At 69.3% G+C, this 56,808-nt stretch carries 51 protein-coding genes, 4 tRNA genes and 1 pseudogene (1 of these 56 only partly in view); 36 read left to right on the top strand and 20 right to left on the bottom strand.

All coding sequences use genetic code 11. The features are described 5' to 3' along the window. Together lpdA and MHY30_RS03970 are read right to left on the bottom strand one after the other, a co-directional pair. Positions 1-1,000: the 5' portion of a dihydrolipoyl dehydrogenase gene (gene lpdA / locus MHY30_RS03975; RefSeq protein WP_239275280.1), read on the bottom strand. 374 nt of this gene lie to the left of the window's left edge; the window shows 1,000 of its 1,374 coding nt (coding positions 1-1,000); the start codon lies at positions 998-1,000; its stop codon lies beyond the left edge, outside the window. Beyond that, positions 997-2,463 carry a leucyl aminopeptidase gene (locus tag MHY30_RS03970; RefSeq protein ID WP_239275278.1) on the bottom strand — a complete coding sequence of 489 codons (1,467 nt, stop codon included), beginning with the start codon at positions 2,461-2,463 and terminating at the stop codon, positions 997-999. Before MHY30_RS03970 ends, lpdA begins: the two co-directional genes overlap by 4 nt. Positions 2,464-2,548: 85 nt before the next feature. On the opposite strand from MHY30_RS03970, the gene MHY30_RS03965 reads away from it, so the two are divergent. The 3 genes from MHY30_RS03965 to MHY30_RS03955 all read left to right on the top strand — a co-directional run bounded on the left by MHY30_RS03965 (position 2,549) and on the right by MHY30_RS03955 (position 5,787). Beyond that, positions 2,549-3,475, top strand: coding sequence for a proteasome assembly chaperone family protein (locus tag MHY30_RS03965; RefSeq protein WP_239275276.1), 927 nt, complete (start codon positions 2,549-2,551; stop codon positions 3,473-3,475). A gap of 294 nt (positions 3,476-3,769) precedes the next feature. Continuing rightward, positions 3,770-5,092, top strand: coding sequence for an RNA polymerase sigma factor (locus MHY30_RS03960; RefSeq protein WP_239275274.1), 1,323 nt, complete (start codon positions 3,770-3,772; stop codon positions 5,090-5,092). Continuing rightward, positions 5,089-5,787 carry a coenzyme F420-0:L-glutamate ligase gene (locus tag MHY30_RS03955; protein ID WP_239275272.1) on the top strand — a complete coding sequence of 233 codons (699 nt, stop codon included), beginning with the start codon at positions 5,089-5,091 and terminating at the stop codon, positions 5,785-5,787. Before MHY30_RS03960 ends, MHY30_RS03955 begins: the two co-directional genes overlap by 4 nt. Positions 5,788-5,853: 66 nt before the next feature. On the opposite strand, the gene MHY30_RS03950 is transcribed toward MHY30_RS03955, so the two are convergent. Beyond that, a complete protein-coding gene (locus tag MHY30_RS03950; RefSeq protein ID WP_239275270.1) occupies positions 5,854-6,876 on the bottom strand; it encodes a sugar-transfer associated ATP-grasp domain-containing protein in 1,023 nt (340 codons plus the stop codon). A 46-nt stretch (positions 6,877-6,922) separates the two neighbouring features. Here MHY30_RS03950 and MHY30_RS03945 point away from each other — a divergent pair, with 46 nt between their 5' ends. Beyond that, positions 6,923-7,567, top strand: coding sequence for an alanine racemase C-terminal domain-containing protein (locus MHY30_RS03945; RefSeq protein WP_239275268.1), 645 nt, complete (start codon positions 6,923-6,925; stop codon positions 7,565-7,567). After that, on the top strand, positions 7,564-8,622 hold the full coding sequence (locus tag MHY30_RS03940) for an alanine racemase (protein ID WP_239275266.1): 1,059 nt from the start codon (positions 7,564-7,566) through the stop codon (positions 8,620-8,622). Before MHY30_RS03945 ends, MHY30_RS03940 begins: the two co-directional genes overlap by 4 nt. A 31-nt stretch (positions 8,623-8,653) precedes the next feature. Here the strand turns inward: MHY30_RS03940 and MHY30_RS03935 are convergent, their stop codons facing one another. After that, on the bottom strand, positions 8,654-8,875 hold the full coding sequence (locus tag MHY30_RS03935) for a hypothetical protein (RefSeq protein WP_239275264.1): 222 nt from the start codon (positions 8,873-8,875) through the stop codon (positions 8,654-8,656). A gap of 162 nt (positions 8,876-9,037) precedes the next feature. Between MHY30_RS03935 and MHY30_RS03930 the strand changes: the two genes are divergently transcribed. After that, on the top strand, positions 9,038-11,110 hold the full coding sequence (locus MHY30_RS03930; protein ID WP_239275432.1) for a type IIA DNA topoisomerase subunit B: 2,073 nt from the start codon (positions 9,038-9,040) through the stop codon (positions 11,108-11,110). Positions 11,111-11,161: 51 nt separating this feature from the next. Here the strand turns inward: MHY30_RS03930 and MHY30_RS03925 are convergent, their stop codons facing one another. Beyond that, on the bottom strand, positions 11,162-13,621 hold the full coding sequence (locus MHY30_RS03925) for a DNA topoisomerase (ATP-hydrolyzing) subunit A (protein ID WP_239275262.1): 2,460 nt from the start codon (positions 13,619-13,621) through the stop codon (positions 11,162-11,164). 70 nt (positions 13,622-13,691) lie between these two features. Between MHY30_RS03925 and MHY30_RS03920 the strand changes: the two genes are divergently transcribed. Further along, positions 13,692-14,819, top strand: a complete 1,128-nt coding sequence (locus MHY30_RS03920; RefSeq protein ID WP_239275260.1) for an alkaline phosphatase family protein — start codon at positions 13,692-13,694, stop codon at positions 14,817-14,819. A gap of 35 nt (positions 14,820-14,854) precedes the next feature. On the opposite strand, the gene sepH is transcribed toward MHY30_RS03920, so the two are convergent. Beyond that, on the bottom strand, positions 14,855-15,904 hold the full coding sequence (sepH, locus tag MHY30_RS03915; protein WP_239275258.1) for a septation protein SepH: 1,050 nt from the start codon (positions 15,902-15,904) through the stop codon (positions 14,855-14,857). A 211-nt stretch (positions 15,905-16,115) separates the two neighbouring features. Between sepH and MHY30_RS03910 the strand changes: the two genes are divergently transcribed. After that, entirely contained in the window at positions 16,116-16,409 is a 294-nt protein-coding gene (locus MHY30_RS03910; protein WP_239275256.1) for a DUF4193 domain-containing protein, read from the top strand. Here the strand turns inward: MHY30_RS03910 and MHY30_RS03905 are convergent. After that, positions 16,384-16,875: a DUF3093 domain-containing protein gene (locus tag MHY30_RS03905; RefSeq protein ID WP_239275255.1), complete on the bottom strand. Its 492-nt coding sequence runs from the start codon at positions 16,873-16,875 to the stop codon at positions 16,384-16,386. The two genes, MHY30_RS03910 and MHY30_RS03905, sit on opposite strands and share 26 nt — an antisense overlap. 12 nt (positions 16,876-16,887) lie before the next feature. Here MHY30_RS03905 and dut point away from each other — a divergent pair, with 12 nt between their 5' ends. The 5 genes from dut (at position 16,888) to dxs (ending at position 23,852) form a co-directional block, all read left to right on the top strand. Continuing rightward, positions 16,888-17,343, top strand: coding sequence for a dUTP diphosphatase (gene dut / locus MHY30_RS03900; protein WP_239275254.1), 456 nt, complete (start codon positions 16,888-16,890; stop codon positions 17,341-17,343). Beyond that, the gene (locus MHY30_RS03895) at positions 17,340-17,948 is read left to right on the top strand and encodes a DUF3710 domain-containing protein (protein ID WP_239275252.1); all 609 of its coding nucleotides are present in this window, start codon (positions 17,340-17,342) and stop codon (positions 17,946-17,948) included. Before dut ends, MHY30_RS03895 begins: the two co-directional genes overlap by 4 nt. Further along, positions 17,945-18,694, top strand: coding sequence for a DUF3159 domain-containing protein (locus MHY30_RS03890; protein ID WP_239275250.1), 750 nt, complete (start codon positions 17,945-17,947; stop codon positions 18,692-18,694). Before MHY30_RS03895 ends, MHY30_RS03890 begins: the two co-directional genes overlap by 4 nt. A gap of 136 nt (positions 18,695-18,830) precedes the next feature. Next, entirely contained in the window at positions 18,831-21,671 is a 2,841-nt protein-coding gene (locus MHY30_RS03885; protein WP_308192647.1) for an aconitate hydratase, read from the top strand. 231 nt (positions 21,672-21,902) lie between these two features. Then, positions 21,903-23,852, top strand: coding sequence for a 1-deoxy-D-xylulose-5-phosphate synthase (gene dxs, locus MHY30_RS03880; protein WP_239275248.1), 1,950 nt, complete (start codon positions 21,903-21,905; stop codon positions 23,850-23,852). A gap of 65 nt (positions 23,853-23,917) precedes the next feature. Here dxs and MHY30_RS03875 read toward each other — a convergent pair whose 3' ends face one another. The 4 genes from MHY30_RS03875 to MHY30_RS03860 form a co-directional block, all read right to left on the bottom strand. Continuing rightward, positions 23,918-26,056 (bottom strand): 3-hydroxyacyl-CoA dehydrogenase NAD-binding domain-containing protein, encoded by a 2,139-nt coding sequence (locus MHY30_RS03875; protein WP_239275246.1) that lies wholly within the window; start codon positions 26,054-26,056, stop codon positions 23,918-23,920. Then, on the bottom strand, positions 26,053-27,261 hold the full coding sequence (locus MHY30_RS03870) for a thiolase family protein (RefSeq protein ID WP_239275244.1): 1,209 nt from the start codon (positions 27,259-27,261) through the stop codon (positions 26,053-26,055). Before MHY30_RS03870 ends, MHY30_RS03875 begins: the two co-directional genes overlap by 4 nt. A 71-nt stretch (positions 27,262-27,332) precedes the next feature. After that, the gene (locus MHY30_RS03865; RefSeq protein ID WP_239275242.1) at positions 27,333-28,529 is read right to left on the bottom strand and encodes an HRDC domain-containing protein; all 1,197 of its coding nucleotides are present in this window, start codon (positions 28,527-28,529) and stop codon (positions 27,333-27,335) included. Then, positions 28,522-29,112 (bottom strand): DUF3000 domain-containing protein, encoded by a 591-nt coding sequence (locus MHY30_RS03860; RefSeq protein ID WP_374204583.1) that lies wholly within the window; start codon positions 29,110-29,112, stop codon positions 28,522-28,524. The genes MHY30_RS03865 and MHY30_RS03860 overlap by 8 nt, the downstream gene beginning before the upstream one ends. Before the next feature lie 25 nt (positions 29,113-29,137). Here MHY30_RS03860 and MHY30_RS03855 point away from each other — a divergent pair, with 25 nt between their 5' ends. Further along, the gene (locus MHY30_RS03855) at positions 29,138-30,346 is read left to right on the top strand and encodes a S9 family peptidase (RefSeq protein WP_239275238.1); all 1,209 of its coding nucleotides are present in this window, start codon (positions 29,138-29,140) and stop codon (positions 30,344-30,346) included. A 15-nt stretch (positions 30,347-30,361) separates the two neighbouring features. Here MHY30_RS03855 and MHY30_RS03850 read toward each other — a convergent pair whose 3' ends face one another. Together MHY30_RS03850 and MHY30_RS03845 are read right to left on the bottom strand one after the other, a co-directional pair. Then, positions 30,362-30,802 (bottom strand): SufE family protein, encoded by a 441-nt coding sequence (locus tag MHY30_RS03850; protein ID WP_239275236.1) that lies wholly within the window; start codon positions 30,800-30,802, stop codon positions 30,362-30,364. A gap of 34 nt (positions 30,803-30,836) precedes the next feature. Continuing rightward, positions 30,837-31,739 carry a sulfurtransferase gene (locus MHY30_RS03845; RefSeq protein WP_239275234.1) on the bottom strand — a complete coding sequence of 301 codons (903 nt, stop codon included), beginning with the start codon at positions 31,737-31,739 and terminating at the stop codon, positions 30,837-30,839. Positions 31,740-31,857: 118 nt separating this feature from the next. On the opposite strand from MHY30_RS03845, the gene zapE reads away from it, so the two are divergent. The 3 genes from zapE (at position 31,858) to MHY30_RS03830 (ending at position 34,942) form a co-directional block, all read left to right on the top strand. Further along, the gene (gene zapE / locus MHY30_RS03840; RefSeq protein ID WP_239275232.1) at positions 31,858-32,895 is read left to right on the top strand and encodes a cell division protein ZapE; all 1,038 of its coding nucleotides are present in this window, start codon (positions 31,858-31,860) and stop codon (positions 32,893-32,895) included. A 168-nt stretch (positions 32,896-33,063) separates the two neighbouring features. Further along, the gene (locus MHY30_RS03835; protein WP_239275230.1) at positions 33,064-34,338 is read left to right on the top strand and encodes an ammonium transporter; all 1,275 of its coding nucleotides are present in this window, start codon (positions 33,064-33,066) and stop codon (positions 34,336-34,338) included. Between the two features lie 94 nt (positions 34,339-34,432). Beyond that, complete coding sequence (locus MHY30_RS03830; protein ID WP_239275228.1) at positions 34,433-34,942, top strand: type II toxin-antitoxin system PemK/MazF family toxin; 510 nt, start codon at positions 34,433-34,435, stop codon at positions 34,940-34,942. Between the two features lie 123 nt (positions 34,943-35,065). Here the strand turns inward: MHY30_RS03830 and MHY30_RS03825 are convergent. Next, positions 35,066-35,141: transfer RNA gene (locus tag MHY30_RS03825), tRNA-Val, on the bottom strand. A gap of 152 nt (positions 35,142-35,293) precedes the next feature. Between MHY30_RS03825 and MHY30_RS03820 the strand changes: the two genes are divergently transcribed. The 3 genes from MHY30_RS03820 to MHY30_RS03810 all read left to right on the top strand — a co-directional run bounded on the left by MHY30_RS03820 (position 35,294) and on the right by MHY30_RS03810 (position 35,601). Further along, a tRNA-Gly gene (locus MHY30_RS03820) sits at positions 35,294-35,366 on the top strand. Positions 35,367-35,429: 63 nt separating this feature from the next. Continuing rightward, a tRNA-Cys gene (locus tag MHY30_RS03815) sits at positions 35,430-35,500 on the top strand. Between the two features lie 26 nt (positions 35,501-35,526). After that, positions 35,527-35,601: transfer RNA gene (locus tag MHY30_RS03810), tRNA-Val, on the top strand. 71 nt (positions 35,602-35,672) lie between these two features. Here the strand turns inward: MHY30_RS03810 and MHY30_RS03805 are convergent. Further along, positions 35,673-36,008, bottom strand: coding sequence for a hypothetical protein (locus tag MHY30_RS03805; protein ID WP_239275226.1), 336 nt, complete (start codon positions 36,006-36,008; stop codon positions 35,673-35,675). Between the two features lie 158 nt (positions 36,009-36,166). Between MHY30_RS03805 and MHY30_RS03800 the strand changes: the two genes are divergently transcribed. From MHY30_RS03800 to MHY30_RS03790, 3 genes are all read left to right on the top strand, one after another. Beyond that, positions 36,167-36,580, top strand: a complete 414-nt coding sequence (locus MHY30_RS03800; RefSeq protein WP_239275224.1) for a PPOX class F420-dependent oxidoreductase — start codon at positions 36,167-36,169, stop codon at positions 36,578-36,580. A 161-nt stretch (positions 36,581-36,741) separates the two neighbouring features. Further along, positions 36,742-37,131: an ATP-dependent DNA ligase gene (locus tag MHY30_RS03795; RefSeq protein WP_239275222.1), complete on the top strand. Its 390-nt coding sequence runs from the start codon at positions 36,742-36,744 to the stop codon at positions 37,129-37,131. A gap of 44 nt (positions 37,132-37,175) precedes the next feature. After that, complete coding sequence (locus MHY30_RS03790; RefSeq protein ID WP_239275220.1) at positions 37,176-37,568, top strand: TIGR03618 family F420-dependent PPOX class oxidoreductase; 393 nt, start codon at positions 37,176-37,178, stop codon at positions 37,566-37,568. Between the two features lies 1 nt (position 37,569). Here the strand turns inward: MHY30_RS03790 and MHY30_RS03785 are convergent, their stop codons facing one another. Continuing rightward, a complete protein-coding gene (locus tag MHY30_RS03785; RefSeq protein WP_239275218.1) occupies positions 37,570-38,721 on the bottom strand; it encodes an SLC13 family permease in 1,152 nt (383 codons plus the stop codon). Positions 38,722-38,802: 81 nt separating this feature from the next. Between MHY30_RS03785 and thrS the strand changes: the two genes are divergently transcribed. Genes thrS through MHY30_RS03770 form a run of 3 tightly spaced genes read left to right on the top strand, consistent with a single transcriptional unit; the run spans position 38,803 to position 42,041 of the window. After that, positions 38,803-40,812 (top strand): threonine--tRNA ligase, encoded by a 2,010-nt coding sequence (thrS, locus tag MHY30_RS03780; protein WP_239275216.1) that lies wholly within the window; start codon positions 38,803-38,805, stop codon positions 40,810-40,812. Beyond that, a complete protein-coding gene (locus tag MHY30_RS03775) occupies positions 40,809-41,375 on the top strand; it encodes an HIT domain-containing protein (protein WP_239275214.1) in 567 nt (188 codons plus the stop codon). The genes thrS and MHY30_RS03775 overlap by 4 nt, the downstream gene beginning before the upstream one ends. A 54-nt stretch (positions 41,376-41,429) precedes the next feature. Next, positions 41,430-42,041 (top strand): hypothetical protein, encoded by a 612-nt coding sequence (locus MHY30_RS03770; RefSeq protein WP_239275212.1) that lies wholly within the window; start codon positions 41,430-41,432, stop codon positions 42,039-42,041. 12 nt (positions 42,042-42,053) lie between these two features. Here the strand turns inward: MHY30_RS03770 and pdxY are convergent. Then, positions 42,054-42,878: pseudogene (pdxY, locus tag MHY30_RS03765) on the bottom strand (pyridoxal kinase PdxY); the annotation flags it as partial. Next, positions 42,875-44,215 (bottom strand): aminotransferase class I/II-fold pyridoxal phosphate-dependent enzyme, encoded by a 1,341-nt coding sequence (locus tag MHY30_RS03760; protein ID WP_239275210.1) that lies wholly within the window; start codon positions 44,213-44,215, stop codon positions 42,875-42,877. The gene MHY30_RS03760 and the pseudogene pdxY, both read right to left, overlap by 4 nt. Before the next feature lie 95 nt (positions 44,216-44,310). On the opposite strand from MHY30_RS03760, the gene pdxS reads away from it, so the two are divergent. The 10 genes from pdxS (at position 44,311) to MHY30_RS03710 (ending at position 54,495) form a co-directional block, all read left to right on the top strand. Further along, on the top strand, positions 44,311-45,195 hold the full coding sequence (pdxS, locus tag MHY30_RS03755) for a pyridoxal 5'-phosphate synthase lyase subunit PdxS (RefSeq protein ID WP_228162827.1): 885 nt from the start codon (positions 44,311-44,313) through the stop codon (positions 45,193-45,195). Beyond that, complete coding sequence (gene pdxT / locus MHY30_RS03750; protein WP_239275208.1) at positions 45,185-45,805, top strand: pyridoxal 5'-phosphate synthase glutaminase subunit PdxT; 621 nt, start codon at positions 45,185-45,187, stop codon at positions 45,803-45,805. Before pdxS ends, pdxT begins: the two co-directional genes overlap by 11 nt. A gap of 10 nt (positions 45,806-45,815) precedes the next feature. Beyond that, a complete protein-coding gene (locus MHY30_RS03745; RefSeq protein WP_239275207.1) occupies positions 45,816-46,574 on the top strand; it encodes a YebC/PmpR family DNA-binding transcriptional regulator in 759 nt (252 codons plus the stop codon). Positions 46,575-46,621: 47 nt separating this feature from the next. Beyond that, positions 46,622-47,227, top strand: coding sequence for a crossover junction endodeoxyribonuclease RuvC (gene ruvC, locus MHY30_RS03740; protein ID WP_239275206.1), 606 nt, complete (start codon positions 46,622-46,624; stop codon positions 47,225-47,227). Between the two features lie 9 nt (positions 47,228-47,236). Next, entirely contained in the window at positions 47,237-47,857 is a 621-nt protein-coding gene (gene ruvA, locus MHY30_RS03735) for a Holliday junction branch migration protein RuvA (protein ID WP_239275205.1), read from the top strand. Beyond that, positions 47,850-48,899, top strand: a complete 1,050-nt coding sequence (gene ruvB, locus MHY30_RS03730) for a Holliday junction branch migration DNA helicase RuvB (RefSeq protein ID WP_239275203.1) — start codon at positions 47,850-47,852, stop codon at positions 48,897-48,899. Before ruvA ends, ruvB begins: the two co-directional genes overlap by 8 nt. A gap of 79 nt (positions 48,900-48,978) precedes the next feature. After that, positions 48,979-49,431 (top strand): preprotein translocase subunit YajC, encoded by a 453-nt coding sequence (gene yajC, locus MHY30_RS03725; protein WP_239275201.1) that lies wholly within the window; start codon positions 48,979-48,981, stop codon positions 49,429-49,431. Positions 49,432-49,479: 48 nt separating this feature from the next. Further along, positions 49,480-51,189: a protein translocase subunit SecD gene (secD, locus tag MHY30_RS03720; protein ID WP_239275199.1), complete on the top strand. Its 1,710-nt coding sequence runs from the start codon at positions 49,480-49,482 to the stop codon at positions 51,187-51,189. Then, positions 51,189-52,175 (top strand): protein translocase subunit SecF, encoded by a 987-nt coding sequence (gene secF, locus MHY30_RS03715; protein ID WP_239275197.1) that lies wholly within the window; start codon positions 51,189-51,191, stop codon positions 52,173-52,175. The genes secD and secF overlap by 1 nt, the downstream gene beginning before the upstream one ends. Positions 52,176-52,242: 67 nt before the next feature. After that, a complete protein-coding gene (locus MHY30_RS03710) occupies positions 52,243-54,495 on the top strand; it encodes a bifunctional (p)ppGpp synthetase/guanosine-3',5'-bis(diphosphate) 3'-pyrophosphohydrolase (RefSeq protein ID WP_308192646.1) in 2,253 nt (750 codons plus the stop codon). On the opposite strand, the gene MHY30_RS03705 is transcribed toward MHY30_RS03710, so the two are convergent. Continuing rightward, positions 54,482-55,021 carry a hypothetical protein gene (locus MHY30_RS03705; RefSeq protein WP_239275195.1) on the bottom strand — a complete coding sequence of 180 codons (540 nt, stop codon included), beginning with the start codon at positions 55,019-55,021 and terminating at the stop codon, positions 54,482-54,484. The two genes, MHY30_RS03710 and MHY30_RS03705, sit on opposite strands and share 14 nt — an antisense overlap. A gap of 63 nt (positions 55,022-55,084) precedes the next feature. Beyond that, positions 55,085-56,689, bottom strand: a complete 1,605-nt coding sequence (locus MHY30_RS03700; protein WP_308192645.1) for a DUF349 domain-containing protein — start codon at positions 56,687-56,689, stop codon at positions 55,085-55,087. Between the last annotated feature and the right edge of the window lie 119 nt (positions 56,690-56,808).

The raw sequence follows: 56,808 nt of genomic DNA, 5'->3' as shown, positions 1-56,808 counted from the left end.
CGGGGACGAGAACCGGAGCGAGACCCGCGATCTGTTCGGCCACGAAGATCCCCTGCTGGAAGCCGCGGTGAGCGAGCTGCAACCCGGCGACGATGTCGCCGACAGCCCAGACGTGGGCGGCCGTCGTGCGGAGTCGATCATCGGTGTGGACGAACCCGCGCTCGAGGCGGACGCCGGACTCCTCGAACCCCATGGCCGCAGTGGCGGGCCCGCGTCCCACCGCGACGAGCACGAAGTCCGCGTCGAGAACCGTGCCGTCGTCGAGGGTGACGGAGACGGCGTCATCCGTCTGAGCGAGCGTCTGGAACCGTCGTCCGAGGTGGAACCCGATACCGCGCTTGCGGAAGGCCCGTTCGAGCGCCTTGCTCGACGAGACGTCCTCCGCGGGCAGGAGGTGCGGAAGCGCCTCGACGATCGTCACCTCGACGCCGAACGATCGCCACACGCTCGCGAATTCGACGCCGATCACGCCGCCGCCGAGAACGACGACCCGCTCGGGAATGACATCGAGTTCCAGCGCGTGCTCGCTGGTGAGCACGCGTCCCCCCGTCTCGAGACCGGGGAGCGTTCGGCTGTACGAACCGGTCGCGAGAATGACGTCGTCCCCGCGGTAGAGGTCTTCTCCGACACGGACGGCCGGGCCCGGCTCGAGCACGCCCGTGCCCGAGACCACCCGGATGCCCCGCGCCGCGATGAGGCCCTCGAGGCCCTTGAACTTCTTCGCGACGATGCCCTCGCGATAGGTCCGGACCTTCAGCGGATCGATGCCGTCGAGCGAGGCCCGCACACCGATGTCCGCGGCTCCGCGCGCGGCGTCGGCGACTTCGGCCGCGTGCAGCAACGCCTTCGTCGGGATGCATCCGCGGTGCAAGCAGGTGCCGCCGAGTTTGTCCTTCTCGATGAGCACGACGTCTTTTCCGAGTTCGGCCAGACGCAAGGCAGCCGCGTACCCGCCGCTGCCTCCGCCGAGGACGACGACGTCGGCGCGGTGGTCGGTCACCGCGTGCTCCCCGCCGAGATCAACTCCACGAGCGAACGCACGGTCGCGCCGGTCACACCCTTGTCGGTGAATCCATACGGAGCACCCTTGTTCATGCCGACACCGGCGATGTCGAGGTGTACCCACGGGATCCGTGGTGCGTCCGCTTCGTCGGACACGCGTCCGACGAAGTGCTGGAGGAAGAGCCCCGCGAACAGGGAACCGCCCGCGGGGTCGCCGATCTTCGCGTTCTGGAGATCCGCGATCGGGGAGTCCAGCTCGTCGACCATGTGCGCGGGCAGGGGCAGCTGCCACGCCAGTTCAGCCACGCGTCCCGCGGCGGACAGATACTCGGCGACCGCTTCGTCTGCGCCCATCACTCCCGTGTGGCGGTTGCCGAGGGCTACGGTGATCGCCCCCGTGAGCGTGGCGACATCGACGATGAGATCGGGGTTCTCGCGGCTCGCCGCCACGAGCCCGTCGGCCAGCACCAGACGACCTTCCGCGTCGGTGTTCAGCACCTCGACGGTCGTCCCGTCCAGCATGCGCAGCACGTCGCCCGGGCGGGTCGCACGACCCGACGGCATGTTGTCGGCGATGCACAGCCACGCACTGACACGGACCGGCAGCGCCATCTCCGCCGCAGCGCGCAGGACCGCGAGCACCGTTGCCGCCCCGCACATGTCGTACTTCATGCCGACCATGGATGCCGCGGGCTTCAGCGACAGCCCACCGGTGTCGAACGTGATGCCCTTACCGACCAGCGCGACGTGGCGTTCGGCGTCGGCGGGGGAGTACTCCAGGTGGACGAGGCGCGGCGGACGGTCGGATCCCTGACCGACACCCAGAATGCCGCCATAGCCGCCTGCGGTGAGCGCCTCTTCGTCGAGCACCGTCACCTTTACGGGAAGGTCGGCGACAGCCTCGATCGCCGCGTCGGCGAAATCAGCCGGTCCCAACCACTCGGCCGGTGTCGTCACGAGGTCCTTCACCAGCGCGACAGCCCCGGCGACGGCCGCAACGGCGGTGCTCTCGGCTTCGCTGGGCGCCTCGGAGGCGTAGACCGTCGCGCGGGAGGCCCGTGCCTTGGGCGCCTCGCTCTTGTAGCCGGCGAAGCGATAGCCGCCGAGAGCAGCACCCTCCGCGAGCGGCGCCCACGGCGCGTCCACCAGCGACTGAACCGCCACGTGCTCGAACCCGGTCAGTTGCCGCAGGCCTGTACCGACCGCGTCGCGGAGAGCAGCGGCATCCGGAGACAAACCGGCGCCCGCCACCGCCACAGGCCGCGAGACACCGGGGACGTGCACACGCTGGAACGAACCGGCGGCACCGGTGAATCCGACGGAGGCGAGCGCGGCGTTCAGGCCGTCCCATCCCTGCGGGTCGGATGTCGTCGCGTCGGACTTCGCGACCACGAGGAGGATCGCGTCGGCATCGGAGTCGAGGACGGGGACATCGGTGTGCGTCACAGAGGGGAAAGGCATAGCGTCCATCCTAGGTTCGCGGATGTTCGCTAGAAGCGGGACGCACCGCCGCCGCCGAGTCCGACCCGGCTCGTAGAGTGGAGTCATGCCCTACCCCGCACCGCTGTACGACCGCGCTCCTGCCGCGCCGCCGGTGCCGTCCGGGTTGCCGCTCGTGATCGCGCTGACCGGTTTCACCGACGCGGGCGGCGCCATCACCCGCCTGGTCGAGTACTTCCGCGATGACCTCGAGCCCCATCCCGTCGTCGTCTTCGACAACGACGTCCTTCTGGACTACCGTGCCCGTCGTCCGCTCATCACGTTCGTCGAGGACCACCTGACGGACTACCGGCCTCCGCGGCTCGAGCTGTCCCTGGCGCACGACTCCCTCGGACACCCGTTCCTGCTGCTGACGGGCTACGAGCCCGACTTCCTCTGGGAGGCCTTCGCCGAAAGCGTGCTCGAGCTCAGCGCCGGACTGCAGGCGTCGTCCGTCACGTGGGTGCACGCGATCCCTATGCCCGTCCCGCACACGCGGCCCATCGGCACCACGGTCAGCGGCACCCGCCCCGACCTGGCCGAGGCCCACTCGGTCTGGCGCCCGCACACGCACGTGCCCTCGACGGTCGGGCACCTGCTCGAGTACCGCTTCGCCGAAGCGGGCGCCAAGGTCGCCGGTTTCGCGTTGCTCGTTCCGCACTATCTCGGCGACACCGAATATCCGGCCGCCGCGCTGGCCGCGCTCGACAGCCTCACGGTCGCCACCGGCCTGGTCTTCTCGGGAGAGGTCCTCCGCGAAGAGAACCGCGAGTTCATCGCCAAGGTCACCGAGCAGGTCGAAGGCAGCGACGAACTGACCCGCATGCTGCAGGGCCTCGAGGAGCGCTACGACGCCTACATGGCCGGATCGACTCAGGCGACACCGATCATCCATACGGGCGATCTGCCCAGCGCGGATGAATTGGCAGCAGAACTCGAACGGTTCCTCGCGACGCGCCCGGGCGACGACGACCGTCGCGGAAGGCTCGGCTGACGCCGAACGGGCACGTCTACGCCGGCGGTCGAGGCGCTGATGGCGCCATGACAGCGGGCGAAGCGGACAAGTCGCCTCGCCGGGAGGAATACCCACCCGCCCGCGACCGTTGCATACGCATAGATACCCGGTGCACGTCAAGTCCTGCGCCGCGGATGTGAGACAATGAAGAACCTGACCCGTTGTCGGCCGAACCTGGAGCCCGCTCCACAGGATCGGACTTGACAAGGGTCTTACTAGTGTCCGAGAACGACCGGCGGCCGTGCAACGTACGTTCCCGGTGAAAGGCGAAACGTGGCAGGCACGAACACCAAGACCCGCTCCCGCAGTGAGAAGGACACCGACCTCGACACCGCGGAGGAGACCACGACCGCGTCGAAGAAGACCGCGGCCAAGAAAGCCCCCGCCAAGGGCAAGGCGTCGCCCGCGAAGTCCAAGGCGAAGGCCAAGGGCGACGACGACCTCGACGAGGACGACATCGAAGAAGACCTCGACGAAGACATCGAGGTCGCCGACGACACCGACGACGACGCCGACACGGAGGAGGCGGCCAAGCCCGCCGCCAAGAAGTCGGATGACGACAGCGACGACGACGACGACGAAACCCCGGCCGCTCCCGTCGAGGCGCTGCCCACGGGTGCGATCGTCATCTCGTCCAGCGACGAGGACGACGTCCCCGTCTACTCGACGCAGATCACCGGCGCGACCGCCGACCCGGTCAAGGACTACCTCAAGCAGATCGGTAAAGTCCCGCTGCTGAACGCTGCCGAAGAGGTCGAGCTCGCGATGCGCATCGAGGCCGGTCTGTTCGCGGAAGAGAAGCTGTCGAACATGTCCGCGGCCGAGAAGACGAGCCAGCTCGGTCTCGACCTGCAGTGGGTCGCCCGCGACGGTCAGCGCGCGAAGAGCCACCTCCTGGGCGCGAACCTGCGTCTCGTGGTCTCGCTCGCCAAGCGTTACACCGGCCGCGGCATGCAGTTCCTCGACCTCATCCAGGAGGGGAACCTGGGTCTCATCCGTGCCGTCGAGAAGTTCGACTACACCAAGGGGTTCAAGTTCTCGACGTATGCCACCTGGTGGATCCGTCAGGCCATCACGCGCGCCATGGCCGACCAGGCGCGCACCATCCGCATCCCGGTGCACATGGTCGAGGTCATCAACAAGCTCGCGCGCGTTCAGCGGCAGATGCTGCAGGATCTGGGTCGCGAACCCACCCCGGAAGAGCTCAGCCGCGAGCTCGACATGACCCCCGAAAAGGTCATCGAGGTGCAGAAGTACGGCCGCGAGCCCATCTCGCTGCACACCCCCCTGGGCGAGGACGGCGACAGCGAGTTCGGCGATCTCATCGAAGACACCGAGGCGGTCGTGCCGGCCGACGCGGTGGGCTTCACCATGCTGCAGCGTCAGCTCGAGTCGCTGCTGGATTCGCTCAGCGAGCGCGAGGCGGGTGTCATCCGCATGCGCTTCGGCCTCGGAGACGGCCAGCCCAAGACGCTCGACCAGATCGGCGACACCTTCGGCGTCACGCGCGAGCGCATCCGCCAGATCGAGTCGAAGACGATGGCCAAGCTTCGGCATCCCAGCCGCTCGCAGTCGCTCCGGGACTACCTCGAATGAGCGGGCAGGCCAACGCCGGGAAGGCGCTCACCGTCACCGTCGAGGGCAGCACGTACGCGCGCATCCCGATCCGCACGCGGGTCGTCATGCCGGGCGACGACCTCGACGCGTTCATCCTCGAGTACGCGAAGGATGCCGTTCAGCCGGGCGACCTGCTGTTCGTCACCGAAAAGATCGTGGCGATCACGCAAGGGCGTTCGTTCAAGCTCGACTCGATCAAGCCCCGCAAGCTGGCGCTCTTCCTGTCGAAGTACGTCACGCGGACCCCGTACGGCATCGGCCTCGGCATGCCCGAGACCATGGAGATGGCCCTCCGTGAGTGCGGAACTCCGCGCATCCTGTTCGCCGCTGCCGTGTCGGCCGTGACCAAGGCGTTCGGGCGCAAGGGCGACTTCTACCGCATCGCGGGAGACAAAGCCCGCGCGATCGACGGCCCTACCAAGGGCACGATCCCGCCGTACAACCAGGCCGTGGTGCTCGGGCCGGAGCGCCCTCGCGAGGTCGCGGCGCGCCTGAAGGCGCTTCTCGGGATCGACCTCGAAGTCGCCGTCGTCGACATCAACGACCTGGGCGGCAACATCCTCGGGTCCACGATGGACAAGGCCGGCGAGAAGCGTCTCGTCACGATCCTCAAAGACAACCCGCTCGGCCAGGGACACGAGTCGACGCCGCTCGGCATCGTCCGCCCCGCCTGACACCGAACGCAAGAAGGCCCGCCCCGATCACGGGGCGGGCCTTCTCGGCATCCGGGGTCGGCGTCGTTAGAACCCGATCGCGGCGCGATAACGCGGCTTGTGTCCGGTGCGGATGCCCGTGACGCTGGGCTTGTTCTCATAGACGCCGGCGCCCCAGTTGCCCTCGACGAGCACGGGACCGTCCGGACCGACGACGATGTCCCACCCGACGTACTGCACCTGCGGCACGACGCGGGCGACGCGATCGACGAACGCCTTCACCTCGTCGACCAACGGCAGCTGGAAGTCGCCGATTCGGACGCCGGAGTCGGGGTGCACCTCGTGCACATGACCGTGGGAGTCGTAGCCGGCGCCCAGGGCGTGACCGTTCTCGTCCAGCATCGTGTAGAAGCCGCCGAAGGTCATCTGGTCGCTCACCGCGCCGCGGCCGAACTTCTGCGCCATCGCGAGGATGTGCGTCTTCTCACCGTCGAAGAAGGCCGTCACGCGCGTCGTGTTGACCGTGCCGGGGCACACGGCCGCGAGGTCGTCGTGCTGGCGGATGACCTCTTCGACGAGAACCTCGCCGCGCTCGAGCAGCCCGCGGTGGAAGGCGGTCCAGTCCTCGATCTCGGCCGCGTGATACCGGTGCACGCCGGTGCCGGCCTGTCCGACGGGCTCTTTCGTAACGATCGTGCCGAGGCGTTCGGTGAACGCCCGCAGCTCGTCGGCGTTGTCGGCGTCGACGACCATCCAGTCGCGGCGGAGGAACTCGCTGAAGCGACGGTCGAACTCGACCTTGTCCTGGAAGATGTACCGGAAGTCGGGGTGGTCGTACTTCTGCGAGATCTGGTTCGAGACCGGGTGGGTCATGTACGTCGCCCGCTCCGCCGGGGTCAGGATGGCGAAGTCGTAGTCGATGTAGTCCTGGAATCCGACGTTCTTCACGCCCGCTTGATAGAGCATGTCGGCGACCACGAGGGGGAGCGACTTGCCGTGCTGCGTCGACGCCTCTTTTGCGCGCTCGAGGACCGAGCCGACGTCGATGCGGCGGGCGCGTCCGGCGAGGTAGCGCAGGCGGGGGACGAGGGAGAAACCCTGCTGAGGCATTGAGGCTCCGGGGTCGGGAACGAGGGACCCGGATAGTCTAGATGGCGTGACCTCCACGCCTCCCGACCGTTCCGATAGCGGCGGGGGAGTGACTCCGGTGGCTCGTCTGTCGGAGCAGAACCTCCGTGCTAACGCGTCGCTGGCCTCCGGCGGCGGGCTCATCGACCCGCTGGCGGCTGACGCGTGGGGGCACGGCGCCGCGTGGGTGGCATCCGTTCTGACATCGCTCGAGGTGGATGCCGAGAGCATCGACGCGCAGACGCTATTCGGCCTGCCGGGCGGCGACCCCCGCGCACGCCCGGTGATGGCGTTGCACGGCCGCGTGCTCGGCACCAAGCCGCTCCTGGCCGGCGAGGGGGTGTCGTACGGCTACACGCACCGCGCCAGCCGCGACACCACCGTGGCCCTGGTCACCGGCGGCTACGCGCAGGGCGTGGTCCGCTCGCTCGGCAACACCGTCGACGTCTCGATCGCCGGGCACCGTCACCGCATCGTCGGGCGCGTCGCCATGGACGTCTGCGTCGTCGACGTCGATGACGCACGACCGCGACGCGGAAGCGACGTGGTGTTCTTCGGCGACCCGGACGCCGGGCACCCGTCGCTGAGCGAGTGGACGGATGCCACGGGCTGGAGCGCCGCCGAGATCGTCGCAACGGTCGGCTCGCGCGCTGTTCGGACGGTGGTCGCATGAGTGCCATCTACCAGGTCGATCTCGACGCCTTCGCTCGGAACCTCGCGCGGGTCCGCGCGGCGATCGCGCCCGCACGGCACATGCTCGTCGTGAAGGACGACGCCTATGCGCACGGCCTCGAGCGGATCGTGGAGCGCGCATGGGCCGAAGGCGTCGAGTGGTTCGGCGCGTTCGACGTTGCGACGGGTCGCGCGGTCCGCGCCGTCGTCGGCCCCGAGGCGCGCATCTTCGTCTGGCTGCTGGGCGGCCCCCAGGACCTCGCAGACGGCATCGCCGACGACCTCGATCTCGGCATCGGCGACGAAGCCCTCCTCGACGACCTCGCACACCTCCCCGTGCCGTCGACCCCGGCTCGTGTCCACCTCAAGATCGACACGGGGCTGCACCGTAACGGCATCCGTCCCGAGCGGTGGAGCGCGGCGCTCGAGCTCCTCTCGGGTCTCGTCGACTCCGGAGTCGCCCGTTTCGAGGGCCTGTGGTCGCACATCGCGGAAGCCTCGGACGCCGACGACGACGACGCCCGCGAGATCTTCCTCGCCGCACGTTCGACGGCCGTCGCGGCCGGCCTGTCCCCGACGTTCTCGCACCTGGCCGCCAGCGCGGCCGGGTTCGCACGGGCCCCGTTCCGGGAGGACCTCGTGCGCGTGGGGGCGTTCTCGTACGGCATCCGTCCGGCGGGCGGGCCGGGGGAGGCGGAACTCGGGATCGAGCCGATCGGGGGCCTCGTCGCCACCGTGACCGACGTGGACGCGGATCGCGTGCGTGTCGACATCGGCCACCTGCACGGGGTGCCCTCGGCTCTCGCGGGACGCTTCTCGGCGACGACGCCCGCCGGGCCGCGCCGTGTGCTCGCCATCGAACCCACAACGAGCGTCATCGACGGGTGGCCGGGCGCCGCTGAGGGTGATGAGGTCACCGTGTTCGGGCGCGGAGGCGCGGCATCCGCGACCGACCTCGCCGAGATGATCGACACCATCGGCGAGGAGATCGCGCTGCGCGTCTCGCCGAACATCCCGCGCCGGTATACGGCGAACGGGCCCCGTCCCGCTCAGTAGGAGCGGCCGGAGCCCGTTCGGACGTGTGGGATCAGTCGGCGGCGTGCAGACGAGCGGTCTCGTCGTGCCACGACGTCGCGATGCTGCGGAGCTTCTCTTCGTACTTGCGTCCGTGGTGAGCGCAGAAAAGGAGCTCGCTGCCGTTGACCTCGGCGGCGATGTAGGCCTGCGCTCCGCAGGAGTCGCAGCGATCCGCCGCCGTCAGGCGGTGGTCGAGGACGACGGACGCGTCGGGTGCGGTCGTGGTGTTCATCTCGGGTGCCCTCCTCGGTGGTCGTTGGGCGAGTCTGACAATAGAACCACGCGGATGTTTCCCCTATGCCGCCGGGGCCTGACATTTCGCTGTGCGCGTACGACGGCCTGACCTGGCCGTGTGTCTGCAAGGCGATGTCGGAGGCCCCGATTACGCTGGGAGATCGTGACCTCCGAGTATTCCGCCCATCATCTCCAGGTCCTCGAGGGCCTCGAAGCGGTGCGCAAGCGCCCGGGTATGTACATCGGTTCCACCGACTCCCGCGGTCTCATGCACTGCCTGTGGGAGATCATCGACAACTCCGTCGACGAGGCCCTGGCCGGGTTCGGTTCACGGATCGACATCGTGCTCCACCGTGACGGCAGCGTCGAGGTGCGTGACCGCGCCCGTGGCATCCCGGTCGACGTCGAGCCGCGCACGGGTCTCACCGGTGTCGAAGTCGTCTTCACGAAGCTGCACGCCGGTGGCAAGTTCGGCGGTGGCTCGTACGCCGCGTCCGGTGGCCTGCACGGTGTCGGCGCATCCGTGGTCAATGCGCTGTCCGAGCGTCTCGACGTCGAGGTCGATCGCGGTGGCAAGACCTACGCCATGTCGTTCCACCGGGGCGAACCGGGCGTGTTCGCGGGAACGGGTCCCGACTCGGCCTTCACGCCGTTCGAGCGCAGCAGCGAGCTGCGCGTCGTCGGCAAGGCCGCACGCGGGGTCACCGGCACCCGGATCCGCTACTGGGCCGACCGGCAGATCTTCACGAAGGACGCGTCGTTCGGGTTCGACGAGCTCGTCCAGCGCGCGCGCCAGACGGCGTTCCTCGTCCCCGGCCTCGAGATCGTGATCGCTGACGAGCGCGGCGACGAGCCGATCGAGACGAGCTACCGCTTCGACGGGGGCATCTCCGAGTTCGCCGACTTCCTCGCCCCCGACACCGCCATCACCGATACCTGGCGCCTCACGGGTACCGGGACGTTCACCGAGACGGTCCCCGTGCTCCAAGCCGGTGGATCGATGGTGCCCACCGAGGTGCAGCGCGAGTGCGAGGTCGATCTCGCCGTGCGGTGGGGGACCGGCTACGACACCACGACCCGGTCGTTCGTCAACATCATCGCCACCCCGAAGGGCGGAACCCACCAGCAGGGTTTCGAGCAGGGTCTGATGAAGGTGCTGCGCTCGCAAGTCGAGCAGAACGCCCGCAAGCTCAAGGTCGGGAACGACAAGATCGAGAAGGACGACATCCTCGCGGGCCTGACCGCCGTGCTGACGGTGCGCCTGCCCGAGCCGCAGTTCGAGGGGCAGACGAAGGAGATCCTCGGGACACCGGCGGTGCGGCAGATCGTCGCGCAGGTCGTCGCGAAACAGCTCGCGGCGCGCTTCGCATCGCCCAAGCGTGACGACAAGGCGCAGACGGCGCTGCTCCTCGAGAAGGTCGTCTCCGAGATGAAGGCGCGCATCTCGGCGCGCACGCACAAAGAGACGCAGCGCCGCAAGAACGCGCTCGAGTCGTCGTCGCTCCCGTCCAAACTCGTCGACTGCCGCTCCAACGACGTCGCGGATTCCGAGCTGTTCATCGTCGAGGGCAATTCCGCGCTCGGCACAGCTCGCGACGCGCGCAACAGCGCCTATCAGGCGCTCCTTCCCATTCGCGGGAAGATCCTCAACACGCAGAAGGCGTCCATCAGCGACATGCTGTCGAACGCGGAGTGCGCCTCGATCATTCAGGTCATCGGCGCCGGCTCCGGCCGCTCGTTCGATCTCGACGCGGCCCGCTACGGCAAGATCATCCTCATGAGCGACGCCGATGTCGACGGCGCGCACATCCGCACCCTGCTCCTGACGCTCTTCTTCCGCTACATGCGCCCCCTCGTCGAGGCGGGGCGTGTCTTCGCGGCCGTTCCGCCGCTGCACCGCGTGATCGTCATGAACCCCGGGTCCAAGCCGAACGAGACGATTTACACGTACAGCGAACAGGAGCTGCACGGACTCCTGACGAAATTGAAGAAGTCGAACAAGCGGTGGCAGGAGCCGATCCAGCGGTACAAGGGCTTGGGCGAGATGGATGCCGATCAGCTCGCGACCACCACGATGGATCGCGCCGGGCGGACTCTGCGCCGCGTGCAGGTGCGCGACATCGAAGAAGCGGCGAAGGTCTTCGACCTGCTCATGGGCAGCGACGTCGCCCCGCGGCGGGAGTTCATCGTCGATTCGAGCGACCGTCTCGCGCGCGAACGCATCGACGTCTGACCCGACCCGGCACGGGCCCGCTCGCCAGCAGCAGCGGGATGGGCCCTCGGGTCAGCGGATCGCGGTGCCGATCGCGCCGACGACCGCATCGAGGGGCTGACCCGACGCGTCCCGTTTGGCGCCGGGTTCCGGCAGCGTCCGCACGACGCCGTCGGTTCCCACGGCCCGCGGGTCGGAACCGATCCACGCGAGGGTCAGTGCGTCCTCCCCGCGCAGCAGACGCTGCGCTCGAACGCCACCCGTCGCCCGCCCCTTGGCCGGGAACTCCGTGAAGGCCGAGACCTTGGCGCTGCCGGCATCCGTTCCCGCCAGCGCCGCCGACGAGCCCGCCACGGTGACCACCACCGCGTCGAACGCCGAGCCGCCCACGACGGCGAAAGCGATGACGTGCGCGCCGTCGGACAAGCGGATGCCGGCCATGCCACCGGCCGAACGTCCCTGCGGCCGCACGGACGAGGCGTCGAAACGCAGCAGTTGCGCGTCGCTCGCGACGAACACGAGCTCCGCGGCATCGGATGCCGGTGCCGCGCCGACGACGCGGTCACCGTCGCGAAGGGAGATGATCTCGATCTCGGGTTTCGTGCCGAGCTCGGTCGCCGCGACCCGCTTCACGATGCCCTGCGCCGTGCCGAGGGCGATGGGCGGACCGTCGGTCAGCGGCACGAGCGCGACGACGTGCTCACCCTTGGCGAGGGCGAGGTACTGATCGATCTTGGTCCCCGGGCCGAGCTGAACGGCGTTGCCCGGGACGGAGGGAAGGTCGACGGGGGAGAAGCGGACCAGGCGCCCGGCCGACGTGACGGCGCCGATGTCACCGCGGGTGGTCGTGTCGACAGCCGAGCGGACGGCGTCGTGCTTCGCCCGCCTCGCCGGCGGAACGACTCCACCGCCGGGTGCGTCGGCAGTGAGCTCGGCTCGCACCATACGCCCCGTCGCCGAGAGGAAGACGCGGCACGGGGCATCGGCGATCTGCAGATCGGCGGCCGCGGCGGCCTTCGCCGAGCGCGGCTGGACGGGGCCGCCATTGAGCAGCATGGTGCGGCGGGGGGTGCCGTAGGCCTCGGCCGCGGCCTCGAGTTCGCTCGCGACCTGACCGCGCAGAAGCGTCTCGCTCCCCAGCAGTTCGACCAGCTGATCGATTTCGGCCTGCAGCTGGTCGCGCTCGGCCTCGAGCTCGATGCGCGAGAACTTCGTGAGGCGCCGCAGGCGCAGCTCGAGGATGTACTCGGCCTGCGGGTGCGACAGGTCGAACACTTCTTGCAGCCGCGTACGCGCCTGTTCGCCGTCGTCGGACGAACGGATGACCTGGATGACCTCGTCGATGTCGAGGATCGCGATGAGCAGACCCTCGACCAGGTGCAGGCGCTCGCGCTTACGGGCCAGCCGGAACTCGCTGCGCCGCGTGACGACGCGGATGCGGTGGTCGAGGTACACCCGCAGCATGTCACGAAGACCGAGGGTCTGCGGCTGCCCGTCGACCAGCGCGACATTGTTGATGCCGAACGAGTCCTCGAGAGGGGTCAGCCGATAAAGGTGCTCGAGCACGGCCTTCGGGTCGAATCCCGTCTTGATGCCGATCACCAGGCGCAACCCGTGCTGGCGGTCGCTGAGGTCGGTGACGTCGGCGATGCCCGTGAGCTTCTTCGACTGCACGGCATCCTTGATCTTCTCGATCACGCGCTCAGGGCCGACGAGGTAGGGCAGCTCCGTGATCACGATGCCGGTCCGGCGCGGGCCCAGCGACTCGATCGCGGCCTTCGCGCGGGTGCGGAACGATCCGCGGCCGTTCGTGTACGCGTCCTTGATGCCGTCCAGGCCCACGATGATCCCGCCCGACGGCAGGTCCGGCCCGGGCACGAACTCCATGAGTTCCTCGACGGTGGCCTCGGGGTTCTGCAGCAGGTGCGTCGCCGCACCGACGACCTCGATGAGGTTGTGCGGCGCCATGTTGGTCGCCATGCCGACCGCGATACCCGTCGCTCCGTTGACGAGCAGGTTCGGGAAGGCCGCCGGGAGCACGTCGGGCTGCTGGAACTGTCCGTCGTAGTTCGGCACGAAGTCGACGACGTCCTCGTCGAGGTTCTCGGTGAGGGCGAGGGCGGGGGGCGCGAGCCGTGCCTCTGTGTAGCGCGGAGCGGCGGGGCCGTCGTCGAGTGAGCCGAAATTCCCGTGGCCGTCGATGAGCGGCACGCGCAGCGAGAAGTGCTGCGCGAGGCGCACGAGGGCGTCGTAGATGGGGGCGTCGCCGTGGGGGTGCAGCTTTCCCATGACCTCGCCGACGACGCGGGCGCTCTTGACGTGGCCGCGGTCGGGCCGCAGACCCATCTCGGCCATCTGGTAGAGGATGCGGCGCTGCACGGGCTTCAGGCCGTCACGGGCGTCGGGAAGCGCTCGCGAGTAGATGACCGAGTAGGCGTACTCGAGGAACGACCCCTGCATCTCGGCGGAGACATCGACGTCTTCGATGCGCTCTGCGGCAGGGGGAGCGGCGGAGGAACGGGAATCGGGCATAGGTGCGGCCTCGGGTCGGGCGGGCGTCGTTCGCGACGGGGGCGGAGAGTCGTATGGAAGACTGGCCCCGATGTCTCTCAGCCTACCGGCGGCCTCGCCGCGCGCCCGGAGCCTCACCGGTGTGGTGACCGAGGCGATCGCGGCACTGGAGGCGCGGTCCGAGTGGTTCGCCCCGGCGCGGAGCGCCGTGGTCTTCGTCGTCGACGGGCTGGGCGCGCACAACCTCGCCGAGCGCCGCGGACACGCGCGCTTTCTCGCGTCCGCGGGCTCACGTCGCGATACTGCCCGCACGGTCTTCCCCTCGACCACCGCGGCGGCGTTGACGAGCCTGCTGACCGGAACCGATCCCGGCGAGCACGGAATCGTGGGCTATCGCACCCGCATCCCCGGCACGCAGATCGCCTCCAATCAGCTGCACGGCTGGGAGACCGACGGCCTCGACCCCCGGGTGTGGCAGCGCAGTCGCCCGCTCTTCGAGATCGAGGCCGAGCGCGGGCGACCCTGCTTCGTCGTGTCGCGCCCCGAGTACACCGGGACCGGCTTCACCGCCGCGACCCTCCGCGGCGCGGAGTTCGTATCAGCGAGCGACGTCCGTGAGCGCGCCGCGATCGCCGCGGACCTCGCCGCACGGCATCCGGGAGCGCTCATCTACCTGTACGCGCCCGACCTCGACAGCGCGGGGCACCGCGACGGCTGGGAGTCCGACCGCTGGATCGACGCGTTGGAGAGGGTCGACACCGCCGCGCGCGACCTCGCCGGCGCGATCGATCGTGGCACGGGCGTCCTCGTCACCGCCGACCACGGCATGGTCGACGTCCCGGCGCACCGGCACGTGCTGCTGACCGACGACGACCCGCTCGTCGACGGCGTGGATCTCATCGGCGGAGAACCGCGCATGCTCCATCTGTACACCGCGGACGGTGAGAGGGATGCCGTCGCCGCCCGCTGGCGCGAACGGGAGCATTCCCGCGCGTGGGTCATGACGCGGCATCAGGCCATCGGAGCCGGACTGTTCGGCACGGTGGCGGCGGACGTGCGCGACCGGATCGGCGACGTGATCGTCGCGGCGCGGGGCCGGTTCGCGTACTACGACGACCGCGAGGCGGACAAGCGTCCGCAGCGCATGGTGGGACAGCACGGATCGTTGACGGATGAGGAGCGCACGGTGCCGCTCGTGCGCCTCGGTGCGTTCGCCTGAACTCGAACCCGGCAGCGCCGGCCCGGAGCCGGACGTCAGCTCTCGTCGGTGCGCGCCCCGAACACGATCTCGTCCCACGACGGCATCGACGGCCGCCCCTTGGCACGGCGCCCGGACTCCGGTGCCGACGGAACAGCGGGCGCTCGCTCCGCCTCCCGCTCGACCTCGGACTCTTCGGCGACGTACCCCGGCTCGAGCGCGTCGAACAACGCCACGGGCGCGCTCGGCGTGCGCGGTTCGGGCTCACGGGCTTCTGAGGGCCCGGGAAGCGGCTCGCGCTGGCCGCGACGGCGCCGCAACGCCTCGAGGAGGTCGGCGGTCTCGGAGGACGTGACGGGCGCATCCGGCGCACGCTTGATGGCTGCCGCCTGCACGGCGGACGCGACGGGTCCCGTCGCCTCGACGCCGGGCTCGTCCTCGATGTCGAGGCGCCGCGGGCCGAAGGCCCCGCTGTCGAACCGCGAGTCGTCCTTGGGGAGCGGAGTGTCGAGTGCGCGAAGGCGGGGGATCAGCCCCTCGGGGAGGGAGCCCTGCCGCGACAGCTGGATCGCGTCGGAGTTCTGCGGCGAGAGACTGCTGCGACGCGGATCGAAGCCCCATCGTGCGTCGTGATCGATGTCATTGGCCGTGAACTCGAGCTTCACGATCCAGCCGGACGAGTCTTTCCAGCTCGTCCATCGCTCCGACGATGCACCGGCTTCGGTGAGCTTGGCCCGGACAGCCGCACCGAAAGTGATCGGCGCGTCCTGCTCGAGAGCACCGCCCAGGAGGACGGGCACGGCGAGAGCCTGCGCCACCACGTGCTCCCGTTCCGCCAGAACCGGACCCTCGAAACGCTCGACGTCCTCGACGCGGGCGTTCAGCAGGGTCGCGACCTCGCGCGCCGAGAGCCCGGCACGAATGTGCGCCTGGATCTCGCGCGGGCTCGGGCGGGGCGCGCGCTCGTCGTCGTGCTCGCGCCCACGGCGCGCACGGCGCGCCTCTGCGCGCAGCACCTCGTCGAGCGGCAGGGCGAATCGTTCGCCCGTCTCGGTCGCGACGACGAGAACGTCATCCTCGGTTCCGATGACTTTGAGCTGTTCCATGCGAAACACCCCTCCGATCTGCGGTCGACGCCCATGCTGACACGGCACCGGGCCCGGAGCCGGGAATATCGCGGGCGCGCCGCGAGTTTGCCGCCTCGCAGCCCCGGCACACTCCGTCGAGCGCATTTGCTTATCGGGGTCGGGTCATGCAAACTATGGCCGCCCGTTCGGGCGATGCACCACGAAAAACCGGAAGTAGAGACCTTCACGCATGGCCACCGATTACGACGCACCCCGCAAGACCGAGGACGACAGCGAGTCGATCGAGGCCCTCAAGGAGCGCGTACCCGACAAGACGTCGGGGTCGATCGACAACGAGGATGCGGACAACCCCTCAGGCTTCGAGCTGCCCGGAGCCGACCTGTCGGACATCGAGCTCGACGTCGTCGTTCTCCCCCCTCAGGAGGACGAGTTCACCTGCATGAACTGCTTCCTGGTGAAGCACCGTTCGCAGATCGCCGAAGAGAGCGGCCCCGGCTTCATCTGCCGGGAGTGCGCAGCCTGACCTGAGCACGCTGGATCGCCGCGACAAGGCGATCCGGCGTCCGGGTGGACACCACCCACATCGGGGTCGGGTCCTCGGGATCGGTCACGGGAACCGTGACGATCCCGTCGATCCCGCCCCGGATCACGTGAAAGGCCCGCCGGTCGAGACCACTCCCGCGGGCCGTTCTGGCCTCGTCTCCCACGACCCCGGCGGGAATCCCCAGGAGATCGACCGGGATGTGCGCGCGCCCGGCCCGAAGTTCACCGTCGCTCACCTCGACGACGGGGGAGAGCGCGACCAGCGCCGCCACCACGGCCACCGCCACGACCAGTCCGATCACGAGCGCCAGCGTGGTGTCGATGGGCGAGAAGACCAGTGCCGCCATCGGCCCGCAGACAGCGGCCGCCACGAGCGCCCACAGCGATGGGCTCAGACGTTCGCGGTACTCGATTCCGGTGCGGATGCCGCACCCCCTCTTCTGCATTACCCTCGTGGGGTGACCGAAACGGTGGACGTCCTCATTGTCGCATCCGAGCCTCCGGTCTTCGCCCACCCCGGGGACGCCGGCGCCGACCTCGTCGCGGCCGAGGCGGTGCGCCTCGAGCCCGGCCAGCGCGCGCTCGTCGGCACGGGTGTGCGAATCGCGCTGCCCGACGGCTATGCCGCGTTCGTCGTGCCGCGGAGCGGTCTGGCGGCCAAGCACGGGATCACGATCGTGAACTCGCCCGGCACCGTCGACGCGGGCTACCGCGGCGAGATCAAGGTCGCTCTCCTCAACACCGACCTCGACGAGGCCTATGAGATCGCCGTCGGCGACCGCATCGCCCAGCTGATCGTCATGCCCGTCCCGCCCGTTCGCTTCATCCCCGTCGACGAGCTCCCCGCCAGTGTGCGAGGAGTCGGCGGCTTTGGATCCAGCGGCTACCAGACCCCCTCAGGGAGCACCCGATGACCGACGACTCCGAACAGCAGATCGAAGCCGCGCCGCCCGCGAAGAGCGGGCCCGTCGATCGCGAGACCGCCGGCCCGTTCGATGAGGCCGAGGCCAACGCCGTTCGCCCCTACATCGACCTCGGCGGCATCAAGATCCTCCCGCGTGAGGGCCTGAACCTGCGACTCGAGGTCGAGGAGCAGACCAAGCGCATCGTCGCCGTCGGCCTCGACTACGCCGAATCGACCCTGCAGGTGCAGCCTTTCGCCGCGCCGCGCACGAGCGGGCTGTGGGCCGAGACCCGCGAGCAGATCCGCCAGCAGGTCAAGCAGCAGGGCGGGCGCGTCGAAGAGCGCGAGGGCCCCCTCGGTCCGGAGCTGCTCGCCGAGGTTCCCGTCGTCGCCGGCGCGGACGGGTCGGCCAAACGCCTGGCTCGCTTCGTCGGTGTGGACGGTCCGCGCTGGTTCCTCCGCGGTGTGATCGGCGGAGCCGCGGCTTCGGATGTCGACGCGGCCGCCGCGGTCGAGGACCTCTTCCGCTCGATCGTGGTGGTGCGCGGCGGGTCTCCGATGCCGCCGCGGGATCTCATCCCGCTCCGGATGCCGAACACCCCCGGCACCGCATGAGCGAGGCGCCGCGTCCCGACGACGCCGACCGCATCCCACTCGAGCCGCCGAGCGCCGCCGACAGCGTGTCCGCAGCGCTCGGCAACGCGGCCCGGCGCGCCGGGCTCGACCCGTCGAAGCACTCGTCGACCGGGAGAGCGGTGTGGGCGGCCATGGGCGGATGGCGCGGCATCCTGGAATCCGTTCTGCCGTCGCTGGCTTTCGTCGTGCTGTTCACCGTGACGGTCGATCCCGAGACCCGGCAGGGCAACCTCCCTCTCAGCCTGGGTGTCTCGGTGGGTCTGGCCCTCGTCTTCACGATCGCCCGCCTCGTCGCGAAGTCCCCGCCGAGTGCCGCCCTCGGCGGACTGTTCGCGACGGTGGCGGCCGCGCTCCTGGCGCTGTTCACCGGGCGCGGACAGGACAACTTCGTTTTCGGCTTCTTCACGAACGGGGCATACGGGACCGCCTTTCTGGTCTCGGTCCTCGTCGGGTGGCCGCTCATCGGACTGGCGGCCGGGTACCTTCTCGGCGAGGGCACTTCTTGGCGCGCCGACAAGCGCAAGCGCCGCGTCTACTCGCTGCTCTCCCTGGGCTGGGCGGTCCTGTTCGCCGCGCGATTGATCGTTCAGCTGCCGCTGTACTTCGCCGGTGACGTCACCACCCTGGGCACCCTCAAGATCGTGATGGGCCTGCCGCTGTTCGCGCCGATGCTCGCCGTGACCTGGCTCGCCGTGCGCGCGCTCTCCCCCCGCCGCGAGTCCTGATATATTTATCTTGATATCAAGATAAATCTCCCGCCCACGCGGTTAGGTCGGCCTTCCTGGCATCCTGTTCGCCGCGTGGGGAAGATGGGAGACGAGCGGGCCGACGCTCGCGCATTCGCCGACGAAGGAGACGATCGTGTCCACGGTTGACAGCTTCGGTGCCAAGAGCACCCTGACGGTCGGCAGTACCGACTACGAGATCTTCCGCATCGACACCGTCGCCGGGTACGAGAAGCTCCCGTTCAGCCTCAAGGTGCTGCTCGAGAACCTCCTCCGCACCGAGGACGGCGCCAACGTCACCGCGGAGCAGATCCGCGCCCTCGGCTCCTGGAACCCGGATGCCGAGCCCGACACCGAGATCCAGTTCACCCCCGCACGCGTCGTGATGCAGGACTTCACCGGCGTGCCCTGCATCGTCGACCTGGCCACGATGCGCGAAGCCGTCACGGCCCTCGGCGGCGACCCCAACAAGATCAACCCCCTCTCGCCGGCCGAGATGGTCATCGACCACTCCGTCATCGCCGACCTCTTCGGCAGCGAGAACGCCCTCGAGCGCAACGTCGAGATCGAGTACGAGCGCAACGGTGAGCGCTACCAGTTCCTCCGCTGGGGCCAGACCGCCTTCGACGACTTCAAGGTCGTCCCGCCGGGCACGGGCATCGTCCACCAGGTCAACATCGAGCACCTCGCCAAGGTCGTCTACGACCGCACCGTCGACGGCGTGCTGCGCGCGTACCCCGACACGTGCGTCGGCACCGACTCGCACACCACGATGGTCAACGGCCTGGGCGTCCTCGGCTGGGGCGTCGGCGGCATCGAAGCCGAGGCCGCCATGCTCGGTCAGCCCGTGTCGATGCTCATCCCGCGCGTCGTCGGGTTCAAGCTCAGCGGCGAGATCCCCGCGGGCGTGACCGCGACCGACGTCGTGCTCACGATCACCGACATGCTGCGCAAGCACGGCGTCGTCGGCAAGTTCGTCGAGTTCTACGGCGAGGGTGTGGCCTCCGTGCCGCTCGCGAACCGCGCCACCATCGGCAACATGAGCCCCGAGTTCGGCTCCACCGCCGCGATGTTCCCCATCGACGACGTCACGCTCGAGTACCTGCGCCTCACCGGTCGCGACGAGCAGACGGTCGCGCTCGTCGAGGCGTACGCCAAGGAGCAGAAGCTCTGGCACGACCCGGCCCGCGAACTCGTCTTCAGCGAGTACATGGAGCTCGACCTCGGAACGGTCGTGCCCTCGATCGCCGGCCCCAAGCGCCCGCAGGACCGCATCCTGCTCTCCGAGGCCAAGTCGCAGTTCGAGAAGGACATCCTCAACTACGCCGCGGCATCCACGTCGGACTCGATCGTCGACCTCGAGGTCGACGGCACGTTCCCGGCATCCGACCCCGGATCGGTTCCGGGCGAGGAGGCCGAAGAGGTCGCCGAGCCCGAGGTGCTGATCTCGTCCGGTCACCCGGCGAACGCCTCGAAGCCGGTCAAGGTCACCACGCCCGAGGGACAGTCGTACCTCCTCGACAACGGTGCGGTCACCCTCGCGGCCATCACCTCCTGCACCAACACCTCGAACCCGTCGGTCATGATCGCGGCGGGCCTGCTGGCCAAGAACGCGGTCGACAAGGGCCTCAAGCGCAAGCCGTGGGTGAAGACGACGCTCGGCCCCGGCTCGAAGGTCGTCACCGACTACTACGAGAAGTCGGGTCTCGACAAGGCGCTCGAGGGCCTGGACTTCTACACCGTCGGCTACGGCTGCACGATCTGCATCGGCAACTCGGGCCCCCTCATTGAGGAGGTCTCCGAGGCGATCAACGAGAACGACCTCGCCGTGACGGCGGTCCTCTCGGGCAACCGCAACTTCGAGGGCCGCATCAGCCCCGACGTGAAGATGAACTACCTCGCCTCGCCGCCGCTCGTCGTCGCGTACGCGCTGGCCGGCTCGATGAACTTCGACTTCGAGACCGACCCGCTCGGCAAGGACCAGAACGGTGACGACGTCTTCCTCAAGGACATCTGGCCGGCGCCCGACCAGGTGCAGTCGATCATCGACGCGTCGATCTCGCGCGAGCAGTTCATCCAGCAGTACGCCACGGTCTTCGAGGGCGACGAGCGCTGGAAGAACCTGCCGACCCCGACCGGTCCGGTCTTCGAATGGGATGCCGACTCCACGTACGTGCGCAAGGCCCCCTACTTCGACGGCATGACGATGGAGCCGGCACCGGTCCGCGACATCACCGGTGCGCGCGTCATGGCGACGCTCGGCGACTCGGTCACGACCGACCACATCAGCCCCGCCGGCAACATCAAGGCGGGCACCCCGGCCGCGCAGTACCTCACCGAGCACGGCGTCGCGCAGAAGGACTTCAACTCCTATGGCTCGCGTCGCGGCAACCACGAGGTCATGATCCGCGGCACCTTCGCCAACATCCGCCTCAAGAACGAGATGGTCGCCGCCGTCAACGACGGTCAGATCGTCGAGGGCGGGTACACGCGCGACTTCACGCAGCCCGGCGGCCCGCAGTCGTACATCTACGACGCGAGCATGAACTACCAGGCGCAGGGCACCCCCCTCGTGGTGTTCGGTGGCAAGGAGTACGGCTCGGGCTCGTCGCGTGACTGGGCGGCCAAGGGCACCAACCTCCTGGGCGTCAAGGCGGTCATCACCGAGAGCTTCGAGCGCATCCACCGCTCGAACCTCATCGGCATGGGTGTCGTCCCGCTGCAGTTCCCTGCCGGCGAGAGCTGGAAGTCCCTCGGCCTCGACGGCACCGAGATCGTCTCAATCGAGGGCCTCGAGCAGCTCAACGAGGGTGTGACGCCGAAGACGGTCAAGGTCACCGCCGAGCCGAGCGAGTTCTCGCCCGAGGGCAAGCAGACCGTGACGTTCGACGCCGTGGTCCGCATCGACACCCCCGGTGAGGCGGACTACTACCGCAACGGCGGCATCCTGCAGTACGTGCTGCGTTCGCTCGTCTGATCCCCGCCCGATCCGCGCCCCGGGAGCCTCGGCCCCCGGGGCGCGGTCGCGTTCCCCCCGGGCGTGAGTCGCCAGGATTTGTCGCCTCGCCTCCGGCGCAGGCGACAAATTCTGGCGACTCACGCGCTGGAGGTGGCGCCGCGCGCAAGCCGTTGCCGAGCCCGTAGTCACTGCCGAGACTAGAATCGACAGACGCGCGGACCTCTGCGCGCACCGCACGAGAGGAGTCACATGGCTCTCCTACCCGGCATCCACGGTCCCCGTGACCTCGACGGACTCACGCCCGATGAGCTGCGGCAACTCGCCGCCGAGATCCGTTCCTTCCTCGTCGAGAACGTCGCCCGCACGGGCGGCCATCTCGGTCCCAACCTCGGCGTCGTCGAACTGACCATCGCCCTGCACCGCGTCTTCGATTCACCGGCCGACCCGATCATCTTCGACACCGGCCATCAGTCGTACGTGCACAAGATCCTCACCGGTCGACAGGATTTCGCGAAGCTGCGCTCCCGCGGCGGCCTCGCCGGCTACCCGCAACGCTCCGAGAGCGAGCACGACATCGTCGAGTCCTCGCACGCGTCGAGCTCGCTGAGCTGGGCCGACGGTGTGTCTCGGGCGTTCTCGCGCACGGGGCGCACCGATCGCCACGTCATCGCCGTCGTCGGTGACGGCGCGCTCACCGGCGGAATGACGTGGGAGGCGCTGAACAACATCAGCGACGACAACGACCGCAACCTGGTCATCGTCGTCAACGACAACGGCCGCTCCTACGCCCCGACCATCGGCGGCATGGCCCGGTACCTCAACCGCGTCCGCACCAACGAGGCGTACCGCCACCTGCACCGCAGCTCCGACACCCTGTTCCGCCGCCTGGGGCCCGCTGCGCGCGCGGTCTACCGCGGCGTGCGGGGTGGCACGCACGGCTTCCTCTCGCGGTTCACCAACAACGAGGCGCTCTACAGCAACCTCGACATCAAGTACCTCGGTCCCATCGACGGCCATGATTTCGAGTCCCTCATCGAGACGCTCGAACTGGCGAAGTCCTACGGCGCACCGGTCATCGTGCACGCCATCACCGACAAGGGCAGCGGCTACGCGCCCGCCCTGAGCGACACGGCCGACCAGTTCCACGCCGTCGGCAAGATCGACCCCGTCACGGGCGAGGCGCTCGGCTCGGCCGGTGGGCAGCAGTGGACCGACGTGTTCGCGGAAGAGCTCACCGCCGTCGGATCAGAGCGCGACGACATCATCGCCATGACCGCTGCCATGCTCCGCCCCACCGGTCTGCAGTCATTCGCCGAGCGCTTCCCGGAGCGGGTGTACGACGTCGGTATCGCCGAGCAGCACGCGGTCGCCTCGGCGGCGGGCCTCGCCTTCGGTGGCCTGCATCCCGTCGTCGCCATCTACGCCACCTTCATGAACCGGGCCTTCGACCAGGTCATGATGGATGTCGCCCTGCACAAGGCCGGTGTCACGTTCGTGCTGGACCGTGCCGGGGTCACCGGCCCCGACGGCCCGAGCCACCACGGCATCTGGGATCTGGCGATGCTGCAGCTGGTGCCCGGCATCCGGATCGCCGCTCCCCGCGATGCGAAGCGATTGCGCGAAGAGTTCCGTGAGGCCGTCGGCGTCCACGACGCCCCCACGGTCGTCCGTTACCCCAAGGGAGGGGTCCCGGCCGATCTCGAGGCGATCGAGCGCCTGCCGGACGGTGTCGACGTCCTCGCCCGCGGGTCCTCCGACGATGTTCTCCTCGTGGGGATCGGCCCCATGGTCCATCTCGCAATGGAGGTCGCCGAGCGTCTGCGCGCGCAGGGGATCGGTGCCACGGTCGTCGACCCCCGCTGGGCGATCCCCGTGCAGCCGTCCATCGTCGACCTCGCGCGCGAACACCGCCTCGTGATCACGATCGAGGACGGAATCCGCGTCGGCGGCGTCGGCACCCGCGTTCGGCAGGTCTTGCGCGAAGCCGGCGTCGACACCGCGGTCGACGAGCTCGGCATCCCCGATGAGTTCATCGATCACGCGTCTCGCGAGCAGATCCTCGAGGATGCCGGTCTCACGGCGTCCAAGATCGCCCACGACGTGGTGGCCCAGGTGCTCGGGACGCGCATCCCGATGGCCCGGCAGACGCCGACCGGGGCCGTTCCCACGCTGGACGAGTGGGAGAAGTCGCGCCCGTAGGGCTTTTCCGTACACGACAGCGGCGCCGCCCCCTCGGGGACGGCGCCGCTGTCGTGTACGGGGACTCAGCCGCCGATGCCGCGGATGGGCGGGTGGTGGAACGTGTCGCCGAAGGCGCGCTCGGACGCCCCCTCGCGGTCGAGGTAGGGCGACGCACCGCCGTCGATGAACGGCCACCCGGCGCCGAGGATCAGGCACAGGTCGATGTCCTGCACTTCGGGGACCACGCCCTCGTCGAGCATGATCTTGATCTCCTGCGCAAGGCCGTCCTGCACGCGAGCGAGGATCATCTCGGGCGCGACGGGCGTCTTGCCGGTGACGAGCACCTTCTGCGCGGCCCTGGTCCAGCCGGTGACGCGACCGCCCTTGTCCTTCTCGACGACTTCGGGGAGCGCCGCGAGCTCGTGGAAGTTCTCGGACGCGAAGAAGCGCTCCGGGAAGGCGCCCGCCATCGTGTCCTGCACGTGGGCGGCGACCTTCCAACCGACCAGGTCGATGAGCTGGAACGGTCCCATCGGCAGGCCCAGCGGGGCGAACGCCTTCTCGACCACCGTGATCGGCGTGCCCTCGTACACCGCACGGGCGGCCTCGCCCATCACCTTGGCCAGCAGACGGTTGACGACGAATCCGGGAGCGTCTGCCGTGAGCACCGCGTTCTTGCCGAGCCCCTTCGCGACGACGAACGCGGTGGAGAGTGCGGCGTCGGAGGTGGCATCCGTCTTGACGACCTCGATGAGCGGCATGACCGCCACGGGGTTGAAGAAGTGGAAGCCGACGAGGCGCTCAGGGTGCTCGAGCGCCGAACCGATCTCGGCGACCGAGAGGGACGACGTGTTGGTGGCGAGGATCGTGTCGTCGGCGACGATCTTCTCGATCGCGGAGAACACCTCCTGCTTGACGCCCACCTCCTCGAACACGGCCTCGATCACGAAGTCGCAGTCGGCGAACTCGCCCCGGTCGGTGGTGCCGTGGACGAGCGCGCGCAGCTGATTCGCGGTGTCGGCATCGAGGCGGCCCTTCGCCTCGAGCTTGCCGATCTCCTCGCGGATGGATGCCACGCCCTTGTCGACGCGTCCCTGGTCGAGGTCGGTGATGACGACGGGGACCCGCAGCTTCCGCACGAACAGCAGCGCGAACTGCGAGGCCATGAGACCGGCGCCGATCACGCCGACCTTCGTGACCTTCTTCGCCAGCGCCTTGTCCGGCGCGCCGACCGGCCGCTTGGCACGCTTCTGCACGAGGTCGAAGGCATACATGGATGCCGCGAACTGGTCGCCCGTGATGAGGTCGGCGAGGGCCTCGTCCTCGCGGGCGAAGCCCTCGGCCTTGGTGCCGCTCTTGGCCTTGTCGAGCAGGTCGAGCGCGACGTAGGGGGAGCGGGGGACCGTGCCGATCTTCGACTCGAGCATGCCGCGCGCGACCTTGATCGCGATCGGCCACTTCGTGAGGCGCTCGATCTTGCCGGGCTCGTTCTTCCGCTCGACCTTGACGCGGCCCGTGAGCACGCCGTCGGCCCAGCGCAGCGAGTCCTCGAGGTAGGAGGCCGCCGGGAAGATGGCATCCATGATCCCGAGGTCGAAGGCCTGCTGGGGCTTGAGCATGCGGTTCTGCTTGAGCGGGTTGGACACCACGACCTCGAGCGCGTTCTCGATGCCGATGAGGTTCGGCAGCAGGTAGGCGCCGCCCCAGCCGGGGATGATGCCCAGGAACACCTCGGGCAGCGCGACCGCGGCCGCCGAGGCGTCCACCGTGCGGTAGGTCGAGTTCAGCGCGATCTCGAGACCGCCACCGAGAGCGAGGCCGTTCACGAACGCGAACGACGGCACGCCCAGGTCGGACAGGGAGCCCAGCACCTGGTGTCCACGCTGAGCGATGAGCCGCGCGACCTCCTTCGAGGGCAGCTTCGCGACGTCAGACAGGTCGGCGCCGGCGGCCAGGATGTACTGCTTGCCGGTGATCGCCACCGCGTGGATCTCGCCCGCCGCTGCGCGCTGCTTCAGCGTCTCGAGGGTGCGGCCGAGTTCGGCGAGCGTGGCCGGCCCGAGGGTGTTCGGCCGCGTGTGGTCGCGCCCGTTGTCGAGCGTCACGAGCGCGAGCACATTGCCCGAGGGCAGCCGCACGTCGCGGACGGGGGAGTGGGTGACCACCTCGTCGCCGGTGAGGGCGTCGAGGGGCGAGAAGTCGATCGTCGAGTAGTCGGTCACTTGCGCTTCTTCTTTCCGTCGAAGAACGGGTTCTCCCAGATCACCGAGCCGCCCTGACCGAGACCCACGCACATGGCGGTCAGGCCGTACCGCACGTCGGGACGCTCGGCGAAGTGCGCGGCGAGCTGGATCATGAGACGGACACCGGATGCCGCGAGCGGGTGGCCGAGGGCGATGGCGCCACCCCACGGGTTGACGCGCGGGTCGTCGTCGGCGATGCCGAAGTGGTCCAGGAGCGAGATGACCTGGATCGCGAAGGCCTCGTTCAGCTCGAGCAGACCGATGTCGTCGATCGTGAGTCCGGCCTTCTTCAGCGCCTTCTCGGTGGAGGGGATCGGACCGATGCCCATGATCTCGGGCTGCACACCGGCGAAGGCGAACGAGACCATCCGCATCTTCGGTGTGAGGCCGAACTCCTTCACCGCGTCGGCACCCGCCAACAGGCTGATCGTCGCACCGTCGGTGAGGGGGGACGACGTGCCCGCGGTCACACGTCCGTGCGGGCGGAACGGGGTCTTCAGGGATGCCAGGCCCTCGAGGGTCGTCTCGGGGCGGCGCCCCTCGTCCTCGGTGGCGAGGCCCCAGGCGCCCTCGGCATCCTTCACGGCCACCGGGACGAGATCGGGCTGGAACTTGCCCGCCTCGTACGCGGCCTGAGCCTTGTGCTGGCTGGCCATGCCGAACCGGTCGGCGCGCTCCTTGGTCAGGTGCGGGAACCGGTCGTGGATACGCTCGGCCGTTACGCCCATGTTGAGCGCGCCGGGGTCGACGAGCTTCTCGGCCACGAAACGCGGGTTGGGGTCGGCGTTGGCACCGATGGGGTGATGCCCCATGTGCTCGACGCCGCCCGCGAGGGCGAGGTCGTACATTCCGACGCCGATCGAGGCGCCCATGGTGGTGACGCTCGTCATCGCACCCGCGCACATGCGCTCGATCGCAAGCCCCGGCACGGTCATCGGCAGTCCCGCGAGGATCGCCGCCGTGCGCCCGAGGGTGAGTCCCTGGTCACCGGTCTGTGACGTCGCGGCGATCGCCACGTCGTCGATCCGGTCCTTCGGCACGTCGCCGTTGCGCTCCATCAGCCCGATGATCGCCTTGACCACCAGGTCGTCCGCGCGGGTGTTCCAGTACATGCCCTTCTCGCCGGCGCGCCCGAAGGGGGTACGCATACCGTCGACGAAGAAGACGTCCGACATCTCGGCCACTCTGCCTCCATTGTTTGGGATGCAGCCAGCCTAGGAAATGCGGTCCGGCGCCGTGAATCGGTTGTCCGAACCTACGAAGTCGCCTCGGACTCGTCCGGATCGGGATTGAGGGAAGCTACAAAGCTATCGACGATCACCTGTGCAGTCTGCTCAATCTGCCACGGCCGGGCGCCAAGCTCCTCGAGGGCCGCGGAGATGGCCTCGACCGTCACGTCGGCGGGCGGAGACCACGCCACTCGGCGGAGCGTCTCGGGGGTCAGAAGGTTCTCGGTGGGCATCCGCAGTTCCTCGGCGCGCGCTTCCACGGCCGGTCGCGCCAGCTTGAGGCGCCGGTCCGCGTCGGGATTGCGATCGACCCACGCGCGAGGCGGAGGAAGAGTGTCGCTGGGCACGCGGTCCGGCGGCAGGTCCGTCGCCTCGCGTCCGGCGACGATCGCGTTCCACCACCGGTCGAGCTGCGTGCGGCTGGCTCGACCGTTGAACTCCTTCACCCCCGCGAGCGCCTGCTTGCTCTGCGGGTCGGCGAGCACGGCGGCCACGAGCGCCCGGTCCGGCACGAGCCGGCCGGGGGCGATGTCCTGCTCCCGCGCGTAGTCCTCTCGCGCCTGCCACAGCGCACGAGCGACGGCGAGGGACCGGCGTCCGCGCACGGTGTGCAGACCGCTCAAGCGGCGCCACGGGTCGTCGCGCGGAGGCTTGGGGAGACGCTCGAGCACGGCCTGGAACTCCTGCCGCGCGAACTCGGTCTTCTGCTGCTCGTCCAGTTCAGCAGCGAGTCGATCGCGCACGTCGACGAGATGTTCGACGTCGAGCGCGGCGTACTCGAGCCACGACGCCGGCAGCGGACGCGTGGACCAGTCCGCGGCGGAGTGGGCTTTCGCGAGGGTGATGCCCAGCGTCTGCTCGACGACGGCGCCGAGGCCGACGCGCTCGTGACCCAGCAGCCGCGCCCCGAGCTCGGTGTCGAAGATCGCGCGGGGCTCCAATCCCCGCTCGCGCAGAGAGGGCAGGTCCTGGCTGGCGGCGTGGAAGACCCACTCGGCGTCGCCGATCGCGTTCTGCAGCGGGGTGAAGTCCTCGATGGCCGACGGGTCGAAGAGGAACACCCCGGCCTCACGACGGAAGACCTGAATGAGATAGGCGCGCTGCGAGTAGCGGAAGCCCGAAGCGCGTTCGACGTCCACGGCCACGGGACCACTCCCGGATGCCAGCGACGTCGACGCCGCGGCAAGGCCCGCGGCGTCCTCGATGACGGTGTACTCAACCACGCGGGGGCCTCCGGGCTCCGAGGACGGCAACACCCTCGGACCCCGGCGGGAGTCCGGCGAGCATGCAGACCAGCTCAGCCCACGCCTCGAGGTGCGGGCGAAAAGGGCCGCGCGGCGACCAGGACGCGCGGAGTTCGATCTGTGACCCCTCACCCTGCGCCGCGAGCGCCCCGAACCCGGTCGACAGTGTCTTGGTCGCGGTTCCGGACTCGGAGTGGCGTTCGGCGCCGCGGGAATCCAGCGCGTCAATGAGCCAGGACCACGCCACCTCCGCCAGAAGCGGGTCGATGCCGATCTCGGGCTCGAGCGGTGCCTGCGCGAAGCACACCACACGCCACGCGCCGCCCCACGGTTCCGGTTCATCCGGGTCGTGGAGCAGGATGAACCGTCCCGTGCCGAAAGGTGAATCCGTCGCGTGCGCGTCGGGACGGACGTCGCCGGCCAGCGCGAGCGACTGGGGAGCCAACCCCGTCGGAGACGGAATCTCGCGCACGACGAAATCGTCGCGGAACGAAGTCGCGCGCAACTCGTCGGCCGCCCGGGCGAAGGGGGTCGCCGCCTCGGGTGAGCGGGGGTCAGTCACGGCCACAGACTAGAGTGAGGCCTCGATGAACGCTCCCAGGCGCGCCGCGAGGCGCCGTGCCCCGCACCCCGCGGCCGCACCTCTGCGGGTCGCGATCGCGGCATTGACCACGGCCCTCGGCCTGAGCGCGACCGCCCTCGGGGCGGTGTCCCTGCGGATGGCTCGCACCGTCGTCACCCCCGCGGGCCGCGTTCCCGATGTCGAGCTGGTGGGTCTGGATGCCGCCGCCCAGACGGTGACGCTGCAGCGCACGCCCGATACGGCGCTCCCGGGGAGGTACGGTCTGTTCACGACGGGCAGCACGTCCTACCTCCGCCTGGGGTCGGTGGTCAAAGAGGATGAGGCGAGCGTCACGCGCAAGCTCCTCACCCACGTACCGGCCGACGCACAGCTCGCTCCCGCCGCCGCGTTCAGCGGCTGGTACTACGACGAGCCCGACGACCTGCAGATCCCGTACCGCAACGCCTTGATCGGCACACCGGTCGGACCGTGCCCCGCCTGGGAGTTCCCCGCCGCCGTCGATACCGACGTCTGGGTCATCCAGGTGCACGGTCGCGGCACCACCCGCTCCGAGACGCTGCGCGCCGTCCCTGTCTTCCACGAGCTCGGCATCACGAGTCTGCTCGTGTCGTACCGCAACGACGGAGACGCACCGCGCAGCCGCACGGGCACCTACGGGCTCGGCGCGACCGAGTGGCGCGACGTCGACGCGGCGATCGGCTACGCGCGCCGACAGGGCGCCCGTCGCATCCTCCTCATGGGCTGGTCGATGGGAGGCGCGATCTGTCTGCAGACCGAGTTCTCGTCACCCCATCGCGACGTCATCGCCGGCCTCATCCTCGAGTCGCCGGTGGTCGACTGGCGCACGGTTCTGCGCTACCAGGGGCAGCTCATGCGCCTGCCCTCGCCCGTGCTGGCCCTCGCGCAGCAGATCCTCGGCTCGGACTGGGGCGCGATGCTGACGCGGAGTGGCTCGGCGATCCCCCTCGACCGGCTCGACGCCGTCGCCCGCGCGACGGAGCTGCGGCATCCGGTCCTCATCCTCCATAGCGACGACGACGGTTTCGTGCCGAGCGACGCATCGCACGCCCTCGCCGAGGCCCGCCCCGATCTGGTCACCATGGAGACCTTCACGGTCGCCCGCCACACCAAGCTGTGGAACTACGACGAGGCACGCTGGAGCCGGGTCATCCGGGACTGGGTTCGCAGCCACGGATTCGCCGCCGAAGAGTGAGGCGGATGCCGCGCGTCAGACGCCGGTCTTCGCGCGCACCTGGCGCTTCGCGCGCATGAGCATTCCCGTCATCCCGGCGATCCGCAGGGGACTCACCGCGCGCGTGAGGCCGATGCTCTGCGGGAAGTCGTCGGGCACGGCCAGCACCTCGTCGGTCGACAGCCCGGTCAGTCCCTGCGCCAGGATGCTGGCGAAGCCTCGCGTCGTCGGCGCTTCCGCCGGAGCCGTCGCGTGCATCGCCACGACTCCGTCCTCATCGACGTCGACGACGATGTAGACGGGCGACTGGCACTCTGCCACGCGCTCGCACATCTCGGGATGGTCGGCGTACCGCGCGGGCACCTCGGGGAGTTCGTGCGAGAACTCCAGGAGCAACTGGAGACGGTCGGGCTCGTCGAGCTCGAGGAACTCGTCGCGGATCTCGGCGAGGCGGGCGGGGAGGGCGGTGTCGGACATCACCGTCATCCTCCCACGCCCGTGACGCGTCGGCTCAGCGGCCGGGGACCTCGCCCGGCTCGGAACCCGAGACGATCGGCACGCGCACCGCGCTGCCCCACTCGGTCCATGAGCCGTCGTAGTTGCGCACGTCATGGAAACCGAGCAGGTGCTTGAGCACGAACCACGTGTGGCTCGAGCGCTCGCCGATGCGGCAGTACGCCACGATCTTGTCGCCGTCCTTCAGTCCCGCGCCGTCGCGGTAGATGGCATCCAGCTCTTCGCGCGACTTGAACCCCCCGTCTTCGGCCACGGCCTTGGCCCACGGGACACTCTGCGCGCTGGGGATGTGACCGGCGCGCAGAGCACCCTCTTCGGGGTAGGCGGGTGCGGAGGTGCGCTCACCCGAGTACTCCTCGGGGGAGCGGACGTCGATGAGCGGGTTGCCGAGGTGCGCAAGCACGTCCTCCTTGTAGGCACGGATGAGGGCGTCGTTGCGCTCGACCACGGGGTACTCGGTCGCCTCGCGCTCCGTGCGCTCGGTGGTGAGGGGACGCCCCTCGGCGATCCACTTGTCGCGGCCGCCGTCCAGCAGCCGCACGTCCTCGTGGCCGAAGAGCGAGAACACCCACAGGGCGTAAGCGGCCCACCAGTTGTTCTTGTCGCCGTAGATGACGACCGTGTCGTCGCGAGAGATGCCCTTGCGGCTCAGCAGCGCCGCGAACCCTTCGCCGTCGACGTAGTCGCGCACGACCGGGTCGTTGAGCTCGGTGTGCCAGTCGACCTTGACGGCCCCCGGGATGTGGCCGGTCTCGTACAGCAGCACGTCCTCATCGGATTCCACGACCACCAGGCCCGGCTGGCCGAGGCGTTCCTGCAGCCAGTCGCCGGTGACGAGGCGGCCGGGTTCGGCGTACGCGGCGAACTTGGGGGAGCTGGTGTCGAACTCGACGGTCACGGTGTCTCCTCGATCGGGGTGGGGGAGCGGGCGGCGTAGGGTGGACACCGCTCCTTCGACCCTAGGACCGCCGCGTCGAAGCAGACACCCCTCCGTAAGACTGCGACACAGGACGGCCATGACTTCTACGCCCGCGACGACCGGCGTCGTCCACCTCATCGATCGCGAGCCGGCCGTCTCGGGCGCCGAGATGGTGAGCGCACTCGTGCCGCCGCCGCAGTTCGACGGCGCGACGTTCGAGTCGTATCGGGCGGATGCCGCCTACCCCTCGCAGCAGGAAGCGAAGGAGCTGCTGCAGGCTTTCGCGGGGCGGCAGAGCGCGCCCGCGAAGAAGGGCGGCTTCTTCCGGCGCGCCGAGAAGACCCCGCCGGTCAAGCCGGGCGTGTACCTCGACGGCGGCTTCGGCGTCGGCAAGACCCACCTCCTCGCCGCGATCTACCACGCCATGCCTGCCCGCCGGAAGTACTTCGGCTCGTTCATCGAGTACACCGCGTTGGTCGGCGTCCTCGGGTACGCCAAGGCGGTCGAGCTGTTCCGCGGCTCCGACCTGCTGTGCATCGACGAGTTCGAGCTCGACGACCCGGGCGACACGATGGTCATGACGCGGTTGCTCGGTGAGCTGGTGGCATCCGGAACCCGACTGGCCGCGACCTCGAACACGCCGCCCAACGCTCTGGGAGAAGGACGCTTCGCGGCCCAGGACTTCCTGCGCGAGATCCAGTCGATGGCCGACAGCTTCCGGACGATCCGCATCGACGGCACCGACTTCCGCCAGCGCGCGATCGACGGGGAGGCCCGGACGCTCTCGGATGCCGACTACGCCGAGGCGATCGAGGCGGCCGGTGCGCGCGGCGTCGCCACCGACGACTCCTTCGCGGCCGTCGTGAGTCACCTCGCACGGGTGCACCCGTCGCGATTCATCCGCCTCATCGACGGCGTCGACACGATCGGACTGCGCGACGTGCAGGTGCTGCACGACCAGTCGGCGGCGCTGCGACTGGTCGCCTTCGTCGATCGCGCCTACGACGCGCAGATTCCCATTCGTGCCACGGGCGCTCCCCTGAACACGGTGTTCAGCGAGGAGATGCTCGCGGGCGGCTACCGCAAGAAGTATCTGCGGGCCGTATCGCGTCTGGTCGCCCTGACGCACTCCTGAGCGACCGCTTCATCGACGCTTCGCGGTGCTGCGAAACGCGATGTTTACACGGACTCCGTGCCTGTAACGCACTCGAAACACGACTCGAACGCCCGTGGAAACCGGGGCTGGGAACACTGAGGGGACCCGACGCTACACCTGCGTCCCTGCAGAGAGGTTCTCTTCGAGATGGATCAAGGCAACACCGCATTCATCCTGATAGCAGCTGCACTCGTGCTGCTCATGACGCCAGGACTCGCGTTCTTCTACGGCGGACTCGTCAAAGCCAAGAGCGTCATCAGCATGATGATGATGAGCTTCGGCGCCATGGGACTCATCGGAGTCCTGTGGGTGCTGTACGGCTACGCGATCGCCTTCCCCGCCACGGAGGAGGGAACCACTCAGTTCCCCTGGGCGATCGACTTCAACGAGCTCGGCCTGTCGGGGGTCCTCGAGACGCCGGAGGGCGCGGCCTACCCGCCCCTGGCCTTCGTCGCCTTCCAGGCCACATTCGCCATCATCACCGTCGCGCTCGTCTCGGGCGCCATCGCCGACCGCGCGAAGTTCGGCTCCTGGATGGTCTTCGCCTTCGTGTGGGCGACGGTCGTCTACTTCCCGGTCGCTAGCTGGGTCTTCAACTTCGGTCTCGCCGATGACGCCTCGTTCTCGTACGGCGGATGGATCACCCACGGGATGCAGGACGTCTTCGGCGTCGGCGCGATCGACTTCGCCGGTGGTACGGCCGTTCACATCAACGCCGGTGCGGCTGCCCTCGCCCTCGCCCTGGTGCTCGGCAAGCGCGTCGGCTTCCAGAAGGGCGCCCACGTCCCCCACAACCCGCCGTTCGTGCTCCTCGGCGCCGGCCTGCTGTGGTTCGGCTGGTTCGGCTTCAACGCCGGTTCGGAGCTCGCTGCCGACGGCACCGCCGCTCTCGCGTTCGTCAACACCATCGCCGCTCCTGCCGCGGCTCTGCTGGCCTGGCTGGTCGTCGAGAAGTTCAAGGACGGCAAGCCCACGTCCGTCGGTGCCGCTTCGGGTGCCGTGGCCGGTCTGGTCGCCATCACCCCGGCCTGCGCGTCGCTGACGCCGTTCTGGGCCATCGTGCTCGGTCTCGTCGCCGGTGCCGTCTGCGCGCTGGCCATCGAGCTGAAGTTCAAGCTCGGCTTCGACGACTCGCTCGACGTGGTCGGCATCCACCTCGTCGGTGGTCTCATCGGAACCCTGTACCTCGGCATCTTCGCCAACGGCACGGGCCTCATCTACAGCGGTTCGCTCACGCAGCTGCTGGTCCAGGCGATCGCGGCCTTCGCGGTCCTCATCTACTCGTTCGTGCTCGCCTACATCATCGGCTTCGCGATCGAGAAGACCATGGGCTTCCGTGTGAAGAACGAGGACGAGATCGCCGGCATCGACACCGTCGTGCACGGCGAGGAGGGCTACGTCCTCACCGACAGCCGCGGCTGACACACCTCATCGGAACGGGGCGTCACGGATTCATCCGTGGCGCCCCGTTCTTCGTGCGCCCGGCGGCGCCGGCCGCGCTGTCTAGGGTGTGAGCATGGGAACAGCCACGCGCCTCGTCTCCGCCCTTCTGCGGGCCTTCCGGCCGTCGACGGCCTCGCGACCCGCTCCCCGCGCGCCGCGGCAGACTCCCGGGGCTCAGGGGACCGCGACGGTGGAGGTCGCGCCTCCCCGCCGCCTGACGTTGTCGTACGCACCGAACCGCGACGGCGCCCCCGACGGCGGCGAGATCGTGTGGACGTGGGTGCCCTACGAGGAGCGCGACGGGCGCGGCAAGGACCGCCCTGTCCTCATCATCGGTCGAGCGGATGCCACCCGCTCCTACGCCGTACGCCTGACCAGCAAGCCGCACGCCGGCGACCGCGACTACCTGGCGCTCGGCGCGGGGGAGTGGGACCCGCAGGGCCGCCCGTCGTGGGTCGACATCGAACAGCTCTACCTCGTGCACGACGCGGGCATGCGCCGCGAGGCCGCGGCCCTGGACCGCCGCCGCTTCGACGCCGTGGCATCCGCCCTTTCCGCTCGGTACGGGTGGCGGGTGGGGTGACCGCGAAACCGCATCGCGCTGACATCTGCCGCGCACGCTGCCGGTGACTTGTCAGCGCGATGAAGTCTCGCGATACCGGGCGGTCGCATCAACGACGAAGCCCCCGGCGAACCGGGGGCTGTGTGGTGGGCGATGCCGGACTCGAACCGACGACCTCTTCCGTGTGAAGGAAGCGCGCTACCAACTGCGCCAATCGCCCAACGTCCCGAACGGGACTCGACTACCTTACCGGATCAGCGAGGCCCGATCCGACCATCTCGGAGGACACGCGCGGGGCGCGTCGGGTTTTGCGCACGCCCCGGAATCGGGTAATGTCTTACGAGTGCTCGGGGCAAGCCCCGGGAACGAAATGCGGATGTAGCGCAGTTGGTAGCGCACAACCTTGCCAAGGTTGGGGTCGCGAGTTCGAGTCTCGTCATCCGCTCGAGTGTGAAGATCGCCGTCAGGTCCCGACGGAGGATCACGACACGTGGGTCGAACCACACACGGTGGCGTGGCCGAGCGGCTAGGCACCGGCCTGCAAAGCCGTTTACACGGGTTCGAATCCCGTCGCCACCTCGCTCACAACTGAACAGCCTGTATAGGCGCGATTGGCGCAGCGGTAGCGCGCTTCCCTGACACGGAAGAGGTCACTGGTTCGATCCCAGTATCGCGCACCACCTGAAACCCCCGGCTCGCCTGGGGGTTTTTGCTGTCCCCGCCCGCCGACTCGCGGCCGGGGTTCGACGGCCTACGCGTCCGTGTCCCTCGAACGCGGGCGCGCGCGACGCGTCGGCGACCGCATCGGGCTCGGCGCTTCGGCATCCGACGTGTTCTGGACCTGAGGACTCGACTCCGCGGGTTTCACCGGTTCGCGCACCGACTCCCGCATACCCGGGGTCGCACCGCGCAAGTACCAGCTCAGCGGCAGTTCCCGCGTCCCGAACCACCCCCGTCGGGAGCGGACGATGGTAAAGCCCCGATCGCGGAGCGCAGCGGCCTGTTCGGGCGTCATGGTCGTGGGGGAGATACGGACCCAGCCCGTACGGAAGTCGTAGGCGTGGGTCGCGATGTGGTGGCGAGACATGCGAACCTCCTTCTTCGAGGGTCGCACGGCCCTCCGCGCTCGGCGAGGCGCCGCGTGTTCCATTCGCGTGAACAGTGCACGTCGTCACGGAAACAGGGCAGATCCCGCAGTCACGCAACCCTGCCCGCGGGATGCGCAGCGCGCGGTAGCGTCGCGGCATGACCGTCCCCGATACGCACTGGCGTGAAATCGCATCCGCCCCCTTCGTCTCGCTCACCACCTTCCGACGCAGTGGCGCCGAGGTCGCTACGCCGGTGTGGATCGCGCGAGAGGGAGACGAGCTCGTGGTGACCAGCGAGCGCAACACGGGCAAGGTCAAGCGTCTTCGCCACGACGGTCGCGTCGTCCTGCGTCCGTGCTCGCGCATGGGCGCGGTCGAACCGGATGCCATCACCGTGCACGCTCACGCGCGGGTCGCCGGCCCGAGCACCGAGGACTCGCGCGCCGATGCCGCCCTGCGGCGCAAATACGGGTGGCAGTTCCGCGCCATCCTCGGTTTCGAGGCGCTGGTCCGCCGCGTCCAACGGCGCCCGGGCGACCGTGTGATCCTTCGCATCTCGCGCGCGAGCTGACGCTGCGCGATATGGCCATACCCGCCAAACGCACTCGACGCAAGAGGGTTTGCGCTCGGTGAGGGAGCGCGAGAGCGTGGGCACCGAGCGGTGACACCCCCGGAACCCGCGTCCCCATTCTTGTCAGGAATGCGCGGCCGGGCTGTCCCCAGGAGGTTTCCATGGGCAAGTTCGTGTACGACGGCAACATCAAGGTGGAATTCGAGGATCGCCTTCTCGCGCATCTGCAGGCGGTGATCATGGCGAAGGTTCGCCGTGGCGAGAGTTTTCCCTTCACGTGGAAAGACGACATCAGCATCGGGGGAGGCCGGACGACGGTCTACGTCCATCCGCACGTTTCCCTCGTGTTCAAGTACCACGGCAGTCGGAACCCGCAGTTGAGCAACGCGTGGTTGCAGGCCCTGACCTACAACGCCAACTCCGGGCGAGGTCTCTATGTTGTGCCCGAGCCGGATGACCACACTCCGCGCGAGGCGGGCCCGCGTGAAGAGATGGTGTTCCGCGAGGTTCCCAACCCGAACGCCCCGGTGCCCGAGCCCGCCCACAGCTGACACTGCGGGGAATGCGCACGTCGCGTTCTCGTGTTGTGGAGGTCATGACGAATTGGAACGCGGCGCGGCCCTTCTTCGAGTCCACAGCGGTCGCCCATCTGTCGACCCTGATGAGCGACGGTTCTCCGCACTCTGTGCCGGTGTGGATCGCCGTCGAAGGCGAGCGCCTCGTCTTCTTCACCGAGATCGACGCGCTGAAGGATAAGAACCTGCGCCGCGATCCGCGGGTCGCCGTCTCCGTGACCGCCGTAGACGACCCGTTCGCGATGGCATTCGTGCGCGGCGTCGCGGTCGAACGGCGAGAGGGCGATGACGCCCTCCCCATCGTCGATCACGTCGCGCGTGTGTACACCGGTCGCCCCTACCCGATGCGCGAAGGCCTGGCCGCGTGGGTGATCGAGCCGCGCCGGGCGTGGGCACGGGCGTACGAGAGCTGAGCTATCCCGCGGCCAACGGGAGCACCGCGAGAACGAGGATGAGCGGGGCGATCACCGCGCCGATGAGCACGAAACGACTCCAGCGCACCCGAACGCCCGCCGCCACCAGACGGTCATGCCACAGCAGCGTGGCGAGCGAGGCCCACGGGGTCACGATCGGCCCGGCATTCACACCGATGAGAAGGGCGGCGAGCCGCACGGGCGAGCCGGCCACCGATTCCATCGCCAAGTAGGCGGGCAGGTTGTTGATGCCGTTCGCCGCGAGGGCGCCGACACCGGCGAGCTGCCACAGCGAGACGAGGTCGTCGCCGGACCCGGCGAGCACCGAGGTCACCCGCCCGATACCGACGGCCTCGAGAGCCCCCACCGCGAGGAACAGACCCCCCGCGAACACCAGGAGCGACCAGGGGACGAGACGGATGCCAAGGGCCCGCGGTGCACGCCACGCGAACACGACGATGAGCACGACGGCGGCCGCGAGTGCTGGCATCCAGGGTTCCAGTCCGATCACCAGGAGCGGGAGCAGCGCGACCGTGACGACCGCGGAGACGCGCAGCAGCACCGGATCCGCGACGGCGGGGGCCGTGGCATCCGGGTAGGTTCGCGGCAGCTTCCGCAGGAACACGGCCGTGAGGACCGCGACCGATACCGCGATCGCGATGAGCGCCGACGGCCCGAGGAGGGTGAGGAACGCGATGGGGTCGTGTCCGCCCAGCGCGTCGGAGGCCAGCAGATTGGTCAGGTTCGACACGGGCAGCACGAGAGAGGCCGTGTTGGCGAGCACGACCGTGACGAACGCGAAGGGGAGGGGATCGAGCTTCCGGGTGACCGCCATCGCCACCACGACCGGTGTCAACAGGACGGCGGTGGTGTCCAGGGACAGGAAGGCCGTCGCCACCGTGGCCAAGGCCAGCACCAGCACCCACAGCCACACGGTCCGGCCCCGCGCGAGCCGCGCGAGGCGTGCAGCGACGACGTCGAAGAGCCCCGCCTTGGATGCCAGTTCCGCCACGATCGTCACGGCGACGACGAACAGCAGGATGGGCCACACGCGGTCGGCGACGGCGAGGGCCTCGTCGCCGGGGAGGATGCCGACAGCGAGAGCGACGATGCCGAGGAGCCACAGCACGCCGCCGATGATGGCCAGAGTCACCGCTCCACTATGGGGCACCGGGCGTGCCGTCGAGGTCACGCCCGGCGGGTAGCCTGGAACCGACCCATCCAGGAGACCGCCTTGACTGATGCCGCCCTGCCGTCGGAGCAGACCTATCCCGCCGACGGCTTCGCCCTCTTCCCCGACCGTTCGGTCGTCGCCCTGCGCGTGAACGGTGAGCTGAAAGACCTCGCCACGACCGTCACGGCCGACGACGAGGTCGAGCCGGTCACGATCGACAGCGCCGATGGCCTCTCGATCCTGCGGCACTCGACGGCGCACGTGCTCGCCCAAGCGGTGCAGCGTGTCAAGCCGCAGGCGAACCTCGGCATCGGCCCGCCCGTCACCGACGGGTTCTACTACGACTTCCAGGTCGACGACCCGTTCACTCCGGAAGACCTCAAGGTCATCAAGAAGGAGATGGAGCGCATCGTCCGCGAGAACCAGCGGTTCGTCCGCCGCGTGGTCACCGACGACGAGGCGCGCGCGGAACTCGTCGACGAGCCGTTCAAGCTCGAGCTCATCGGCCTGAAGGGCGGCTCCGTTGAGGCCGCCGAGGGCGCGAGCGTCGAAGTGGGTGCGGGCGAGCTGACGATCTACGACAACGTCAACCGCGACGGCGAGACGGCGTGGAAAGACCTCTGCCGAGGCCCGCACGTCCCCGGCACGCGCCTCGTCGGCAACGGCTGGGACCTCACCCGCGTCGCCGGCGCGTACTGGCGCGGCAGCGAGAAGAACCCTCAGCTGCAGCGCATCTACGGCACCGCGTGGGCGACCAAGGACGACCTGCGCGCCTACCAGCACCGTCTCGAGGAGGCCGCCAAGCGCGACCACCGCAAGCTCGGGAAGGACCTCGACCTCTTCTCGTTCCCCGAGGAGATCGGCCCGGGCCTCTCGGTGTTCCACCCCAAGGGCGGCATCATCCGGTACGAGATCGAGCGCTACATGCGTGAGCGCCTGCTCGCCAGCGGCTACCAGGTGGTGAACACGCCCCACATCACGAAGGGCGACCTGTTCATGACCAGCGGCCACCTGCAGTGGTACGCCGATGGCATGTACCCCCCGATGGTGCTCGACGAGGTGGTGGATGCCGACGGGCACGTGTCACGCGAGGGCCAGGAGTACTACCTGAAGCCCATGAACTGCCCGTTCCACAACCTCATCTTCCGCTCGCGCGGACGCAGCTACCGCGAGCTGCCGCTGCGCCTGAGCGAGTTCGGTTCGGTCTACCGCTACGAGAAAAGCGGAACGCTCGCGGGTCTCACTCGTGTGCGCGGGATGACGCAGGACGACACCCACATCTACGTCACCGCCGACCAGGTGAAGGCGGAACTCACGCACAGCCTCGACTTCGTGCTGCAGACCCTTCGCGACTACGGGCTGAACGACTTCTACCTCGAGCTGTCGACGAAGGAAGAGGGAAACCCGAAGTTCATCGGTGACGACGCCCTGTGGACCGAGGCGACCGACACCCTCCGCGAGGTGGCCGAGGCCTCCGGCCTCGAGCTCGTGCCCGACCCGGGCGGCGCGGCGTTCTACGGCCCGAAGATCTCCGTGCAGGCGCGCGACGCGATCGGCCGGACGTGGCAGATGTCGACGATCCAGCTCGACTTCAACCAGCCCGAACGCTTCGAGCTGGAGTACACGGGGCCCGATGGTGAGAAGCACCGCCCCGTGATGATCCACCGCGCGCTGTTCGGCTCGGTCGAGCGCTTCTTCGCCATCCTGCTCGAGCACTACGCCGGCGCGTTCCCCGTGTGGCTCTCGCCCGTGCAGGTGGTGGCCGTCCCGGTGGCGGCGGAGTACGGCGAGTACCTCGACGGCATCGTCGCGGAACTGCGCACCAAGGGCGTGCGCGCTGAGGTCGACCACAGCGACGACCGCATGCAGAAGAAGATCCGCACGCACACCACGCAGAAAGTTCCGCTCCAGCTCATCGCGGGCGAGGCCGACCGCGCGGGAGGCACGGTGTCGTTCCGGTTCCGCGACGGCACGCAGCTCAACGGCATCCCGGTCGATGAGGCCATCGCCCGCATCACCGGAGCGATCGCGGCGCGGACGCTCGTCGACACGGCCGAGGACCTCGCGTGACGACCGACCAGGATGCCTCCGCGGCCGGCGATGCCGAGATCATCGCGGCCGCGGAGCTCCCGGGCGTGCCGGACGAGTTCCAGCGGCTGTGGACCCCGCACCGCATGGCCTACATCCAGGCCGGACGCGAGCCGATGGAGCAGAACTGCCCGTTCTGCGCCGCTCCGGGCAAATCCGATGAGGACGGGCTGATCGTCGCGCGTGGGACGACCGCCTACGTTCTGCTGAATCTGTTCCCGTACAACTCCGGGCACCTGCTCGTGTGCCCGTACCGCCACATCGCGACGTACGACCAGGCCACCGAGGAAGAGGTCGCCGAAATCGGCGCCCTCACGCAGCAGGGGATGCGCGTGCTGAGGGCGGTGTCGCGCTGTGACGGCTTCAACCTGGGCATGAACCAGGGGGCGATCGCCGGCGCCGGCGTCGACGCTCATCTGCACCAGCACATCGTTCCGCGGTGGGCGTCGGATGCCAACTTCTTCCCGATCATCGCCAAGACCAAGGCCCTCCCGCAGCTTCTCGGAGACGTCCGCCGCGCCGTGGCCGAAGCCTGGGACGCCTGACGAGTCGACTGCAAGCCCACCCGGGGTCGCGTCCCACGACGCTACGGTGAGGAGATGAAGGCTCGCCTGCGTCCCCTCGCCCTCTCCCTCGTCCTCGTCGCGGCGCTCGGCACGACAACCGGATGCATCCGGCTCCCGAGCCCGCTCGGACCCGATGCAGCAGGCGCGCCGCTCACCGCACCGGCCGAACCATCCGACCCCGCGCCGCTGCCGGACGACCCGACGAGCCCGGGCACGGGCGACGACCTCGACAACCCGTTCGCCGAGCGCGAGCGCTTCTTCGAAGAACAGCAGCTTCCCCTGGACGGCACCCCGCTGGTCGCGGTCACTCCCGCGCAGAAGCAGTTCATCGACGAGCAGAAGGCCTACGCCCAGGAGCAGGGCGCGGAGTGGACGGCTCAGGACGAGAGCCTTTCGCTCGCCCTCGTCGCGGATGCGTGCGAGACGGCGATCCTCAGTTCACACGTGGTGGATGCCACCACGCTGCAGGCCCACGTCGCCACCTCGCCGATCTTCGCCCAGCTCGTCCCCGCCGAACTGCAGGGGAGCGAGCGCACGGCGGCCGAAGCCCCGATCGCGAGCCTCATGGTCTACGGAACGACGTTCCTGTGCCCCGACGACGGCGACGCGTGGATCGACGCCTACACCGAGGTCTACGGCGGCTGACTCCCCGCCACCGAGGCGCGGGTTCGCGTAGGCCTCTTGCGACTCGACGAGCCGCAGCTCGCGGGAACCGGACTCGTACGTGTTCGAAAGCAGATCGAACACGCTCGACGCGGTGCGCGCGAGAGCGTCGGCGGCATCCCCCGTCCGACGGAAGTGCGCGGTGAACAACGCAGCGGTCACGTCTCCGGAGCCGTTCGCCTTCATCGGGATGAGCGGGGTCTGCACGATCCACGCACCCGAGTCGTCGACGACCATCATCTCGATGGTGTCCGGCCCACGGTCGGGGCGCTCGACGCTCGTGACCAGCACCGTGCGCGGCCCGCGCGCGCGGACGAGGTCAGCCGACTCCAGGGTCGACGCGATGCTCCCCGGGTCGGTCCCGGTGAGGAATCCCAGCTCGAACTGGTTGGGCGTGATGATGTCGGCGACGGGGACGACGCGCTCTCGCAGCAGCTCGGGAATGGCCGGGGCGACGAAGCATCCGGACTTCGCATTGCCCATCACGGGGTCGCACGCGTAGACGGCATCCGGATTCGCCTTCTTCACTCGGGCCACCGTGTCGATGATCACGTCGGCGATGCCTTCGCCGCCCTGATAGCCCGACAGCACGACGTCGATGTCGCCGAAGACTCCGCGCTCTTCGATCCCCGTGATGACGTCGGCGACGTCGGCGGGAGAGATGAGCGGACCTCGCCACGCGCCGTACCCGGTGTGGTTGGAGAAGTTGACCGTGTACACCGGCAGCACCTCGACCCCGATGCGCTGCAGCGGGAAGACGGCGGCGGAGTTTCCGACGTGGCCGTAGGCGACGGCGGACTGGATCGAGAGCACCTTCATCCCTCGATCCTCCCACCTCGTGCGGACGGGCGGAGCGCGGTCACGGCGCTGGCGAGGTCGTCGGCGAGCGACGCCGCCTCGGCATCGTCGAGCTGATGCACGGTGAGACGGAGGTAGTCGCCGGCGGCCTCGGGGGAGAGGAAGAAGTGGTCCCCGTCGCGGACGAGCCACCCCCGCCGCATGAGGTCTTCACGCACCTGGGCGGCCGGTGCCGGGAGCGGCACCCACAGGTTCAGGCCATCGCCCACGACGAGAGGGAGTCCGCGCGCGGTCAGGGCCGCAGCGAAGGCGTCGTTGCGTCGCGCGTAGTGCGCCGCCGCCCGGTCGATACCGGCACGGACTTCCGGGTCGGTGACGAGAGCGAGCGTCAGACGTTGCAGGATGTGACTCACCCACGTCGTGCCGGGGGTGAGACGCAGCGCGAGGCGTTCGGCGGTTTCGACATCGGATGCCACGACGGCCAGGCACATGTCGGGTCCGAGGAACTTCGACACCGACCGGATCCGCGCCCACCGCTGCTGCGTCTCGCCGATCACGGAGTGCAGCGGCGCCCGTGAGAGCAGAGAGAAGTGGTCGTCCTCGATCACCAGCACGTACGGATGGTCGGCGAGCACCGCCCGAAGCTGCGCGGCGCGCTCCGCGGTGAGGCTCGCACCGGTGGGGTTGTGGGCGCGCGGCGTGCAGATGACCGCCCGGACGCCGTCCGCGAGCGCAGCACGCAGCCCGTCGACGGTCATGCCCTCGGCATCCACCGCGACCGGCACCGCGCGGTAGCCGCCCTGCCGCACCGTGTGCAGGGCCGAGAGGAAGCACGGGTCTTCCAGCGCGACGGCGTCCTCGCGCTGCAGGGCCTGGGCGAGCAGGCGCTCGATCGCGTCGCTCGCGCCGCTGGTCACGGTGATGCGCGGGGCACCGGAGGGAAGGCCCTCGGCCATCCATTCGCGCGCCCACGCCTCGAGCCCGGGGTCGACGACGGGCTCGCCGTACAGCACGGGGCGACCGGAGCGAGCGAGCGCCGCGGCCGGGTCGGGGATGAGCGCCGGATCGGGGTTTCCGGTGCCGACGTCGCGCAGCACCGTCCCGGCGGCATACCCCTCCTGCGCCACGGGCGCGTGTCCCGCGACCCGTGTGCCACCGCGCCCGCGCGCCACGACGAGCCCCGCTTGCGCGAGGAGGCGGTACGCCGCGACGACCGTGTTCCGGTTGACGCCGAGCTCCGTCGCCAGCGCCCGCACGGGCGGCAGCGCATCGCCGGCCTGGAGGTGGCCGCGCTCGATGCGCTCGCGCAGACTCGCGGCGATCTCGGATGCCGAGCGCCCGATGATGTCGACGGCCATGCGCCCCCTTTCGCTTCCTCCAGCCTATGTCCTGCGTCATGCTACGGTTTGGCCTAAGCCAAACAAAGCGCCCCGAAGCGCGAAGGGAATCGACAATGACCGACACCGGAACCTCCCGCGTCAAGCGCGGACTCGCCGAGATGCTCAAGGGCGGCGTCATCATGGACGTCGTCACGGCAGAGCAAGCCCGTATCGCCGAGGACGCCGGCGCCGTCGCCGTCATGGCGCTCGAGCGCGTGCCCGCCGACATCCGCGCCCAGGGCGGCGTGGCGCGCATGAGCGACCCCGACCTGATCGACGACATCGTGGCATCCGTCTCGATCCCGGTGATGGCGAAGGCGCGCATCGGACACTTCGTCGAGGCGCAGATCCTGCAGGAGCTCGGCGTCGACTACATCGACGAGTCCGAGGTCCTCTCGCCGGCCGACTACGTCAACCACATCGACAAGTGGAACTTCACCGTGCCGTTCGTGTGCGGCGCCACCAACCTCGGCGAGGCCCTGCGCCGCATCACCGAGGGTGCGGCCATGATCCGCTCGAAGGGCGAAGCCGGCACCGGCGACGTCTCCGAGGCGACCAAGCACATCCGCACGATCACCGGCGAGATTAACGCGCTGCGCGCCAAGACGAAGGACGAACTCTACGTCGCCGCCAAGGAGCTGCAGGCACCGTACGAGCTGGTCGCCGAGATCGCCGAGACCGGGAAGCTCCCCGTGGTGCTCTTCACGGCCGGGGGAGTGGCCACCCCCGCCGACGCCGCCATGATGATGCAGCTCGGCGCGGACGGCGTCTTCGTCGGCTCGGGCATCTTCAAGTCGGGCAACCCGGCGCAGCGCGCGGCGGCGATCGTGAAGGCCACCACCTTCCACGACGACCCCAAGATCGTCGCCGAGGCCTCGCGCGGTCTCGGCGAGGCGATGGTCGGCATCAACGTCGCCGACCTGCCCGCACCGCACCGCCTGGCCGAGCGTGGCTGGTAACAGCCCCCGCGTCGGCGTCCTCGCCCTTCAGGGCGACGTCCGCGAGCACCTTCACGTGCTCGCTGACCTGGGCGCCGACGCTCGGCCCGTGCGGCGGGCGTCAGAACTCGCCGAGGTCGACGGACTCGTCCTCCCCGGGGGCGAGTCGAGCGTGATCGACAAGCTCTCCCGCGCCTTCGACCTGCGCGACCCGATCCGCGCGGCGATCGCCGACGGCATGCCCGTGCTCGGCACGTGCGCGGGTCTCATCCTGCTGGCCGACCGCCTCGACGGCGCCATCGAGGGTCAGCTGACCTTCGGCGGCCTCGACGTGCGTGTCCGGCGCAATGCCTTCGGCTCCCAGACGCAGTCGTTCGAGACCGACCTCGACGTCCCCGCCCTCGGCGATCCGCCGGTCCACGCCGTCTTCATCCGTGCGCCCGTGGTGACCGAGGTGGGACCGGATGCCACCCCGCTCGCGAGCCTGCCCGATGGACGGGTCGTCGCCGTCGAGCAGAACAACCTGCTCGGGCTGTCGTTCCACCCCGAATCCACCGGCGAGACGCGCTTCCACGCTCGGTTCCTCCACCGGGTCCGCAATCACGTCGGGGTCTCGGCGCCCTCGTTCTAGACTGGAACCCATGTCCGGACACTCCAAATGGGCCACGACCAAGCACAAGAAGGCGGTCGTCGACGCCCGCCGCGCCAAGTCGTGGGCCAAGCTCATCAAGAACATCGAGGTCGCCGCCAAGCTCGGCGGGCCGGACCTCCAGGGCAACCCGACGCTCTTCGACGCGGTGCTCAAGGCCAAGAAGACCTCGGTCCCCAAAGACAACATCGACCGCGCCATCAAGCGCGGCGCCGGCATCGGCGGCGAGGCCGTCGAGTACTCCTCGATCATGTACGAGGGCTACGGCCCCAACGGTGTCGCGTTCCTCATCGAGTGTCTGACCGACAACAAGAACCGCGCCGCCGCCGAGGTCCGTACGGCGCTCAGCCGCAACGGCGGCACCCTCGCCGACCCGGGGAGCGTTGCGTACAACTTCAGCCGCAAGGGCGTCATCGTCGTCCCCTCCGAGGGAACGACCGAGGATGACGTCATGCTCGCGGTCCTAGAAGCCGGCGCCGAAGAGGTCGAACCGCACGGCGAGGGCTTCGGCGTCATCACCGAGGCGAGCGACCTCGTGACCGTCCGCTCTGCGCTGCAGGAGGCCGGCATCGAATACGACTCCGCCGACGTGGAGTTCGTGCCCTCGCTCAAAGTCGAGGTCGACGCCGACACCGCGCGCAAGGTGTTCCGCCTCATCGACGCGCTGGAAGACAGCGACGACGTGCAGAACGTCTACACGAACTTCGACCTGACCCCCGAGGTGCAGGCCGAGCTCGAGAACGACGAGTAGGGCGCGCCCTGCTCGACTCCACGACCCCCGCGCGTAGCGTGGGGGTCGTGTCTCGTTCGCTGCGTGTCCTCGGTATCGACCCGGGCCTGACGCGCTGCGGCATCGGCGTCGTCGACGTGTCACCCGACCGCACGGCGTCGCTCGTGCACGTCGGGGTCGTGCGCTCCGCCGTTTCCGATCCGATCGAGAAGCGGCTCGCCACGATCGCGGCCGGCATCCGCAGCGTGCTCGCCGCGCACGGTCCGCACGTCGTCGCCGTGGAGCGGGTCTTCGCCCAGAACAACCGGCACTCGGTCATGGGAACCGCGCAGGCGAGCGGCATCGCGTTGCTGCTGGCGGCGGAGCACGGCATCCCGGCCGCCACTCACACCCCCAGCGAGGTCAAGGCCGCCATCACCGGATACGGCTCGGCGGACAAGCTGCAGGTGCAGACGATGGTGGCACGCGTGCTGCGCCTCGACGCACTTCCGCAGCCGGCGGACGCGGCCGACGCCCTGGCCCTCGCGCTGTGCCATGCCTGGCGCGGGGGAGCAGCGGCACCCGCAACCGGTGGCGCCCTGACCCCGGCGCAGAAGGCCTGGCGGGATGCCGAGAAGCGGCAGGTGCCCCCCGCGGCGCGTGTCGCTCGAACAAAGGTCCGAACCGGCGCGTAGGCTCGACGCATGATCTCTTCGCTGCAGGGTGCGGCCGCGCACGTCGGCGACGACACGCTCGTCGTGGTCGTCGGCGGAGTCGGGCTCTCCGTGGCCGTGACGCCGCAGGTGGCCCGCACGACCCATGTCGGCGACCCGGTGCACCTGCACACGCACCTGGTCGTTCGGGAGGACGCACTGTCGCTCTTCGGCTTCGAGACCCGCGAAGAGCTCACCGTGTTCACGCAGCTGATCGGTGTGACCGGCGTGGGCCCGAAGTCCGCGATGGGCGTGCTGTCGTCCCTGACCGTCCCGCAGATCGCACAGGCGGTGACCGACGACGACGACGCACCGTTCAAGCGCGTGTCGGGAATCGGCCCCAAGACCGCGAAGCTCATCGTCGTGCAGCTGGCGGGCAAGCTGGCCGTCGCGCCCGCACAGGCGCCGGCCGCGGTGGCCCCGCACGGGCAGGTCCCCGTCCAGGTGACGCAGGCGCTGGTCGGACTCGGCTGGAGCGAACGCGTGGCCGCCGAGGCCGTGGCATCCGTCGCGGAGAACGCCGCCGAGGCCGACCGCGCCTCGGTCCAGGCGTTGCTCCGACTGACGCTCGCGCTCCTCGGCCCCGCGCGCAAGGAGCCCGTCGGTGGCTGACGTCGTGCGCGACGCGGGCACACCCGACGACGAGACCGAGCTCGCGATCGAAGGCGCCCTGCGGCCGACGTCGCTGAGCGAGTTCGTCGGTCAGCAGAAGGTGCGCGGACAGCTGCAGCTTCTGCTCGACGCCGCCCGCATCCAGCAACGCTCGCCCGACCACATCCTGCTGTCCGGCCCTCCCGGTCTGGGAAAGACGACGCTCGCGATGATCGTGGCGCACGAGAGCGGGCGTCCGTTGCGCCTCTCGAGCGGACCGGCGATCCAGCACGCCGGCGACCTCGCCGCACTGCTGTCGTCGCTGACGCCGGGCGAAGTCCTCTTCATCGACGAGATCCACCGCATGGCCCGCTCGGCCGAAGAGATGCTGTACCTCGCGATGGAGGATTTCCGTATCGACATCATGGTGGGGAAGGGCGCGGGGGCCACGAGCATCCCCCTCGACCTCGCGCCGTTCACCCTCGTGGGCGCCACCACGCGCGCAGGCCTCCTCCCCAACCCTCTGCGCGACCGCTTCGGTTTCACCGCGCATCTGGAGTACTACGAGCCGGAAGAGCTCGAGCGCGTCGTCTCGCGCTCGGCATCCATGCTCGACGTGGGGCTCCCCGGCACCGCTCGATCCGAGATCGCCCGCCGCTCGCGCGGCACCCCTCGCATCGCCAACCGGTTGCTGCGGCGTGTGCGCGACTACCTCGTCGTCCACGGTCCCTCGACGGGCGCGGAGGCCGGCGACGCCGACGTGCGCACCGTCGACGCGGCGCTCGACCTTTACGACGTGGATGCCATCGGCCTCGACCGCCTCGACCGGGCAGTGCTCGACGCGCTCGTGCGCCGCTTCCGCGGAGGTCCCGTGGGGCTCAGCACGCTCGCCGTCGCGGTGGGGGAGGAACCCGAGACCATCGAGTCCGTGGTGGAGCCCTACCTCGTGCGCATCGGGTTCATGGGACGCACACCGCGAGGTCGAGTCGCCACACCCGAGGCGTATGACCACCTCGGCGCTCCTCACCCGGACGGACTGCTCCGGTTCAGTCAAGGGGGATGACCTATACTCGGCGAGGGATTCCCCGACCCCTCCAGGCAGTGCCGCACGGCGCGCCTGAATCGAAAGGTGCACCGCCTCCATGGATTTCGCGAACTTCTTCGCCAACTACGGCCTGATCATCCTGCTGATCGGCCTGCTGGTCTTCATGTTCTGGAGCTCGCGTCGCCGCATGCAGAAGCAGAAGCTCGAACTGGAAGAGAAGGCGCGGCAGACCGTTCCCGGCGCCGAGGTGCTGCTGCAGGGCGGCCTGTACGGCACGGTCGTCGAGTACGACGGGGAAGACCTCGACAAGCCCGCCCAGGTCGAGATCGCCCCCGGTGTGGTCATCAAGGTCCACAGCCAGGCCGTGCTCCGCGTCGTCAACCCCGCTCAGGGCTACGTCACCGAAGACGAGTTCATCGAGGCGGAAGAGACCGAGGCCGAGTACATCGCCGGTGTCGCCGACGGTGACATCACCTCGATCAGCGACGACCACCGCGCCGCCCGCCCGGCCGAGGCCGACCGCGACGACAAGGACCGTCCGCAGGTCTGACGCCCGCTTTCGCTTTTTCCGTTCACCGCCGCACAGAAAGCCGACCACGTGGCGCCCTCGACTCCCGTCCGCCACGCGTGGCGCGTGCTGACCGGCCTGCTCGCCATCACCGGCGTGCTGTTCGGCATCAACGCGCTGGGCGTGTACACCTTCCAGGCCAGTTCCTGGACCCCCGACCTGGCGCTCGACCTCCAGGGCGGCACGCAGATCATCCTGTCGGCGCAGACCGTCGACGGCAGCGATCCCGACGCCGAACAGCTCGAGCAGGCGGTGGCGATCATCCGCCAGCGTGTCGACGCGTCGGGCGTCGGCGAGGCCGACGTGGCGACCGAGGGTGGGCGCAACATCGTCGTGCAGATCCCCGGCCAGGCCGATGAGGCGACGCGTCAGCGCATCCAGAGCTCGGCGCAGCTCCAGCTGCGGCCCGTGCTGTTCGCCGGGTCTCCCGCCACGTCGTTCGTCGGCGAGGACGGCAACTCCACGCCGTACCCGACGCCCGACCCGAGCCTGCCGGCGACACCCACCGCGTCGCCGACGAACGCGAGCGACCCGGCCTACATCACGCCCGCGCTCCAGGCGCAGTTCCTCGCCTACGACTGCGCCAACCCGCCGACCGACCCCGCGCAGGCTCCGGCCGATCAGCCGATGATCACCTGCGGCGTGGACGACGGGCAGAAGTACATCCTGGGCCCGGTCGAGCTCGACGGCACCGACATCACGGATGCCACGAACGGCCAGGAGCAGAACACGGGCCGCTGGGCGGTCAACCTGGCCTTCAACGACCAGGGCACGCAGACGTTCGGCGAGATCAGCCAGCGTCTCTACGGCGCACAGCCCCCGCTGAACCAGTTCGCGTTCGTGCTCGACGGGTCGGTCCTCTCGGCCCCGTCCATGAACGGCATCATCCTGGACGGCCGGCCCAGCATCACGGGCAACTTCACGCAGGAGTCGTCGAAGGCCCTCGCCGATCAGCTGAAGTACGGCGCGCTGCCGCTGAGCTTCGAGGTGGTCAGCTCCGACACCGTCTCGGCCACTCTCGGATCGCAGCAGCTGCAGGTCGGCTTCCTCGCGGGCCTCATCGGTCTCGGACTCGTCGCCGTCTACTCGCTCGTGGTCTACCGCGCGCTGGGGACGGTGATCATCGCCTCGCTCGGCGTGATGGCGGTCCTCACTTACGTGACGCTCTGCATCCTCGCCTGGCGCATGGGCTTCCGCCTGTCGCTGGCCGGTGTCGCGGGCCTCATCGTGACCATCGGGTTCACCGCGGACTCGTTCATCGTCTACTTCGAACGCATCCGTGACGAGCTGCGCGACGGCAAGTCGATCACCGCTGCGGTCGAAGACGGCTGGGCGCGCGCCAAGCGCACGATCTACATCTCGAAGTCGATCAATATCCTCGCCGCCGTCGTGCTCTACATCCTCGCGGATGCCACGGTGAAGGGCTTCGCGTTCACGCTGGGCCTCACGACCGCGATCGACATCCTGATCTTCATCCTCTTCACCCACCCGGTTATGCAGCTGCTGGCACGGACGCGGTTCTTCGGCTCGGGCCATCCGCTGTCGGGCATGGACCCCGCCGCTCTCGGCGCCGTGTATCGCGGTCGCGCCCAGTTCCGCGCCCCCGCGGCGGCGGTCTCGGGCCGGGCCTCGCGGTCCCGCGCCGAGGCGCAGCGCCGTCAGACGATCGCCGAGCGCAAGCGCGCTGAGCTGGCCGCCGCGCAGAGCAGTAGCCGCCCCACGAAGGAGGGAGACGACTGATGCGCTCCATGACGCAGCTCGGCAACGACCTCTACTCGGGGAAGACGTCCTTCCCGTTCGTCCAGCGTCGTCGCCTGTGGTTCATCATCGCCGCGGTCCTGGTGATCGGTGCGGCCCTGGTCCCGCTCCTCCGCCCGATCCAGTTCTCGATCGAGTTCACGGGTGGATCGCAGTTCACCGTCTCCAACCCCGCGTCGTTCGACCAGGCGATCGCCACCGAAGCCGTGGCATCCGTGGTTCCGGATGCCGCGACCCGCGTGACCACCATCAGCGATCAGGCCGTGCGGGTGCAGACCGACCAGCTGAACGATGAGCAGACGCAGGACGTCTCCGCCGCCCTGGCCGAGGGGTACGGGGTCCCGACGTCGGAGATCACGAACTCGTTCATCGGACCCACATGGGGCGCCGACGTCACTCGCCAGTCGCTGTGGGGCCTGGCGATCTTCCTGGCACTGACGTTCGTCATCCTGGCGGTGTACTTCCGCACGTGGAAGATGTCGGTCGCCGCGATCATCGGCCTGGTCGACGTGCTGGTCATCACGATCGGCGTGTACGCGATCTTCGGTTTCGAGATCTCGCCCGCCGCCGTCATCGGATTCCTGACGATCCTGTCGTACTCGCTGTACGACACCACGGTCGTCTTCGACAAGGTGCGCGAGAACACGAGGGACGACGGGGAGATCTCCGGTCGGACCTTCGCGGAGTCGGTCAACCTCGCGGCGAACCAGACACTCATCCGCTCGATCAACACCACGGTCGTCGCAATCCTGCCGGTGGGCGCGATCCTCTTCATCGGGGTTCCGCTCGGCGCCCGGACGCTCAGCGACATCTCGCTGTCGATCTTCGTCGGCACGATCGTCGCCGCGTACTCGACGCTGTTCGTCGCCGTCCCGCTCTACGCGCTGCTGCGCGAGCGCGAGCCGTCGATGAAGGAACGGGACGCCCGCGTGCTCGCCGCGCGCGAGAAGGCCGGTGTCCCCGCCTGACGGCGGGCACCGGCCTCGCCCGGCGTAGGATGGGAAGACTGACCGCCGCACACGGGGGAGGGGATCTGTGACCGAGACCGCGTCCTCCGCGCCGCCGCCGTCCTCCCTTCGTCGGCTGGTTCCGCGGATCTTCTCCCGCGCAGCTCGACGCGACGACGTCGACAAGCTGCTGCGCACCGTCCGCACCCACCATCCCAAGGGCGACCTCGGCATCATCGAACGCGCGTACGCGGTCGCCGACAAGGCGCACAACGGGCAGAAGCGTCAGAGCGGCGAGCCGTACATCACCCACCCGCTCGCCGTCGCGCAGATCCTCGCCGAACTGGGCCTCGGGCCCAAAGCCATCGCGGCAGCTCTGCTGCACGACACCGTCGAAGACACGGGCTACCCGCTCGACGAACTCGCCGCCGATTTCGGCGACGAGGTCGCGATGCTCGTCGACGGCGTCACGAAGCTCGACAAGGTCAAGTACGGCGAGAGCGCACAGGCCGAGACCGTCCGCAAGATGATCGTGGCGATGTCGCGAGACATCCGCGTTCTGCTGATCAAGCTCGCCGATCGGCTGCACAACGCGCGCACGTGGGGCTTCGTCCCGCCGCACAAGGCCGCCAAGAAGGCCACCGAGACCCTCGAGATCTACGCCCCGCTGGCGCACCGTCTCGGCATCCAGGCGATCAAGAGCGAACTCGAGGATCTCTCCTTCGCCGTTCTGCATCCCAAGCTCTACGCCGAGATCGAGAGCCTCGTGCGACAGCGCACCCCGCAGCGCGAGCAGTACGTTCAGACCGTCATCGACGCGATCGACGCGGACCTGCGCGAGCTGCGCGTCCGCGGACGCGTCATGGGCCGGCCGAAGCAGCTGTACTCGGTGTACCAGAAGATGGTCGTGCGCGGCCGTGAGTTCGACGACATCTATGACCTCATCGGCATCCGGATCCTCGTCGGCACGGTGCGGGACTGCTACGCCGTCCTCGGCGCCATCCACGCGCGGTGGACGCCGCTGCCGGGCCGGTTCAAGGACTACATCGCCACGCCGAAGTTCAACCTCTACCAGTCGCTGCACACCACCGTGATCGGCCCGAGCGGTCGGACGGTCGAGATCCAGATCCGCACGCACGAGATGCACCAGCAGGCGGAGTTCGGTGTCGCCGCGCACTGGAAGTACAAAGAGCGCATGGCCGGCGGCAAAACGGATGCCAAGGCCGCCGACACGGACATGGCGTGGATCGCCCGCATCTCCGACTGGCAGGCCGAGACGGCCGACCCGGGGGAGTTCCTGGACTCCCTCCGCTTCGAGATCGGGGCGAAAGAGGTCTACGTCTTCACCCCCAAGGGGCGGGTCATCGGGCTGCCCAAGGGCGCGACACCGGTCGACTTCGCGTACGCCGTGCACACCGAGATCGGTCACCGCACGATGGGCGCGAAGGTCAACGGGCGCCTCGTGCCGCTTGAGACCGAACTGCAGTCGGGCGACGTCGTCGAGGTGTTCACGTCGAAGAACCCCGACGCCGGTCCCAGCCAGGACTGGCTCGGATTCGTCAAGAGCACCCGAGCCCGCAACAAGATCCGCGGGTGGTTCACCAAGGAGCGCCGCGAAGAAGCGATCGAGCAGGGCAAGGACTCCATCGCCCGCGCGATGCGTCGGCAGAACCTGCCTCTTCAGCGCCTGATGAATCAGGACTCGTTCGCCGAGGTCGCGCGCGGCTTCCACTACGAAGACGTCTCGGCGCTGTACGCCGCCGTGGGCGAAGGACACGTCTCGACGCAGTCGGTGATCGAGAAGGTCACGGCCCTCGTCAGCACAGATGACACCTCGACCGGCCCGATCGACCTTCCGCAGGTCGGCCGCAGCCGGGCCCCGCGCGGCGGCGACTCGGGTGTGCTCGTGCGCGGAGCCCCCGACATCCTGGTCAAGCTCGCCAAGTGCTGCACACCGGTGCCGGGCGACGAGATCGTCGGCTTCGTCACGCGCGGGAGCGGCGTCTCGGTGCACCGCGGCGACTGCACGAACGTGAAGTCGTTGCGCGAAGACCCCGAGCGGCTGATCGACGTCGAGTGGGCGCCGACGACGAAGAGCGTCTTCCTCGTGCAGATCCAGGTGGAGGCCCTCGACCGGTCGGGCCTGCTCAGCGACGTCACCCGCGTGCTCAGCGAGCATCACGTCAACATCCTGTCGGCCACGGTCTCGACGACCAACGACCGTCTGGCGTTGAGCAAGTTCGTGTTCGAGATGGGCGACACCGTGCACCTCGACCGCGTGCTCAACGCCGTGCGACGCATCGATGCGGTGTACGACGTGTACCGCGTCACATCGTCCTGACGCTCGACAGCAACGCGTGCGCTCGTCGAGCGTGAGGGAATCGCGGATGCCGTTGCAGCCACGCACGCGCCCCCTCGGCGAGGTCGGGCGCGGCTTCCGCCCACGCGCGCGCCGCACCCTGCTCGTCGGCTTCGCCCGAACGCGCCAGGTCGACGAGAGTGCGCTCGGGCCGTGCGACATGGACACCGGCGATCGCCATCACGTCTTCCGGGGCGATGCGCACGTCGTTGGCGAGCACGCCGGTTCGTCGCGGTGGACGTGCCCGCTCGGCGCTGGCGCGCTGGATCCGGTGCCGGAACGGTTCGACGCCCATGCCACCGTGCACCCACGCGGCGCTCGACCGGACGGCGGCCCACCGCTCACCGAGGAGCGGAGCGAGACTGCGCGCCCGCATCCAGGCCGTCTCGACGGCGTCGGCCGGCATGAACCCTTCGCCGATGGGGGTGAGCAGACCGTCGAGGCAGGCCGCGGTGAGTTCCGCCATCGACAGCCGCTCTCCGGGGAAGTACAGAAAGGGAGAGACCATCCCGCCAGTGTGGCGGGATGGTCTCTCCTTACGTGCCCGTGAGCGCCGAGCTGTGGAGAACGCTCAGCCGCCGAGGGCGCGCAGCCACGTGCGGCGCGCTTCGAGGGCTTCGGCCGCCTGAGCAGCGGCGCGCTTGTCGCCCTTGGCTTCGGCGGCGGCGAGCTCGGCCTCGAGCTTGTCGATCGCGTCGGTGAGCTGACGCGTCATGTCGTTGGCTCGCGCCTTCTGCTCGGGATCGTTGCGCTTCCAGTCGGCGTCCTCGCGGGCACGCACGCTCTGTTCGATCTTGCGCAGTTCGTCGTCGAGAGCGCGCTCCTTGTCGCGCGGGAAGATGCGACCGATCTCGTCCCACTCACGCTGGATCGCGGTGAGCTTCTGCCGCGCGGTGGCCAGATTCTTCTCGTCGACGATGGGCGCGGCATCCGCGAGGAGGGCGCGCTTCTGCTCGATCTTCTCCTTGGACGCTTCGGCGTCGGCGGTCTCGCGCTCGATGCGCGCGCCGTACAGCGCATCGCCGGCCGCCTTGAAGCGGGCCCAGAGCGCGTCGTCGACCTTGCGGCCCGCACGACCGGAGGCCTTCCACTGGTCGAGGAGGTCACGGTAGGCGGGGATGCCGTCCTCCCCGCGCGGTGCGAGGGCCTCGGCGCGCTCGACCAGGCGGGTCTTGACGTCACGGGCGGCCTTGTGGGTCTCGTCCAGGGCCGAGAAGAACTCGCGGCGGTGTCGATCGACCGTGGCCCGCGCATCGCGGAACCGGCGCCACAGCTGCTGCGCGGTCGACTTCGGCAGACGCGGACCGGTCTGCTGATGCGCCTGCCACCGGTCGAACAACGCCGACATGTCGGTCGTCATCTGCTTCCACTGCACCGACTGGGGGTCGCGGGCGGCGAGGGCCTCGGCCTGCTCGACGATCGCGGTGCGCTCGCGCACGGCATCCTCGACGGCTTCCTTGGCCGCAGCAGCCTCGGTCTCGGTGGCTTCCGCCAGTTCTGCGGTGAGCGCATCCAGACGCTCCAGCAGCGCGGCGAGATCACCGACGGCGGCCGCGCCGTCGACCTTGCCGCGCACCGTCGCGGCCGTGGAGCGGAGGTCGGACGCGGAGGCCCCACCACGACGGTGACGCACCTCCAGGAGCGTGACCTCGCCCGCCAGGTCGGCGAACTTGCGCTGATAGTAGGCGAGAGCCTCGTCGGCGGTCCCGTCGGGGTACTGCCCGACGACACGCCACTGATCGCCCTCGCGCACCGACACGGTGCCGTCCTCGTCGACGCGACCCCACGGCTCGACCGGGGCCGCGACGCGAGCGCCCGGACGGGGCCCGGGGCGGGGGCCGGGCGCGGGAACCACGGGCGCGGACGCCGCGACAGGCTCCTCATCCGCGGGGGCCTCTTCGGCGGCGGACGCCTCACCCTCGGCTGCGGGGGCCTCTTCGGCGGCGGACGCCTCACCCTCGGCTGCGGGGGCCTCTTCGGCGGCGGACTCCTCACCCTCGGCCGTCGGGGTATCGTCGGCGTCCGGCGCCACAGCCGTCAGGGCCGGGTCGGCGGAGGGGTCGGACGCAGCGGCGCTTTCGCCGACGCCGTCAGAGGGCGCCTCGACGACCGTCTCCGCGTCGTCGATGACGTCGGCGGGGGTGTCGGGGGAGTCAGGAGAAGGAACGGAAGTCACGGAGAGCACCTCATCGCGGCAGGGCCGCCTGGGGGAGAAGGACGGTCCGAGCCTAGTACGACGGATGCCGTCGTCACAGGATCAGGGGGTGGGCGAGACCGCCGGGTCGGGTTCACCGG

It is taken from the genome of Microbacterium sp. ACRRU (assembly GCF_022346945.1).
GTDB classification, from domain to species: domain Bacteria; phylum Actinomycetota; class Actinomycetes; order Actinomycetales; family Microbacteriaceae; genus Microbacterium; species Microbacterium mcarthurae.
Note: the sequence above shows the minus strand (reverse complement) of the source record. Positions and strands in the feature narration are given on the sequence as shown.

Bases quoted from the DNA above. Each gene is read 5' to 3' on its own strand.
- yajC (WP_239275201.1), top strand. From the start codon at position 48,979: ATGGATTTCGCGAACTTCTTCGCCAACTACGGCCTGATCATCCTGCTG.
- dxs (WP_239275248.1), top strand. From the start codon at position 21,903: ATGGCTCTCCTACCCGGCATCCACGGTCCCCGTGACCTCGACGGACTC.
- MHY30_RS03800 (WP_239275224.1), top strand. From the start codon at position 36,167: ATGACCGTCCCCGATACGCACTGGCGTGAAATCGCATCCGCCCCCTTC.
- MHY30_RS03905 (WP_239275255.1), bottom strand. From the start codon at position 16,875: ATGCAGAAGAGGGGGTGCGGCATCCGCACCGGAATCGAGTACCGCGAA.
- MHY30_RS03935 (WP_239275264.1), bottom strand. From the start codon at position 8,875: ATGAACACCACGACCGCACCCGACGCGTCCGTCGTCCTCGACCACCGC.
- MHY30_RS03920 (WP_239275260.1), top strand. From the start codon at position 13,692: ATGTCTCTCAGCCTACCGGCGGCCTCGCCGCGCGCCCGGAGCCTCACC.
- MHY30_RS03770 (WP_239275212.1), top strand. From the start codon at position 41,430: ATGAAGGCTCGCCTGCGTCCCCTCGCCCTCTCCCTCGTCCTCGTCGCG.
- MHY30_RS03970 (WP_239275278.1), bottom strand. From the start codon at position 2,463: ATGCCTTTCCCCTCTGTGACGCACACCGATGTCCCCGTCCTCGACTCC.
- MHY30_RS03890 (WP_239275250.1), top strand. From the start codon at position 17,945: ATGAGCGAGGCGCCGCGTCCCGACGACGCCGACCGCATCCCACTCGAG.
- MHY30_RS03835 (WP_239275230.1), top strand. From the start codon at position 33,064: ATGGATCAAGGCAACACCGCATTCATCCTGATAGCAGCTGCACTCGTG.
- MHY30_RS03940 (WP_239275266.1), top strand. From the start codon at position 7,564: ATGAGTGCCATCTACCAGGTCGATCTCGACGCCTTCGCTCGGAACCTC.
- MHY30_RS03925 (WP_239275262.1), bottom strand. From the start codon at position 13,621: ATGCCCGATTCCCGTTCCTCCGCCGCTCCCCCTGCCGCAGAGCGCATC.
- MHY30_RS03850 (WP_239275236.1), bottom strand. From the start codon at position 30,802: ATGTCCGACACCGCCCTCCCCGCCCGCCTCGCCGAGATCCGCGACGAG.
- MHY30_RS03805 (WP_239275226.1), bottom strand. From the start codon at position 36,008: ATGTCTCGCCACCACATCGCGACCCACGCCTACGACTTCCGTACGGGC.
- MHY30_RS03830 (WP_239275228.1), top strand. From the start codon at position 34,433: ATGGGAACAGCCACGCGCCTCGTCTCCGCCCTTCTGCGGGCCTTCCGG.
- pdxS (WP_228162827.1), top strand. From the start codon at position 44,311: ATGACCGACACCGGAACCTCCCGCGTCAAGCGCGGACTCGCCGAGATG.
- MHY30_RS03950 (WP_239275270.1), bottom strand. From the start codon at position 6,876: ATGCCTCAGCAGGGTTTCTCCCTCGTCCCCCGCCTGCGCTACCTCGCC.
- MHY30_RS03910 (WP_239275256.1), top strand. From the start codon at position 16,116: ATGGCCACCGATTACGACGCACCCCGCAAGACCGAGGACGACAGCGAG.
- zapE (WP_239275232.1), top strand. From the start codon at position 31,858: ATGACTTCTACGCCCGCGACGACCGGCGTCGTCCACCTCATCGATCGC.
- MHY30_RS03705 (WP_239275195.1), bottom strand. From the start codon at position 55,021: ATGGTCTCTCCCTTTCTGTACTTCCCCGGAGAGCGGCTGTCGATGGCG.
- MHY30_RS03745 (WP_239275207.1), top strand. From the start codon at position 45,816: ATGTCCGGACACTCCAAATGGGCCACGACCAAGCACAAGAAGGCGGTC.
- secF (WP_239275197.1), top strand. From the start codon at position 51,189: ATGCGCTCCATGACGCAGCTCGGCAACGACCTCTACTCGGGGAAGACG.
- sepH (WP_239275258.1), bottom strand. From the start codon at position 15,904: ATGGAACAGCTCAAAGTCATCGGAACCGAGGATGACGTTCTCGTCGTC.
- MHY30_RS03895 (WP_239275252.1), top strand. From the start codon at position 17,340: ATGACCGACGACTCCGAACAGCAGATCGAAGCCGCGCCGCCCGCGAAG.
- MHY30_RS03855 (WP_239275238.1), top strand. From the start codon at position 29,138: ATGAACGCTCCCAGGCGCGCCGCGAGGCGCCGTGCCCCGCACCCCGCG.
- MHY30_RS03795 (WP_239275222.1), top strand. From the start codon at position 36,742: ATGGGCAAGTTCGTGTACGACGGCAACATCAAGGTGGAATTCGAGGAT.
- MHY30_RS03760 (WP_239275210.1), bottom strand. From the start codon at position 44,215: ATGGCCGTCGACATCATCGGGCGCTCGGCATCCGAGATCGCCGCGAGT.
- MHY30_RS03790 (WP_239275220.1), top strand. From the start codon at position 37,176: ATGACGAATTGGAACGCGGCGCGGCCCTTCTTCGAGTCCACAGCGGTC.
- MHY30_RS03955 (WP_239275272.1), top strand. From the start codon at position 5,089: ATGAGCGGGCAGGCCAACGCCGGGAAGGCGCTCACCGTCACCGTCGAG.
- ruvA (WP_239275205.1), top strand. From the start codon at position 47,237: ATGATCTCTTCGCTGCAGGGTGCGGCCGCGCACGTCGGCGACGACACG.
- MHY30_RS03965 (WP_239275276.1), top strand. From the start codon at position 2,549: ATGCCCTACCCCGCACCGCTGTACGACCGCGCTCCTGCCGCGCCGCCG.